Annotated in this window: 47 protein-coding genes and 1 pseudogene (1 of these 48 running past the window's edge); 18 read left to right on the top strand and 30 right to left on the bottom strand. The window is 65.6% G+C overall.

Going from position 1 to position 57,671, the window contains the following annotated elements:
* From B0E47_RS05135 to B0E47_RS05130, 3 genes are all read left to right on the top strand, one after another.
* On the top strand, nt 1–818 hold the 3' portion of the coding sequence (locus B0E47_RS05135; protein ID WP_139351349.1) for an HNH endonuclease. It extends 1 nt beyond the left edge of the window; only the last 818 of its 819 coding nucleotides appear in the window; only part of the start codon is in view: it crosses the left edge, with 2 bases visible at nt 1–2; the stop codon is at nt 816–818.
* Nucleotides 819–1,198: 380 nt separating this feature from the next.
* Nucleotides 1,199–2,023, top strand: a complete 825-nt coding sequence (locus tag B0E47_RS16730) for a hypothetical protein (protein WP_139351348.1) — start codon at nt 1,199–1,201, stop codon at nt 2,021–2,023.
* A gap of 183 nt (nt 2,024–2,206) precedes the next feature.
* Nucleotides 2,207–2,584: a hypothetical protein gene (locus B0E47_RS05130; protein WP_077512936.1), complete on the top strand. Its 378-nt coding sequence runs from the start codon at nt 2,207–2,209 to the stop codon at nt 2,582–2,584.
* Between the two features lie 130 nt (nt 2,585–2,714).
* Here B0E47_RS05130 and B0E47_RS05125 read toward each other — a convergent pair whose 3' ends face one another.
* The 8 genes from B0E47_RS05125 to B0E47_RS05090 form a co-directional block, all read right to left on the bottom strand.
* On the bottom strand, nt 2,715–3,566 hold the full coding sequence (locus tag B0E47_RS05125; RefSeq protein WP_077512935.1) for a ferritin-like domain-containing protein: 852 nt from the start codon (nt 3,564–3,566) through the stop codon (nt 2,715–2,717).
* 104 nt (nt 3,567–3,670) lie between these two features.
* The gene (gene purF, locus B0E47_RS05120) at nt 3,671–5,146 is read right to left on the bottom strand and encodes an amidophosphoribosyltransferase (protein ID WP_077512934.1); all 1,476 of its coding nucleotides are present in this window, start codon (nt 5,144–5,146) and stop codon (nt 3,671–3,673) included.
* A 29-nt stretch (nt 5,147–5,175) separates the two neighbouring features.
* On the bottom strand, nt 5,176–5,913 hold the full coding sequence (locus B0E47_RS05115) for a CvpA family protein (protein ID WP_077512933.1): 738 nt from the start codon (nt 5,911–5,913) through the stop codon (nt 5,176–5,178).
* Between the two features lie 121 nt (nt 5,914–6,034).
* Nucleotides 6,035–7,030, bottom strand: coding sequence for an SPOR domain-containing protein (locus B0E47_RS05110; RefSeq protein ID WP_077512932.1), 996 nt, complete (start codon nt 7,028–7,030; stop codon nt 6,035–6,037).
* Nucleotides 7,031–7,106: 76 nt separating this feature from the next.
* Nucleotides 7,107–8,396, bottom strand: coding sequence for a bifunctional tetrahydrofolate synthase/dihydrofolate synthase (gene folC, locus B0E47_RS05105; RefSeq protein WP_077512931.1), 1,290 nt, complete (start codon nt 8,394–8,396; stop codon nt 7,107–7,109).
* A 357-nt stretch (nt 8,397–8,753) separates the two neighbouring features.
* Nucleotides 8,754–11,315 (bottom strand): heavy metal translocating P-type ATPase, encoded by a 2,562-nt coding sequence (locus B0E47_RS05100; RefSeq protein WP_077512930.1) that lies wholly within the window; start codon nt 11,313–11,315, stop codon nt 8,754–8,756.
* Complete coding sequence (locus tag B0E47_RS05095; RefSeq protein WP_077512929.1) at nt 11,312–11,737, bottom strand: heavy metal-responsive transcriptional regulator; 426 nt, start codon at nt 11,735–11,737, stop codon at nt 11,312–11,314. Before B0E47_RS05095 ends, B0E47_RS05100 begins: the two co-directional genes overlap by 4 nt.
* Nucleotides 11,738–11,818: 81 nt before the next feature.
* Nucleotides 11,819–13,618, bottom strand: a complete 1,800-nt coding sequence (locus B0E47_RS05090; protein WP_077512928.1) for an FAD-dependent oxidoreductase — start codon at nt 13,616–13,618, stop codon at nt 11,819–11,821.
* 142 nt (nt 13,619–13,760) lie between these two features.
* Between B0E47_RS05090 and B0E47_RS05085 the strand changes: the two genes are divergently transcribed.
* The 4 genes from B0E47_RS05085 (at nt 13,761) to B0E47_RS05070 (ending at nt 20,240) form a co-directional block, all read left to right on the top strand.
* On the top strand, nt 13,761–14,612 hold the full coding sequence (locus B0E47_RS05085; RefSeq protein WP_077512927.1) for a LytTR family DNA-binding domain-containing protein: 852 nt from the start codon (nt 13,761–13,763) through the stop codon (nt 14,610–14,612).
* A gap of 163 nt (nt 14,613–14,775) precedes the next feature.
* Nucleotides 14,776–16,944 (top strand): penicillin acylase family protein, encoded by a 2,169-nt coding sequence (locus tag B0E47_RS05080; RefSeq protein ID WP_174566957.1) that lies wholly within the window; start codon nt 14,776–14,778, stop codon nt 16,942–16,944.
* A gap of 170 nt (nt 16,945–17,114) precedes the next feature.
* Nucleotides 17,115–19,253, top strand: coding sequence for an AsmA family protein (locus B0E47_RS05075; RefSeq protein ID WP_077512926.1), 2,139 nt, complete (start codon nt 17,115–17,117; stop codon nt 19,251–19,253).
* Between the two features lie 57 nt (nt 19,254–19,310).
* The gene (locus B0E47_RS05070) at nt 19,311–20,240 is read left to right on the top strand and encodes a DMT family transporter (protein ID WP_077512925.1); all 930 of its coding nucleotides are present in this window, start codon (nt 19,311–19,313) and stop codon (nt 20,238–20,240) included.
* A gap of 93 nt (nt 20,241–20,333) precedes the next feature.
* On the opposite strand, the gene B0E47_RS05065 is transcribed toward B0E47_RS05070, so the two are convergent.
* The 5 genes and pseudogenes from B0E47_RS05065 to B0E47_RS05045 all read right to left on the bottom strand — a co-directional run bounded on the left by B0E47_RS05065 (nt 20,334) and on the right by B0E47_RS05045 (nt 24,541).
* Complete coding sequence (locus B0E47_RS05065) at nt 20,334–20,549, bottom strand: GDCCVxC domain-containing (seleno)protein (protein WP_077512924.1); 216 nt, start codon at nt 20,547–20,549, stop codon at nt 20,334–20,336.
* Nucleotides 20,550–20,613: 64 nt separating this feature from the next.
* Nucleotides 20,614–21,207 (bottom strand): annotated as a pseudogene (locus B0E47_RS05060) (cytochrome c); the annotation flags it as partial.
* 11 nt (nt 21,208–21,218) lie between these two features.
* Nucleotides 21,219–22,298 carry a copper resistance protein B gene (locus B0E47_RS05055; RefSeq protein ID WP_174566955.1) on the bottom strand — a complete coding sequence of 360 codons (1,080 nt, stop codon included), beginning with the start codon at nt 22,296–22,298 and terminating at the stop codon, nt 21,219–21,221.
* Entirely contained in the window at nt 22,295–24,049 is a 1,755-nt protein-coding gene (locus tag B0E47_RS05050) for a copper resistance system multicopper oxidase (protein ID WP_077512923.1), read from the bottom strand. The genes B0E47_RS05055 and B0E47_RS05050 overlap by 4 nt, the downstream gene beginning before the upstream one ends.
* A gap of 96 nt (nt 24,050–24,145) precedes the next feature.
* The gene (locus tag B0E47_RS05045) at nt 24,146–24,541 is read right to left on the bottom strand and encodes a hypothetical protein (RefSeq protein WP_139351347.1); all 396 of its coding nucleotides are present in this window, start codon (nt 24,539–24,541) and stop codon (nt 24,146–24,148) included.
* A gap of 238 nt (nt 24,542–24,779) precedes the next feature.
* Between B0E47_RS05045 and rlmJ the strand changes: the two genes are divergently transcribed.
* The 3 genes from rlmJ to B0E47_RS05030 all read left to right on the top strand — a co-directional run bounded on the left by rlmJ (nt 24,780) and on the right by B0E47_RS05030 (nt 27,226).
* Complete coding sequence (rlmJ, locus tag B0E47_RS05040; RefSeq protein WP_077512921.1) at nt 24,780–25,694, top strand: 23S rRNA (adenine(2030)-N(6))-methyltransferase RlmJ; 915 nt, start codon at nt 24,780–24,782, stop codon at nt 25,692–25,694.
* A gap of 40 nt (nt 25,695–25,734) precedes the next feature.
* Nucleotides 25,735–26,250 (top strand): Slp family lipoprotein, encoded by a 516-nt coding sequence (locus B0E47_RS05035; RefSeq protein ID WP_077512920.1) that lies wholly within the window; start codon nt 25,735–25,737, stop codon nt 26,248–26,250.
* 64 nt (nt 26,251–26,314) lie between these two features.
* Complete coding sequence (locus B0E47_RS05030) at nt 26,315–27,226, top strand: cation diffusion facilitator family transporter (RefSeq protein WP_077512919.1); 912 nt, start codon at nt 26,315–26,317, stop codon at nt 27,224–27,226.
* Nucleotides 27,227–27,281: 55 nt separating this feature from the next.
* On the opposite strand, the gene B0E47_RS05025 is transcribed toward B0E47_RS05030, so the two are convergent.
* The 3 genes from B0E47_RS05025 to B0E47_RS05015 are packed head-to-tail and all read right to left on the bottom strand — an operon-like array spanning nt 27,282 to nt 28,686.
* Nucleotides 27,282–27,962 carry an aquaporin gene (locus B0E47_RS05025; RefSeq protein ID WP_077512918.1) on the bottom strand — a complete coding sequence of 227 codons (681 nt, stop codon included), beginning with the start codon at nt 27,960–27,962 and terminating at the stop codon, nt 27,282–27,284.
* Complete coding sequence (locus B0E47_RS05020) at nt 27,962–28,345, bottom strand: arsenate reductase ArsC (RefSeq protein WP_077512917.1); 384 nt, start codon at nt 28,343–28,345, stop codon at nt 27,962–27,964. Before B0E47_RS05020 ends, B0E47_RS05025 begins: the two co-directional genes overlap by 1 nt.
* A complete protein-coding gene (locus B0E47_RS05015; protein WP_077512916.1) occupies nt 28,342–28,686 on the bottom strand; it encodes a metalloregulator ArsR/SmtB family transcription factor in 345 nt (114 codons plus the stop codon). Before B0E47_RS05015 ends, B0E47_RS05020 begins: the two co-directional genes overlap by 4 nt.
* A gap of 214 nt (nt 28,687–28,900) precedes the next feature.
* Between B0E47_RS05015 and B0E47_RS05010 the strand changes: the two genes are divergently transcribed.
* Nucleotides 28,901–29,440, top strand: a complete 540-nt coding sequence (locus tag B0E47_RS05010) for a DUF2058 domain-containing protein (protein WP_077512915.1) — start codon at nt 28,901–28,903, stop codon at nt 29,438–29,440.
* A gap of 290 nt (nt 29,441–29,730) precedes the next feature.
* Here the strand turns inward: B0E47_RS05010 and B0E47_RS05005 are convergent, their stop codons facing one another.
* The 9 genes from B0E47_RS05005 to B0E47_RS04965 all read right to left on the bottom strand — a co-directional run bounded on the left by B0E47_RS05005 (nt 29,731) and on the right by B0E47_RS04965 (nt 41,202).
* Nucleotides 29,731–30,063: a hypothetical protein gene (locus tag B0E47_RS05005; protein WP_139351346.1), complete on the bottom strand. Its 333-nt coding sequence runs from the start codon at nt 30,061–30,063 to the stop codon at nt 29,731–29,733.
* A 192-nt stretch (nt 30,064–30,255) separates the two neighbouring features.
* Complete coding sequence (locus B0E47_RS05000) at nt 30,256–33,126, bottom strand: TonB-dependent receptor (RefSeq protein ID WP_077512913.1); 2,871 nt, start codon at nt 33,124–33,126, stop codon at nt 30,256–30,258.
* Nucleotides 33,123–37,604, bottom strand: a complete 4,482-nt coding sequence (locus B0E47_RS04995; protein WP_077512912.1) for a serine/threonine-protein kinase — start codon at nt 37,602–37,604, stop codon at nt 33,123–33,125. Before B0E47_RS04995 ends, B0E47_RS05000 begins: the two co-directional genes overlap by 4 nt.
* On the bottom strand, nt 37,601–38,329 hold the full coding sequence (locus B0E47_RS04990) for a hypothetical protein (RefSeq protein WP_077512911.1): 729 nt from the start codon (nt 38,327–38,329) through the stop codon (nt 37,601–37,603). Before B0E47_RS04990 ends, B0E47_RS04995 begins: the two co-directional genes overlap by 4 nt.
* Nucleotides 38,330–38,401: 72 nt before the next feature.
* Nucleotides 38,402–39,103, bottom strand: coding sequence for a sigma-70 family RNA polymerase sigma factor (locus B0E47_RS04985; protein ID WP_077512910.1), 702 nt, complete (start codon nt 39,101–39,103; stop codon nt 38,402–38,404).
* Between the two features lie 92 nt (nt 39,104–39,195).
* Nucleotides 39,196–39,846 carry a hypothetical protein gene (locus B0E47_RS04980; protein ID WP_139351345.1) on the bottom strand — a complete coding sequence of 217 codons (651 nt, stop codon included), beginning with the start codon at nt 39,844–39,846 and terminating at the stop codon, nt 39,196–39,198.
* A gap of 104 nt (nt 39,847–39,950) precedes the next feature.
* Nucleotides 39,951–40,091, bottom strand: a complete 141-nt coding sequence (locus B0E47_RS17000) for a hypothetical protein (protein WP_168171007.1) — start codon at nt 40,089–40,091, stop codon at nt 39,951–39,953.
* Nucleotides 40,092–40,411: 320 nt separating this feature from the next.
* Nucleotides 40,412–40,804 carry a VOC family protein gene (locus B0E47_RS04970; RefSeq protein ID WP_077512907.1) on the bottom strand — a complete coding sequence of 131 codons (393 nt, stop codon included), beginning with the start codon at nt 40,802–40,804 and terminating at the stop codon, nt 40,412–40,414.
* Nucleotides 40,801–41,202, bottom strand: a complete 402-nt coding sequence (locus B0E47_RS04965) for an MmcQ/YjbR family DNA-binding protein (RefSeq protein WP_077512906.1) — start codon at nt 41,200–41,202, stop codon at nt 40,801–40,803. Before B0E47_RS04965 ends, B0E47_RS04970 begins: the two co-directional genes overlap by 4 nt.
* Nucleotides 41,203–41,389: 187 nt before the next feature.
* Here B0E47_RS04965 and B0E47_RS04960 point away from each other — a divergent pair, with 187 nt between their 5' ends.
* The 3 genes from B0E47_RS04960 to B0E47_RS04950 all read left to right on the top strand — a co-directional run bounded on the left by B0E47_RS04960 (nt 41,390) and on the right by B0E47_RS04950 (nt 47,878).
* Complete coding sequence (locus B0E47_RS04960; RefSeq protein ID WP_077512905.1) at nt 41,390–41,995, top strand: GNAT family N-acetyltransferase; 606 nt, start codon at nt 41,390–41,392, stop codon at nt 41,993–41,995.
* 109 nt (nt 41,996–42,104) lie between these two features.
* Nucleotides 42,105–45,749 (top strand): transcription-repair coupling factor, encoded by a 3,645-nt coding sequence (gene mfd / locus B0E47_RS04955; protein ID WP_077512904.1) that lies wholly within the window; start codon nt 42,105–42,107, stop codon nt 45,747–45,749.
* Nucleotides 45,750–46,117: 368 nt separating this feature from the next.
* Nucleotides 46,118–47,878 (top strand): diguanylate cyclase, encoded by a 1,761-nt coding sequence (locus tag B0E47_RS04950; protein ID WP_077512903.1) that lies wholly within the window; start codon nt 46,118–46,120, stop codon nt 47,876–47,878.
* Nucleotides 47,879–47,915: 37 nt separating this feature from the next.
* Here B0E47_RS04950 and B0E47_RS04945 read toward each other — a convergent pair whose 3' ends face one another.
* From B0E47_RS04945 to B0E47_RS04930, 4 genes are all read right to left on the bottom strand, one after another.
* Nucleotides 47,916–50,189 (bottom strand): thiamine pyrophosphate-dependent enzyme, encoded by a 2,274-nt coding sequence (locus B0E47_RS04945; RefSeq protein WP_077512902.1) that lies wholly within the window; start codon nt 50,187–50,189, stop codon nt 47,916–47,918.
* 42 nt (nt 50,190–50,231) lie between these two features.
* The gene (locus tag B0E47_RS04940) at nt 50,232–50,738 is read right to left on the bottom strand and encodes a hypothetical protein (RefSeq protein WP_077512901.1); all 507 of its coding nucleotides are present in this window, start codon (nt 50,736–50,738) and stop codon (nt 50,232–50,234) included.
* On the bottom strand, nt 50,735–51,277 hold the full coding sequence (locus tag B0E47_RS04935) for a GNAT family N-acetyltransferase (RefSeq protein WP_077512900.1): 543 nt from the start codon (nt 51,275–51,277) through the stop codon (nt 50,735–50,737). The genes B0E47_RS04940 and B0E47_RS04935 overlap by 4 nt, the downstream gene beginning before the upstream one ends.
* A 184-nt stretch (nt 51,278–51,461) precedes the next feature.
* Nucleotides 51,462–52,631 (bottom strand): acyl-CoA dehydrogenase family protein, encoded by a 1,170-nt coding sequence (locus tag B0E47_RS04930; RefSeq protein WP_077512996.1) that lies wholly within the window; start codon nt 52,629–52,631, stop codon nt 51,462–51,464.
* Between the two features lie 117 nt (nt 52,632–52,748).
* Here B0E47_RS04930 and B0E47_RS04925 point away from each other — a divergent pair, with 117 nt between their 5' ends.
* On the top strand, nt 52,749–53,624 hold the full coding sequence (locus B0E47_RS04925; RefSeq protein WP_077512899.1) for a DMT family transporter: 876 nt from the start codon (nt 52,749–52,751) through the stop codon (nt 53,622–53,624).
* 2 nt (nt 53,625–53,626) lie between these two features.
* On the opposite strand, the gene B0E47_RS04920 is transcribed toward B0E47_RS04925, so the two are convergent.
* Nucleotides 53,627–54,577: a YafY family protein gene (locus tag B0E47_RS04920; protein ID WP_077512898.1), complete on the bottom strand. Its 951-nt coding sequence runs from the start codon at nt 54,575–54,577 to the stop codon at nt 53,627–53,629.
* Nucleotides 54,578–54,670: 93 nt separating this feature from the next.
* Here B0E47_RS04920 and B0E47_RS04915 point away from each other — a divergent pair, with 93 nt between their 5' ends.
* From B0E47_RS04915 to B0E47_RS04905, 3 genes are all read left to right on the top strand, one after another.
* Entirely contained in the window at nt 54,671–55,516 is an 846-nt protein-coding gene (locus tag B0E47_RS04915; RefSeq protein WP_077512897.1) for an NIPSNAP family protein, read from the top strand.
* Entirely contained in the window at nt 55,513–56,148 is a 636-nt protein-coding gene (locus B0E47_RS04910; protein WP_077512896.1) for a LysE family translocator, read from the top strand. The genes B0E47_RS04915 and B0E47_RS04910 overlap by 4 nt, the downstream gene beginning before the upstream one ends.
* Nucleotides 56,149–56,348: 200 nt before the next feature.
* Entirely contained in the window at nt 56,349–57,230 is an 882-nt protein-coding gene (locus B0E47_RS04905; protein ID WP_254422818.1) for a transporter, read from the top strand.
* Nucleotides 57,231–57,671 lie beyond the last annotated feature (441 nt).

The following is a 57,671-nucleotide window of genomic DNA, read 5'->3' as shown; positions in this document are numbered from 1 at the left end:
TGGCCATCGAGGCCGTAAGGGAGGAAGTCTCTTTTTTACTCGGTCAAGGCGGACGGCTTCGCCGCCGCTTAACTCCAGCGTTAGACCCCACAACACGTAATGTCCGCATGCCATTTCCGACGAATATCCGCCAAGAAGCGATCGTCCGCTCGCACCGACGCTGTTGCGTCTGCCATGAGTTCGGTGGTCGCAGTGTGAGTGTCCATCACATCGTTCAAGAGGCTGATGGCGGCCCCAACACTCTGGAAAACGCGATTTGCCTATGCCTTCGGTGTCACGCGGAAGCCGGCCACTTCAATCCGCGTCATCCGCTTGGTACCAAGTACTCACCTGCTGAGTTGGCAGCTCACCGCGATCAATGGTGGGCGCACTGTGCATCCCACCCTCACGAGCCGATTGGCCTGGCCTTAGACATCTCCTACAAGTCGGTCCTGCGCAATTCGGATGTTCACCGCTATCGGCTCCTTGTCAGTTACACGAATAGCACGTCAACTGCGCAAGATGGATGGAAAGTTCAGATCTACATTCCGTCTTTCGTCCCGTACGTCCAATGCGAGTTTGATGCTTATGAAGACGAGGCACTGGAGGGAGATCGGTACACCGAGTTCGAAACTCAGTCGCACGAGCGGGTATTCCCCGGCGAGACAGTCAAGATCGCCGGCAGCGATCCTTTTCCATATCCATCCATCGAGTACGAAATCACCAGTCTGGTTTACCACTCCGCGCTCCGGTCCGGAGATGTCCGTTGGAGGTTCTACACCGCAAATGCGCCTGTCATCGAAGGCAGCCGCAGGCTGTCCGAACTCCACGAGTTCTAGCGCGGTGGGGTCTACAAGCGAAGCGCCAACAGCCTAGCTCGAACATTAGGCGGTAGCTCGTGGTGGTTCTTCGTGTGGTGCACTTCGCTCAGCTTCGCGCTGGCTTGTCGTCCGTCGCCGCCGCAACTTTTCGCGCGGCATCGTCGCAAGCCTGGGCATTCAAAACTGGTGTTGTTGGGGTAATCGGTTGCTCAAGCTGTGCGCCCGTCGTGGCAGTGGTTGTCGCCCGAGCATGCTGCGTCGCAACCGTCTAACATCTCGTCCAAGTGGACGCGCGAAAAAGCCGCGCGCCGCTTAACTCCAGCGTCAGGCCCCACGGGAGGTACAGAATGCCTTGGGATGGTGTCCGAAGGATCATTTGGGCAAAGCATTTCGATGAGATGGAGATCATCGGAAATGATCATTTCAGCATCGGTGTCCCGATCAAGGCGGATCCGGAGTTCAAGGCCATGCTCTTTGCAGCAGCGATCACGCATATCGACGGAAACAAGTCCATAGACTACATCTACCGTAGATATGGCAAAGAATACTTGGAAGCATTTGATGATGATAAACGATGCCCCTCCGGCAGCTTGAAAGAACTTGTATTGCATGTGGGCAAAACAGCCGAGGGACTCGCCAAGCGTCTAAGCTCCGGGACTTTTACATCTCAACAACCAACCGGCTGCATCTATGCAGTAAATGTCCTGATCCGTATGCAATCTACCTTCCATGCCATCAGCCAACTAATTCTCGGGGGTCTTGCGCTCGAAGCGGAAGCCGTAATTCGCCAAGGCATCGAACAATGCGCGTGGTCTCTTGCCGTCAAGGGGCTTGATGATGTCCATGACGTAAACAAAACCTCTCCAACAAAATCAGTATCACGTCTCAAACAATCGTTTCCGGGCGCCGGACACATATACGGGCTGCTAAGCGATAGTGCCCATGCAAGCCCTTCGTCACAGAGTCGGTTTATAGAACGCGATGGTGATCAAGTAGCTATCGCTATCAGAAGCACCGACCACTGCCGTCAAGCACTACTTTACTTGGTGATGCTATTGGACACATACGCAAACATAGCGGAATCTATAATTAATCATATGGGCGTCCCCACGCCCACCTTTGAACCACCAGTGCAGCCTCATGATTACAACACCATCAATCGTTACACGGCCCTGTTCAATGACGCAGATCTCGTTCGGTATTCTACGTGGAGAGGGGCCTAACAGTTCGCCCAAACGGACTGGCGGAAAAGCGCCGCTAGCCGCTTAACTCAAGCGTTCGGCCTAGGGGGCAGCGTCGTGAATGAGGCAAAGAAGGCGCGAGTCGCTCAGGCGACCTGGGAAGCTGCCGAACGGACTCAAAGACACATGCATTCTCTGCAGCACTGCCTCGTCCGAAGCGACGTAATGCGCTATCACCATGATGATCTGGTGCGAGAGGTGCTGGCCAATGACGGCCCTGACGCGTTCAATGACGTGAAGAAGGTTCGCTTCATGGCGTACATCGCATTCTGGTACACGGCCTTGGCCGGCGTTATCGAACGCTATGAGGAGCTTCGCGATAAAGGCGCCGTTCCCGCGGATCCAGCAGTAGATTCATTGCTAACCGAAGAATTCAAGAACATCACTAAACCCTTTCGTAACTCGGTGGCGCATTGCTCGGACTTCGACGATCGTCGAACTCTTGAACTCTTCAATCACGAGCCCACGATTCCTGACCAAGCCGCCGCAATCGCAGACGCGTTTCATACGTACTTCAGGGTACACAAACGGCCCAAGGCCTGACAATTCGTCCAAGCGGACGCGCGAAAAGCCGCGCGCCGCTTAACTCAAGCGTCAAGGCAGACGCCGTTGCATCGCACACCCAGCAATTGCTTTGACCCAGCGTGTGCACGACGCAAGTGCAATCGGCCTGTTACGTCGCGCTCGTTGTGGCTTTGCCCGGGTCGCGGTGCGTGCGGAGACCTTCCGCCATGTCAACAAGCACATCCAGTTCTAGCGGCGAAAACCCCGCCTCGCTGCGGGCCGGCCGATTGAACGGCCCGCGCAACTCGACACCCATGTAGTCGCGGATCAAGCCGAAGAAAGTCTCGACCGGCTCGATGCCGTCGCGCTCGCAGCAATGGTGGAACCAGCGGGTGCCGGCGGCGACGTGGGCGACTTCCTCGCGCAGGATGACTTCGAGGATGGCGACGGTGCGCTCGTCGCCCAGGTGGCGCAGGCGGTCGATCATGCCGGGGGTGACGTCGAGCCCGCGCGCTTCGAGCACGCGCGGCACCAGGGCCATGCGCGCGGTGTCGTTGTCGGCGGTTTTCTCGGCCATCTGCCACAGGCCGTCGTGGGCGTCGAAATCGCCGTACGCATGGCCGAGTTCGGCCAGGCGCTCGGACAGCATGGCGAAGTGGCGCGCCTCGTCGTGGGCGCAACTGACCCAGTCGCGATAGTAGTCGCCGGGTTTGCCGCGAAAGCGGTACACCGCATCCCACGCCAGGTTGATCGCGTTGAACTCGATGTGCGCCACCGCGTGCACCAGGGCGGCGCGCCCTTCGGCGCTGCCGAGTCCGCGTTGCGGCAGGTTGCGTGCATTGACTAGCACGGGTTTCGCTGGGCGACCGGGTGGCCCGATCGGTTCGGGCGGCGGCGAGGCGGGATCGACGCGCAGCTCGCCGGCCTCGAAGGCCTGCCAGGTCTCGTGGGTCAGGCGCAGCTTGTCGACGGGGTCGGTGGCGTCGAGGCAGCGTTTGGCGGCGGCGTGAAGGTCGGTCATGGGGTTCTGCAGGAGCCCACTTGTGGGCGATGCTGTTGCCCTGGTCTTCGTTCGTGCATCCGAGCAAAGGCATCGCCCGCGAGCGGGCTCCTACGGAGAGCGGTTCAGACTACGCGGCGCGCGGCCTTGGCATCGTCCGAGCGCAGCATCTGGACCTGCTCCAGGTACTCGTCTTCCAGCCCGGTGACGTATTCGCCGGAGAAGCACGAGGTGTCGAAGTGGGTGAGCTTCTCGTTGCCGTCCTGCACCGCCCATTCGAGATCCTTGAGATCCTGGTAGATCAGCCAGTCGGCGCCGAGCAGCTTTTCCACCTCCTTCTCGGTGTGGCCGGCGGCGACCAGTTCGCTGGTCGATGGCATGTCGATGCCGTAGACGTTCGGATAGCGCACGGGTGGCGCGGCGGAGGCGAAGTAGACGTTCTTCGCACCGGCCTCGCGGGCCATCTGGATGATCTGCTTCGAGGTGGTGCCGCGCACGATGGAGTCGTCCACCAGCAGCACGTTCTTCTTGTTGAACTCCAGGTCGATCGCGTTGAGCTTGCGGCGTACCGATTTCACCCGCTCGCCCTGCCCCGGCATGATGAAGGTGCGGCCGATGTAGCGGTTCTTGACGAAGCCTTCGCGAAACGGCACGCCGAGCGCACCGGCCAGCGCGCTGGCGGCGGTGCGCGCGGTGTCGGGAATCGGGATCACCGCGTCGATGCCGTGGTCGGGGCGCTCGCGCAGGATCTTCTCGGCCAGCTTCTCGCCCATGCGCAGGCGTGCCTTGTACACCGAGACGTCCTCGATCATCGAGTCCGGCCGCGCCAGGTAGACGTATTCGAAGATGCACGGCGTGTGCAGCGCGCCCTCAGCGCAGCGGCGGCTGTGCAGCTGGCCGTGGTCGGTGATGATCACCGCCTCGCCCGGCATGATGTCGCGCAACAGCTTGAAGCCGAGCACGTCCAGTGCCACCGATTCCGACGCCACGGCATATTCGTGGCCTTCGGCGGTGACGCGCTCGCCCAGCACCAGCGGCCGGATGCCGTGCGGATCGCGGAACGCGACCAGGCCGTAGCCGAGCAGCAGCGCGATGCATGCATAACCGCCGCGCGCACGCGCATGCACGCCGGCCACCGCCTTGAAGATGTGGTCAGGCGTCAGTTGCATGCGATCCTGGATCTGCAGCTCGTGCGCCAGCACGTTGAGCAGCACCTCGGAATCGGAATCGGTGTTGATGTGGCGGCGGTCGTCCTCGAACATCTCGCGGCGCAGCGCCTCGGTGTTGACCAGGTTGCCGTTGTGCGCGAACGCGATGCCGTAGGGGGAATTGACGTACAGCGGCTGCGCCTCGGCGGAACCTTCCGAGCCGGCCGTGGGGTAACGGCAGTGGCCGATGCCGATGCGCCCGCGCAGCTCGCTCATCGCGCGCTCGCCGAACACGTCGCGCACCAGCCCGTTGCCCTTGTGCAGGCGCAGCCGCGAGCCGTCCACCGTGGCGATGCCGGCCGCGTCCTGGCCGCGATGCTGCAGCACGGTCAAGCCGTCATAAAGCGCCGACGCCACTTCCGTGGTACCGACGATGCCGATGATTCCGCACATGATTCGTGGCCTGTTTCAGGGATGCTGGTTCAAGGATGCCGAGGATGCTCGGTAGCGCTTCCGGTCGCGGCTGGCACGCGCCCGGTGGATGTCGCCGGCGAGGGCGGACGCTGAGCGGATATGGGGTCGTGAATGCGGTCGGACAAGTTGTGCATCTGCTGGAGCAGTTCGGAAGGCGCCACCCGATCCAGCAGGTTCGGGGCCTGCCTGGAGCTGGAGGAACCGGCCGGCCCGTGCCGCTGCAGCAGCGGTTCGGACTTCAGCTTGTCCAGCACCGCCTCGGGGTGCAGGTGATCGGCCACGCCGGGCGGGATGTTCTGGCCCAGCCATGCCGCGGTGCCCTGGAATTGCGGCAGCAAGGTGGACTGCTGCCACCAGGGTTCGCGCGTCACGGCGGTAAGCCCGACCAGGAACACCAGGATGGTCACCACCAGCACGCCCCGCACGAAGCCGAACAGCACGCCGAGCAGGCGGTCGATGCCGGTCAGCCCCGTGCTCCAGATCAGCTTCCTCGCTGCGAACCGCACGATCGCGCCGAGCAGCAGCACGCCAAAGAAGCAGATCACGTAACCCAGGCAGATCCGCGCCACCGGCAGCGAGATCGCGTTTTCGAACAGCGCCGCCACGTCCGGACCGAACAGTGCCGCCACCCAGAACGCGGCAACCCAGATCACCAGCGACAGCAATTCGGCGACCAGGCCACGCATCAGGCCGATCAGTACCGACAGCCCCAGAATGACCAGGATGATTCCGTCGAGCCAGTTCATTCCTGCAGCCACTCCATGAGGTTGCTCCACATGTCCGCCATGGCGCCGTCATGGCCACGGGCTTTCGGGGTGGTTCGGGCTCCCCTGGAAGATGGCGTCACGGCATGGGACATGGATGGGCTCAGGGCACGGAGACGATGTTGCCGTCGATGCCAAGCCTGGCCTTGATCTGGTCGTGCACGCGCAGTGCGTCGGCGCGCTGGGTTTGCGGACCGGCGCGCACGCGCCACAAGGTTTTCCCGCCGGATTGCACGGAGTCGACAAAGCCGTCGAAGCCCGCTGTGCGCAGCTTGTCGCGCAAGGCGTTCGCATCGGCCTGGCTGCTCATCGCCGCCAGTTGCACGGCCCAGCCGCCGGGTTTGCCCGGGCTGGCGGCGGCCGCGGCCGGGGTGCTGTCGATACTGGCGTCCTGCTCCAGTCGCGCCGGCACACCGGGAATCGACTGGGTGATCTTCAGGCGCGCCGCTTCGGCCGCCGTACGCGTTTCGAACGGCCCGGCGATGACCAGGGTGCGCGAATTGCCGGCCTGGGTGATCGCATGGCCCGTCACCGGATAACCTAGCGCGCGCACCCGATGCTCCAGTTTCGCTGCGCCGGCCGCGCTGGCGTAGGCGCTGAGGTTGAGCGTGTAGCTGCCGCGTGCCACGGCAGCACCGGAGGAGGGTGCGGGTGCGGCCTCGGTCGACCTGGCCGGTGTGCTCTTTTCGGGCTTGCCGGGCACCTGCGTCGGCGTGGTTCCCTGCGGCGCAATCACCGGTTGCGCCGGCGAGGCCCCGCTGCCGATGGTCACCGTCGTCGGCGCCGGCTTCCGGCCCGCCTGCGGGTCGAGCTCCACGTCGCGCGGACGGTTCGAATCGATGGTAACGGTGGCGATGCGATCGCCCGATGCCGGTGCGGCGGCGGTCGTCGCCACGGCGGCGGCAGACGACGCACTCGCCGGGGATGCGGGATTCAGGCTCATCGTCCGGGTTTGCAGGTCGCGATCGGGAGCCGGCGGAATGGCCAGGCTGACCGACTGGTCGCTGCCCGGGGTCGGCGGGCTGCCGGAGAAGAACATCGGCACGAAGATGACCGCCAACGCTATCAGGACGGCAGCACCCAGCAGGCGTGTTTTCAAGTTTTCGCTCCCAGACGGCAAACGCAATGCGTAACGGCGGGATTATACCTGCCAGGGCCATTTGCCATGGCGCCGCTCAGCTTGCCTGTTCAGCGATCACCGCGCTGGCCACGAAAAACGAGCCAAAGGCCAGGATCCGCCCGCCGGGCGGCGCCGCCTGCCGCGCCGCCGCCAGCGCCGCCGGCACGTCGGCATGCACATCGAAGCGCGCCTGCGGCAGGGTTTCGCGCAAGGTCGCGGCAAGCGCGGTGACGGCGAGGCCGCGCGGGGTGGCCTGATCCAGCCCCGCCAGGTGCCAGTGCTCGATGCGTGTACCGAGCGCGGCGATCACCCCGGCCACGTCCTTGTCGGCCAGCGCGCCGTAGACCGCGTGCACACCGCCGGGCGGCTGCGTGTCCAGCCACTCGGCCAGTGCCCGCGCCGCCTGCGGGTTGTGCCCCACGTCCACGACCAGCGGCGGCTCGCCGCCGAGTGTCTGCAGGCGCGCCGCGATCCGCACCTCGTGCAAGCCGGCACTGGCCGCCGCAAACAGTGCGCTGGGTGCGAGCGCACCTCCACCGAGCACATGCAACGCGGCAATCGCCACCGCCGCGTTGGCGAATTGCACCGGCGCCGCCAGCGGCGGATCGGGCAACTCCATCGCGGTGCCATCCCGATGGCGCCAGCGCCAGCCGTCCTGATGGCGCTCCACGCTGAAGTCGCTGCCGGCCCGTTCGACCTGCGCGCCGCACTCGGCCAAGGCTGCAAGCAGGCCGGCCGGCGGATCCGGTTCGCCCAGGATCGCCGGCCGACCGCGCCGGGCGATGCCGGCTTTTTCGCGACCGATGCTGTCGCGGTCCGGACCCAGCCACTCCATGTGATCCAGGTCCACCGTGGTGATCACCGCCACGTCGGCGTCGATGATATTCACCGCATCGAGCCGCCCGCCCAGCCCCACTTCGAGCACGGCCACCTCGACGCCGGCGCGGGCGAACAGATCCAGCGCAGCCAGCGTGCCGAATTCGAAATAGGTCAGGGGAACGGCATCATCCAGAGCGGCGCCACGCGCCGCCTCGATCCGTTCGAACGCGGCGATCAGGGCGGCATCCGCGGCCAGCGTGCCGTCGATGCGAATGCGTTCGTTATAGGTGAGCAGATGCGGCGAGGTGAAGGCGCCCGTGCGCAACCCCGCCGCAGTGAACATGGCCTCGAGCAGGGCGACGGTGGAGCCCTTGCCGTTGGTGCCGGCCACGGTGACCACCCGCGGCGCCGGTCGCGGCGCGCCCATGCGTTGCCACACTTCGCGTACGCGATCGAGCCCCAGCTCGATGCTGTGCACGTTGACGCGTTCCTGGTAAGCCAGCCATTCGGCGAGATTGCGGGTCATGCCTGTCGACTTCGCTGATGATGGCCCGCCGTTCTGCGCAACCTCGCATCACGTGCCGACCGGATCGCGAAAGCTTAAAGCATCGCGATGCCCGATCGGCGATCGACCGGAACGCTCCGGCGGATTCAGAGCAGTGGCGTCGCGCCGGGCTGGAACAGCGCCAGTACCGTCGACGCGGTGGCAACCGTGGCGAACAGCAGCGCCAGGCAGGCAATGAAGGCGGAATCCTCGCGAAGCTTGTACATGTCGTTTCTCCTTGCACCTGGATGGTGTGGAGAGATGATCCCGTGCAGACCCGATCGGTTGCAGGGCCAGGCGTCAAGCATCGGCGATGACAGGCGTCACTCGCGCCAGGCGCTACAGCGCGACCTTGCGCAAGCGCAGTGCATTGCTCACCACCGACACCGAACTCAGGCTCATTGCCAGCGCGGCGATCATCGGCGACAGCACGATGCCGAACCACGGGTACAACACACCGGCCGCCAGCGGCACGCCGACCGCGTTGTAGACGAAGGCGAAGAACAGGTTCTGGTGGATGTTGCGCACGGTGGCCTGCGACAGCTTGCGCGCCCGCACGATCGCGCCCAGTTCTCCCTTGACCAGGGTCACCTGCGCGCTTTCCATCGCCACATCCGTGCCGCCCCCCATCGCGATACCGACATCGGACGCCGCCAGCGCGGGCGCGTCGTTGATGCCGTCGCCGGCCATTGCCACGCGGCGGCCCGCGGCGCGCAACGCATTCACCACCGCCGCCTTGTCGGCCGGCGACACGTCGGCGTGCACTTCGTCGATGCGCAGCGCACGCGCCACCGACTGCGCCGTGGTGATGTTGTCGCCGGTAAGCATCACGATGCGCAGGCCGGCGGCGTGCAGGTCGGCAATTGCCTGCGGGGTATCCGGCTTGATCCGGTCGGCCACCGCCAGCAAGGCAGCGAGTACGCCGTCGACGGCGAGGAACATCACCGTGGCGCCCTGCCCGCGCAGTTGCTCGGCGCGCGCGGCGGCGCTGTCCGCGATCGCGACCTGCACTTCGGACATCAGCTTCGCATTGCCGAACGCCACCTGGAGACCGTCCACTACCGCGCTGACGCCTCGCCCGGTCAGTGAGCGGAAATCCGTTGCTGCCAGCACGACCACGCCCTCCGCTTCCGCCGCGCTCACGATCGCCCGCGCCAGCGGATGTTCGCTGGGCCGTTCCAGTGCGGCGGCCAGCGCCAGCAGGGGCTCACGCGATTGGCCGTCCAGCGCGACCAGTTCCGTCAACGACGGCTTGCCGATGGTCAGGGTGCCGGTCTTGTCCACCACCAGGGTGTCGATATCGCGCAGGGACTCGATCGCGCCGGCGTTCTTGAACAGCACGCCATGCTGCGCACCGCGGCCGCTGGCGACCATGATCGAGATCGGCGTGGCCAGGCCCAGCGCGCACGGGCAGGCGATGATCAGCACCGCGACGGCAGCGATCAGTGCATGGGTCAGGCGCGGCTCCGGCCCGATCCAGGCCCATGCCGCGAACGCGAGCACCGCCACCGCCACCACCGTCGGCACGAACCACGCCGCCACCCGATCGGCCACCCGCTGCAGCGGCGCCTTGCTGCGCTGCGCCTGCGCCACCAGGGCCACGATCTGCGCCAGCATCGTCGCGCCGCCCACCTTCTGCGCACGCATGGTCAGCGCGCCATCCTGGTTCACCGTGCCGCCGGTGAGCGGATCGTCTTTCGCCTTGGCCACCGGCATCGGCTCGCCGGTGAGCATCGATTCGTCGACATGGCTGGCGCCTTCCAGCACCACGCCGTCGACCGGCACCTTCTCGCCGGGGCGCACGCGCAGCACGTCGCCGGCATGCACCTGATCGAGCGCCACGTCGCTTTCGCTGCCGTCGGCAGCGATGCGTCGCGCCGTCTTCGGTGCCAGTCCCAGCAACAACTTCAACGCCGCGCCGGTACGACGGCGCGCACGCAGCTCCAGGAAATCACCCAGCGTGACCAGGGTGACGATCACCGCCGCCGATTCGAAATACACCGCAACGCGACCGTGCATGTCGCGGAAACCGTCCGGGAAGATCCCCGGCAGCAGGAACGCCACCGCGCTGTACAGCCACGCTACGCCGGTGCCCAACGCGATCAGCGTATACATGTTCGGATGCCACGGTCGCAGCGAACGCCAGCCGCGCGCGAAGAACGGCGCGCCGCCCCACAGCACCACCACCGTTGCCAGCACCGCCTCGATCCAGCCAGCCACGCCGTCCCACGGCAGCGGCAGATGCCAGCCGAACAGGTGCGGCCCCATCGCCAGCACGAACACCGGCACGGTCAGCGCCATCAGCAGCCGGAAGCGCCGCGTCATCGACGCCAGCTCGCCGTCGTCCTCGTCCAGCGTCGGCATCATCGGCTCCAGTGCCATGCCGCACTTCGGGCAGGCGCCGGGGCCAACCTGGCGCACCTCCGGATGCATCGGGCAGGTGTAGATCGTGCCGGGCGGTGCCGCCTCCCGCTTTTCGAGATACGCCGACGGATCGGCCACGAACTTCTCCCGACAACGCGCGGAGCAGAAGTAATGCGTGTGGCCGGCGTGCCCGGCGCGATGCTTCGCGGCCTGCGCATCCACCGTCATGCCGCACACCGGATCCTTCATAGCGTGCACATGATCGTGATGGGCATGCGCATGATCGGACATCGCCATCGATGCAGTCTTCGCCGCGCAGCAGCTTGCCGATCCATCCCCGGTTTCGCCAGCAGCCAGATACGCCGCCGGCGCGGCGTCGAACTTTGCCTTGCAGCCGCCGCAGCAGAAATGGAATACCTGCCCGTCATACGTGGATTGATGCTTCGACGTGGCCGGATCCACCGCCATGCCACAGACGGGATCGGTCGCCGTGGCGGACGTGTCGTGGTCACCGCGAGAGCACGCCTGCGCGTTCATGCCGACACCTGCTCATCGCTGAGCGCGCGCAGGATCGGACATGCCTCCGGCTTGCCATGCCCCGGACACGAGGCAACCAGCTGCGCCAGCCCATCGCGCACCCGCTGCAACTCGGTGATGCGCTGCTCGATCGCCACCAGCCGCTGCTGCGCGCGCTGCTTCACGGCTTTCACCCCGCGCTGGCGATCGGCCGACAGGGCCAGCAGGTCGCGGATCTCTTCCAGGGTGAAGCCAAGGTGCTTGGCGCGGCGGATGAAGCGCAGCTGGGCAACCGCACCCTCGCTGTAACTTCGATAACCGGACGCACGCCGCTGCGGCTCGGGCAACAGGCCTTCGCGTTCGTAAAACCGGATCGTGTCGATCGCCACGCCGACGCGCTTGGCGACGGCACCGATGGTGAGTGAGCTGGTTTGCGTGTTCATGGAGCAAGTCTAGACCCTTGATCCATGTCCAGAGTCAAGTCCCGCCACCGCCGGCCACCCGCCATGCACGCTTTCGGCTACTCACTGGCGCGCAAAACCGTCCTCGCTCCAGTCTTCACTGCCCACGCCGTGGTGGACGAAGAACAGGCCGTCGGGATCGTACCTGCGCTTCACCGCCGCCAGTCGCGGATAGTTCGTGCCCCAGAAAGCGTCCTGCCAGTCGCGCTTGAAATAGTCGCTTTCCGATACATAGGAGCCGGCCTGCGGGGCGACCTTCAGCAGCGCGTCCATCGAACGACCGACACCGGCCGCATCGCGCCGTGCCGCGGCCAGATCCGGTCCGGGACCGGGCATGCCGGGGAACGCCGGCGCCCCTCCGCTGGCACAAATGGCCAGGGCAAATGCCTCGACCATGCCCGGATGGGTGGCGGTGTCGCGGGCAGCGGTGATCGCTTCGGGCGGCGCACCGGCCAGGCCCTTGTTGAAATGCAGGGCGAAGCCCCATGCGCGCGATGCCGCGAACATCGCATCGACCAGCCTGGCCTGCGCGCGCGGCTGCAGCAGCGAGGCCGGCAACCAGGCCGAACGATAGCCGTGCAGGAACCAGCCGACCTGACCCTGGTCGCCGGCCCAGAGCATGTGGTTGCGCGGCGCGCCCGGCCGGCCGTCCTCGGCAATCAGTTGCGGCGCATGCTGGCGGAAGAATTCCGCGTCCCAGAAATGCCGCGCCGGTAACGCGAAGACGCGCATCTCGCTGGTGACCGTGTACTCCTTGCGCGCACCCACCCACGCCAGGAACGGCGCCCAGATCTCTTGCGCCTGCACTTGCGTCAACCCGTGGAACACCATCGCGATGCGCATGGTGTTGTCGGACTGGAACACCAACTGCTCGCCCCAGTGCGGATTGAACAGGTCGCTGCGATAGAACTCGATGGCGCGGGCGATCAGCGCACGGTACGCCGCATCCGACGACGCCTTGATCGCGCCGAACGCGCCGCCGAAGGTTTCCGGCAGTTCACGCGTGCGCAGGGTCAGCCGCGTGACCACGCCGAGGCTGCCACCGCCGCCGCCCTTGAGACCCCAGAACAGCTCGGGGTGGCTGCACGCATTGGCGATGCATACCTTGCCATCGGCAGTGACCACTTCGGCCTCGATCAGCCCCGCTGCCGCCGTGCCGTAGTGCTTGGAGAAGCTGCCGAAGCCGCCGCTCTGCACCAGTCCGGCCACGCCGACGCTGGTGCAGCCACCGCCCTGCACGTAGCGGCCACCCTTCGTGGTCACTGCATCGTAGGCGTCGATCCACATCGCGCCGGCGCCGATGCTCACGGCAGGCTGCGGCGACACGTAGCAACCTTTCGGCACGAACGCGTCGTGCAACTGGATATGGTTCATCCGCCGCGTCCATATCAACAAGGAGTCAGGGGCGTCGGAGGTGCCTTGATAGCTGTGACCGCCGCCTTTCACGACCAGGCGCAGGCGATGATCGCGCGCAAAGTTCACGGCCACGGCGACATCGGCTGCGCTCTCGGCGGCCACCGCATAGGCGCTTGGCCGGGAGGTCCACGCGTCGGCCCAGCCGCTGGTCTGGGTCAAGGCCGGCTGGTCACCGAGATAGAACGGGTTCTTGAGCTGTTGCAGCGCCTCGGCCCTGGCGGCAGCGGGCGCGTCAGGTGCAAATGGCGACTGCAGCTTCAGCAGGCGACCGCCGACGCGCTGCTTCAGCGCCTCCCATGTCGCCGGGGCCGGCCATGCGCGATCACCCGGGCCCACCCTGCGCAACAGGCTGCTGCGCGTGCCGGCGAGCAGGCGCCCGACGGGTGACCATGCCAGCGGCAGGAATGATGCGGCGAAGGTGGCCTTGAGCAGATCGCGACGGTTCATGACGGGCCTCGGTGATTGAGTCGGCTCCATGTTGCAAGAAAGCCTGCCTGCGGTCGCTCGTCAGGTGACGGATCGATCCATCCCGGGGACGGATGGTGGGCTTGTGGGGACGGACCGCAAGCGCTTTGCGTAGAATCGGCGCATGAACGAACAGTCGGGCTTCGGCTTCCAGGACTTCCAGCGCTGGCGGCGCCCCATCGAAGTCGGCTTCTGGGTCATGCTGACCGCGCTCATTACCGTATTCAACGGGTTGGTCGCGCAGATCGACTACGCCCGCGTGGCCGCATGGGAGCCGTGGGTATGGGAGTGCAGCAGCTCGATCGTCATCCTGGCGCTGCTTCCGTTCGTGATTGCGCTGGAACGACGTTGGCCGTTCCGCTTTGACACCTGGCGACACAGCCTGCCGCGACACCTGCTGGCGACGATTCCCTTCAGCCTGGTGCATGTCGTGGGCATGGTCGCACTGCGCAAGCTGGTCTACGTGTCGGTCGGCTTGCACTACGAGTTCGGGGCGCGGTTCGGCTACGAATACCTGAAGGACTTTCGCTCCTATTTCCTGATCATCGTGCTGCTGTGCCTGGCGCAGCTGTTGCTCGTCCGCTGGCAGGGCGAGGCGCGCCTGCTGGCGGAGCCCGACGACGGGCATCCCACCGAGCCGGTCGAGCGACCCGAGCGCTTCCTGGTGCGCAAGCTGGGCCGGGAATTCCTGCTCAACGCGGGCGAGATCGAGTGGCTGCAGGCCTCGGGCAACTACGTGAACCTGCATGTGCGTGGTCGCGATTATCCGTTACGCACCACCATGGCGGCGATCGAAGGGCGGCTCAATCCCGCATGTTTCGTGCGCGTGCACCGCAGCTATTTCGTCAACCTTGATTACCTCGCCCAGATCGAACCGCTGGAAACCGGCGATGCCCGACTGACGTTACGTGATGGCGCGACGATCCCCTGCAGCCGGCGCCATCGCACCGCCTTGCGCGAGCGCTTTGGCAGCTGACTGCGCGGCCACGGACTTGGACTTCCGGGATCGATGGTGTTTTGCCGCATCGACAGGCTGGTCGTCGGCCGCACCACCAATGGGCTACGCTTGCGGAGCGTTTCCGGGCAGCAAGGGGCAGCAGATGAAAACTCAGATTCCAGGCAAGTTGTGCGGGCTGGCCATGGCTGGCCTGTTGGCGTTCTTCCTGACCAGCACGACACAGGCCAACCCTGCCGAGCAGGCCCGCTGGCAACGTGAGGCGCAGGCGGTAACGATCACCCGCGACGACTGGGGCATCGCCCACGTGCACGGCAAGACCGATGCCGACGCGGTGTTCGGCATGGCCTATGCGCAGGCCGAGGACGACTTCAACCGGGTCGAGACCAACTATCTCGTCTCGCTGGGCCGGCTCGCCGAGGCGAAGGACGCGGACGACTCCGCGCTGTGGCAGGACCTGCGCCAGCGCCTGTTCATCGATCCGGTCGAGTTGAAGAAGCTGTATGCACAAAGCCCGACGTGGTTGCGCGCACTGATGGACAGTTGGGCGGACGGCTTGAACTACTACCTGGCGACGCATCCGGACGTGCATCCGCGCGTGATCACCCACTTCGAGCCGTGGATGGCACTCTCGTTCACCGAAGGCAGCATCGGTGGCGATATCGAACGGGTGGAACTGGGGCCGCTGAAGGCGTTCTACGGTGCTTCGACCGATGCGCCGCTGGCCCAGGTGCAGACCCGCCCCAGCTGGATCGAGCCGACCGGCTCGAACGGCATCGCGATCGCACCGAAGCTCACCGTCGATGGTCACGCGCTGCTGCTGATCAATCCGCACACCTCGTTCTTCTTCCGCTCCGAACTGCAGATGTCCAGCGACGAGGGCCTCGATGCCTACGGCGCGGTGACCTGGGGCCAGTTCTTCATCTACCAGGGTTTCAATCCGCACGTGGGCTGGATGCACACCTCGACCGGCGTCGACGTGGTCGACGAATTCGCCGAGACCATCGTGCACCAGGACGGCAAGTTGTTCTATCGCTACGGCAAGGCGTTGCGGCCAGTCACTTCGCGTCAGATCACCCTGTCGTACCGCGCGAAGGACGGCGCGCTGGCCCAACGCAGCTTCACGGCATACTTCACCCACCACGGCCCGATCGTGCGCGAACTCGGCGACAAGTGGATCGCCGAGGCACTGATGAACAAGCCGATCCCCGCGCTGGAGCAAAGCTGGCTGCGCACCAGGACGCACGATCTCGCCAGCTACATGAAGGTCGCCGAGCTCAAGGCCAACTCGTCCAACAACACCTTGTTCGCCGACGACAAGGGCGAGATCGCCTTCCTGCTGCCGCAGTTCGTGCCCAAACGCGACAACCGCTTCGATTACACCAAGCCGGTCGACGGCAGCAATCCGGCCACCGACTGGCAGGGGCTGACCCCGTTGGACCAGCTGCCGCAGGTGGTGAACCCGCCGAACGGCTGGACTTTCAACACCAACGACTGGCCTTACTCCGCTGCCGGTCCGTACAGCCCGAAGAAGGCCGACTTTCCGCGCTATATGGATACCTTCGGCGAGAATCCGCGCGGACTGCATGCCCTGCGCCTCCTCACCGGAATCAAGAACGTCACCCTGCCCTCGCTGATCACCGCCGCGTTCGACTCCTACCTGCCGGCATTCGCCCGGCAACTGCCGATCCTGATCGCCGACTACGACGCGCTGCCCGCCAACGATCCGCTGCGCGCAAAGCTCGCCGGGCAAATCCAGTTGCTGCGCGACTGGGATTACCGCTGGGGCATCGCCTCGATGCCGACCTCGCTGGCGGTGTTCTGGGGCGACACGCTATGGGATGAAGTGAGCAAGGCCGATACCGCCGAAGGCCTGTCGATCTACGACAGGATGGCCGCGAAAGCCGGCGCGCAGGCACGCCTGCATGCGCTGGTCGAAGCCTCCGACCGCCTGCAGCAGGACTTCGGCAGCTGGGGCGTGGCATGGGGCGAGATCAACCGCTTCCAGCGCATCAACGGCGACATCGTGCAAAAATTCGACGACAGCAAGCCGAGCATTCCGGTGCCATTCGTATCGTCGCGCTGGGGCTCGCTGGCCTCGTTCGGCGCACACCGCTGGCCGGGCACCAAACGCTACTACGGCACCGGCGGCAACAGCTTCGTCGCGGCGGTCGAGTTCGGCCCGAAGGTGCATGCTCGCGCGATCACTGCCGGCGGCGAAAGCGGCCACCCCGACTCGCCGCACTTCAACGACGAGGCCGAGCGCTACACCACCGGCAACCTGCGCACGGTGTATTTCTGGCCAGAGCAGCTGAAGGGGCACACCGAACGCGAGTACCACCCCGGCCAATAGCGGCGCAGCGGGGCACGCCTGCGCACTCCACACGACCGCAAACTGAACGGCAACCTCGGGCGACTACATAACCTTGCCATCGCATTGGCTATGACTCCCCCTCAAGGCATGGAATGGCCCGACGCCTGCGCACGGATGCGCGCCACGGTCGAGGAACGCGGAGCGAGCCCATGAAGCGAGGCCCCAGGTTACTGGTCCTGATCGCCAGCGCCTTGCTGGCGCTGGTCGTGCTGTTGCTGGCGGTGATCGCCTCCTTCAGCTGGAATCGCGCGCGGCCGTTCATCGACAACAAGGTGAGCCAGGCCATCGGCCGGCCGTTCGCGATAGACGGCGACCTCACCCTGGACTGGCGGCGCGACCGCAACGGCAGCTGGCTCGGCTCGCTGCTGCCCTGGCCCGAGTTCACCGCGCGCGATGTCCGTATCGCCAATCCGGACTGGGCCGCACAACCGCAATTCGCCCAGCTGGACGCCCTGCACTTCCGCCTGTCTCCGCTTGCACTGCTGGCGCACCGCATCGAGGTGCCGTCGGTGCAACTGGTGCACCCCAAGGTCGACCTGGAGCGCGACAGGCAGGGGCGGGCCAGCTGGGATTTCACGTTGCCGCAGGATTCGACACCATCGACCTGGCATCTGGACATCGGCTCGGTCGGTTTCGATCGCGGTGTCATCAGCCTTGATGACGCCGCCACGCGCACGAAACTCAAGGTCAGCGTGACGCCGCTGCAAGTGGCCATTCCCTACGACCAGATCGTGGCGCAACAAACCAGCGCCGCGCGCGAACAGGCGGGCAAGACCGCCGGCGCTGTCGCCAGCAAGGTGTTGGCCGGTGCCGATGAAAAGCCGCAAAAGTCGAACACATCCATCAACTACCAGTTCGCCTGGAACGCCACCGGCAACTACCAGGGCAACGCCCTCACCGGCCAAGGCAAGCTCGGCGCCGTGCTTGCCCTGCAGGACACCAGCAAGCCATTTCCCCTGCAGGCCGACGTGCATATCGGCGACAGCCACATCGCCCTGGTCGGCACCTTGACCGACCCGCTGCATCTGGGCGCACTCGACGTGCGGCTATGGTTCTCCGGCTCCAGCATGGCCAGACTCTACCCGCTCATCGGCATCACCCTGCCAGACACGCCGCCCTATGCCACCGAAGGCCACCTGAAGGCCACGCTGGGCCGCAAGGGCAGCCGCTACAGCTATCAGGATTTCCGCGGCCGCGTCGGCGGCAGCGACCTGGCCGGCAACCTGTTGTTCGTCACTGGCGGTGCGCGGCCGAAATTGAGCGGCGATCTCCATTCGAAGTTGCTGCAGTTCGCCGACCTGGCACCACTGATCGGCGCCGATTCCAGCGCCGACAAAAAGCAGCGCGGCGACGGCACGCCCCAACCCGCGGACAAGCTGCTGCCGGTCGAGCCGTTCCGCACCGACCGCTGGCAGGCGATGGACGCGGATGTGACCTTCACCGGCGCGCGGATCGTGCGCGGCAAGGCGCTGCCGATCGAATCGCTGAGCGCCCACCTCGTCATGAACAACGGTGCGCTGTACCTGGACCCGCTGAGTTTCGGACTCGCCGGCGGCAAGGTGCGCAGCAACATCACCCTGGACGGCAGCCGGGCCCCGATGCGAGGCGTGCTGAAACTCGATGCGCGCCATCTCAAGCTCAAGCAGTTGTTCCCCACCTTCGAACCGATGCGCACCAGCTTCGGCGAGATCAACGGCGACGCCGACCTCACCGCCCAGGGCAACTCCGTCGCCGCCCTGCTCGGCAGCGCCAACGGCGAGCTGAAGCTGCTGATGAACGACGGTGCGATCAGCAAGACCCTGCTGGAAACCGCCGGCCTCAACGTGGGCAATATCGTCATCGGCAAACTGTTCGGCGACAAGACGGTGAAGATCAATTGCGCCGCGACCGACATGACGGCGACGAACGGCCTGTTCGACATGCGCCTGTTCGTATTCGATACCGACGACGCGGTGATCAACGTCACCGGCACGGTGAACATGTCGACCGAGCAGCTCGACCTCGACGTGCAGCCGCATACCAAGGGCGTGCGCATCTTCTCGCTGCGCTCGCCGCTGTACGTCAAGGGCACACTGAAGCAGCCCGATGCCGGTGTGCACAAAGGACCGCTGCTGCTGCGCGGTGCCGGTGCGGTCGCGCTGGGCGTGGTCGCCGCGCCGGCCGCCGCCCTGCTCGCCCTGGTTGCACCCAGCCACGACAACGACGGCGACAACACCTGCCGCGCCGTGCTGCAGCAGTTGCGCAGTTCCGGGCGGATGATGCCGTCGGCCAGACACAAATCCGGGTAACCCGCCGGAGCGCGGTGGCCGGCGCTAGAATGCGGCATCTCCCCGCGCGATGCCCCCATGCAACCTGCCAACCTGGCCCGCCTGCAGATTCATTTCTGCGTGTTGTTGTGGGGCTTCACCGCGATCCTCGGCAAGCTGATCACCTTGCCGGCATTGCCGCTGGTGTGGTGGCGCATGCTGCTGGTGGTCGCCGCGCTGCTGCTGATGCCGCGGGTCTGGCGCGGGCTGCGCGCGATGCCGGCGCGGCTGATCTGGGCGTATGCCGGCATCGGCGTGCTGGTGTCGCTGCACTGGCTGAGTTTCTACGCCGCGATCAAGCTGTCGAACGCTTCCGTCGGTGCCACCTGCATCGCGCTGGGGCCGGTGTTCCTGGCCTTCATCGAGCCGTGGATCGCCAAACGCAAGTTCGATCCGCGCGAGCTGATGATCGGCGTGGCGGTGGTGCCGGGCGTGATGATGGTGGTGGGCGGCGTGCCACACGACATGCGCCTGGGCATCGCGGTGGGCGTGCTGTCGGCGCTGTTCGTGGCGTTCTTCGGCTCGCTCAACAAGCGGCTGGTGGAACACGGCGACCCGCTGGTGGTGACCTTCATCGAGCTGGGTACCGGCACGCTCTTCCTCACCGCGCTGGCGCCGCTGCTGCCGCACACCGGGCCGGCCTTCGTGCTGCCCGATCTGCACGACGCACTGTTGCTGCTGGCGCTGTCGTTCGGCTGCACCTTGCTGCCGTTCTCGCTGGCGCTGGTGGCGCTGCGCCACATGAGCGCATTCGGCACCCAGATGGTGACCAACCTGGAGCCGGTCTACGCGATCGTGCTGGCGATCGTGCTCTTGGGTGAGCAGCACGAGCTGGACGGCTGGTTCTACGCCGGCGTGGTGGTGATTCTGGCCGCGGTGTTCATGCATCCGCTGCTGAATCGCAAGCAACGCGGCACGACGCAACCCGAACTGCTCGGCACCAGCGAAAGCCACAGCATGGTGGAATGAGCGCGCAGGCTGGCGGCCCGCGAGGAACCTGTTCGCGTGACGCACATGGCGATCACAGCCGTCCAGACGGCCGGGCGCAGACGTCGGAGGCTGCTATCCGCAGCAGCGCTTCTGTTGCTGCACCGGCGGGCACGGCACGCTGCCGTACGAGCAGAACACGCAGCAATCACCGGGTTTGGGCCGCAACAGTTCGCCACACCCGGCGCAGTCGTAAAAGAACTGGCAGGCGTTGGTCGGCATCGTCTCGGTGACCTGATGGCCGCAATGCGGGCAGGTCAAGGTACTCTGCAGGATCACTTCAGTGCTCATGCTGCGGGGGCCTGTTCTCGGTGGTGGCATCGCGAGTGGAATCCTTGATCGCCGGTTGGGCGGGCATCTGCATGCCCGGCATGTCCGCCGCGCCGTGCGCATCGGCACTGCCGTGGCTGTGGCCTCCGTCCATATCCTCGTCCGGCGGCGCCCGCGCCACGATGTCCTGGTATTGCGCCGGCGTGAGATCGGGCAGTTTCTGCAGGAACGCCACCATGCTCCAGATCGTGGCGTCGTCGTGGCTGCCACCCCACGCCGGCATCGCGCTCATCTTGATGCCGTGCTTGATCACCCAGAATGCATCCTTCGGATCGATTCGTACCTGCGACAGGTTCGGCGGCTGCGGGTACAGGCCGGGGCGAATTTCCGAATCCAGTCTGCCCGGAGCGAGATGGCATTCGGTGCACATCGCCGCGTACTGCCCGGCACCTTTCAGTATCAGTTGCGGGTCATCGAGGTCGGGCACGGTGAGGTCTTTCGAACGCGCATGGATGGAGTGTTCGCGCAGGGTTTGCATGATCGCGAAGACCGGCCTGGTGTGGTGGTCGTCGGCGCCGATGTTGTAGACGCCGGAGTACACGAACACGCCCGCGCCAGCGGCAAGGATGATCAGGACGGCGACGACGGCGATGCTGCAGTGCTTGATGTGCTGTTTCACGGTGTCTGCCCTCAAAACCAGATGCGAACGCCGACCGCGATCTGCCGGTCGAGCACGGGTTGATGATCCTGCCGCGCGTAGTCGGCCGTGGTGCCGATGCGACGCACCCAGTTCACCCCGATATACGGTGCGAACTGGCGCTGCACCTCATAGCGTAGCCGCAAGCCGAACTGGACGTCGGAGAGACCACGGCCGATGCGCCGCTGCGGATCGTCCTTGCCATAGAAGTTGGCCTCCAGTTCCGGCTGCAGGATCAGGCGCTGGGTGAACAGCAACTCGTAGTCGACCCGCAGGCGCCCCGCCGTCCGGCCGGAAGCCCCGGCATAGGCGGTCGCTTCCAGCTCGAACCGATACGGCGCCAGGCCTTGCACACCGAGCGCGGCCCAGCTGCGGCCGGGCCCTTCACCCAGATCCTGACGGGCACCCAGCTGGGTGCTCCAGTAGGCGGCGACGGCGTGGTTCCAGAACGCCTCCAGATCGCCGTCGTCGAGCTTGCCGCGGCTATGCTCGCCTTCGCTGCGCAGCCACAACTTGTTGCCGTCGTCGCCATACCAACCCTCGGCCTCCCAGCTCTGGCCATCGCCATCGCGGCCGTGGAACGCTTCCAGCCGGTCGATCAGCAGCATGCCGAGCGAGAGCTTGTCGGCCATCTCCATGCCTTGCATGGAACCGTAGTCGAGTCCATCGGAATAATCGGGACTGCGCGCATTCGGCGGCGGATTGCCGCCCTGCATCGGCCCCATCGGCGTGGCCGGCTTCGCGCCGTGATCCATGCCTGGCATGCTGCCGTGGTCCATGTCATCCATGTCGTGGGAGGCCTGTGTCGAAGGCACGGGAACAGGTTTCTTCCCGGCCTGCGTGGCGGGCACGGTCGTCGCCGGTTTCGCCGCCCTGCTTGCGGCAGCCGGCATCGCCATGCCGGGCATGTCGCCGTGATCCATCTGCGGCATCGCGCTCATGCCCATCGACGACGTGCTGCCGGACGCGGGCACGCTCTGCGCCGTGGCCAGCCATGGCAACGCCAGCAGCCACGCCGTCAGCAACACCGGGCGAGTCAGGGGAAGGCAAATGAATCGAAGGCGCGTCCTCATGACACCACCACCTCGCGCATCATGCCCACTTCCATGTGATACAGCATGTGGCAGTGGTACGCCCAGCGGCCGAGGTTGTCGGCGCTCACCGCATAGCTGATGCGCTGCGCGGGCTGCACGTTGATGGTGTGCTTGCGCACCTGGAACTGTCCGTCGGGATTCTCCAGTTCGCTCCACATGCCGTGCAGGTGGATCGGGTGGTTCATCATGGTGTCGTTGACCAGCACCATGCGCAGCCGCTCGCCGCTGTTGAAGTGGATCGGCCGGGCATCGGCGAACTTCACCCCGTCGAACGACCACATGTAGCGTTCCATGTTGCCGGTCAGGTGCAGCTCGATCTCGCGGCCGGGTTCGCGCGGGTCCAGCGAACCACCGATCGTGTGCAGGTCGGCATAGGTCAGCACGCGGCGACCGTTGTCACGCAGGCCGCTGCCCGGATCGTCGAGGTTGTTGCGTGGCATGTCGACGTGCATGTCGACGCCGGGGTTGTGGTATTCGGTGCGGGCATGGCGCACCAGCGGGGCGTCACCCATGGCCATGCCGTCGTGATTCGTGCCGTGAGTATCGCCATGCCCGGCATCGCCCATGGCCATCGTGCCCATCATGTCCTGCATGGTCAGCCAGTGGATGGGGTCGAGCCCGGGCACTTCCGCTTGCATGCCGGGGCGCGGCGCGAGCGTGCCGCGCGCATAGCCGCTGCGGTCGATCGACTGCGCGAACAGCGTGTAGGCGCGATCCTCCTGAGGCTCGACGATCACGTCACAGGTTTCGGCCACCGCGATGCGGAACTCGTCGACCGGCACCGGCTCGACGTCCTGGCCATCGGCGGAAATCACCGTCATCTTCAGGCCCGGAATACGCACGTCGAAGATGCTCATCGACGAACCGTTGATGAAGCGCAGGCGGATCTTCTCGCCGGGCTTGAACAGGCCGGTCCAGTTGCCGGCCGGCGCCGTGCCGTTCATCAGATAGGTATAGGTGTAGCCGGAGACGTCGCTGAAATCGGTCGGATTCATGCGCATCTCGTTCCACATCCTGCGCATGGCCAGGGCCTGGTGCAGACCCTGGTCGCGCACATCGCGGAAGAAGTCCGGCACCGTCGGCCGGGCACGGTTGTAGTAGTCGCCCTGCTTCTTCAGCCTGGCCAGGATCCGAGAGGGATTTTCGTCCGTCCAATCGCTGAGCATCACCACGTAGTCGCGGTCACTCGGGTAGCGCTCCGGCCCGGCCGGCTCGATCACGATCGGGCCATACAGCCCGACCTGCTCCTGGAAGCCGCTGTGCGAGTGGTACCAGTAGGTGCCGGACTGGCGCACCGGAAAGCGGTAGACAAAGGTCTCGCCCGGCGCGACGCCGTCGAAGCTGATCCCGGGTACGCCATCCATCCGGAACGGCAGGATGATGCCGTGCCAGTGGATCGAGGTCGGCACGCGCAGGCGATTGCTCACGCGCAAGGTGACCACGCTGCCTTCCTTCCAGCGCAGGATCGGGCCGGGAACGCTGCCGTTGACGGTCGTGGCGAGCCGGGCGGCGCCGGTGTAGTTGACCGGCGATTGCGCGATGTCCAGCGCGAATTCGGTGCCGCTGAGCACATGCGGATGGAACGAGCCCGCCACCGGCGCATCGCGGCCGACCGCCCAGGCCCGGGACGAACTCAACAGGCCCAGGCCGGCAACCGCGCCGCCCAGGGTCACGCCTTGCACGAAGCGTCGACGCGAGCGGTCGATCGCCGAAGGAGAAAGAGGTTTCATGATTCGATCCACGGAAACACGCATCGCAGCGATGCAGGTCGCGACGGGCTGTCGACGACGGGCCGGAAACAGGCTGTCCCGGAGCGGCGGAGAGAATCAGGCCAGGGGCGGCCGCAAGGGCGCCGCCGTGTTCGGCGAAGGCGCGCGGACCGTGGATGGCGATCCGTAAACGACGACAAAAAGCACCGGCGCCGGAACGACGACGGTCACCGAGTGCAGCACGCTGCCGCACACGGAATGACAGTGGCAGCCTTGCGCCATCCGATCGCCGCAGCAGGCGTGATCGGACATGCTTGCGGCAGGATGGTTCGAACGTGCCGAACCATGGTGAAGGATGACGCCGGTCGCCACCATCGCATGCGCGGCGCTTCCATGCATGCCCATCGCCATCGGCGCCGCGGCGAGGGAGCTGCTGACCAGCATCAGCCACGCCAGCACCGCCAGGGTCCGAAGACCCCGGGATCGGGCGAGCCTGCCCAGCGAGACAATCATGCCGGGAGGGTATCGCCGCATCCTTCGATCTTCAACTCTGGAGGCGGGTCCAGCGGGTTCCGACCTCGGGAGATCGGCCGGAACATCGACCCCGTCATTCCCGCGCAAGCCCAACCGCATCCCGCAACGCACGACGCCTGCGCCCACCGACGTGCAAAGTCGCATCGCGCTGTGATGCAGGCCCCAGAGCGTGGCGTCGACGCATCTATACTTGACCTCCCCGCCCATCGTGAACGCCATGAATTACCGCCATGCCTATCACGCCGGCAATTTCGCCGATGTGCTGAAACATACCGTGCTGCTGGCGTTGATCGAATCGCTGCAGGCCAAGCCGACGCCGTTCTGCTACATCGACACCCATGCCGGCAGCGGCAACTATCCGCTGGATGGCTTCGAGGCGGGCAAGACCGGCGAGCACAAGGACGGCATCGCGCGCCTGCACCCGGCCGAGAAGGTGCCGCCGCTGCTGCAGCGCTGGCGCGCCAGCATCCTGGACAGCAGCGACAATGCGCAAGGCCTGAAACGTTACCCCGGCTCGCCACTGCAGGTGGCTCGCCTGCTGCGTCCCGGCGACAGCGCACAGCTGTGCGAGCTGCACACGGAAGAGGCCTGCAAGCTGCGCGATCTGTTCCGCGGCAACCCGCTGGTGCACGTGCACCAGCGTGACGGTTACGAGGCGTTGAAGGCCTTGCTGCCGCCGAAGGAAAAACGCGGTCTGGTGCTGATCGACCCGCCGTATGAGGCACAGGATGCCGAATACAAGCTGATCGAGCAGGCGCTGAAACCGGCCCTTGAACGCTGGCCCACCGGCATCTACGCCGTGTGGTACCCGATCAAGCTGCGCAGCCAGGTGCAGCCGTTCCTGCGCCGCCTGCAGCACAGCGGCGTCAAGCGCATCCTGCGTGCCGAGCTGCTGGTGCATCCGGACGATACGCCGCTGCGCCTCAACGGTTCGGGCATGGTGATCCTCAATGCGCCGTGGAACCTCGACGACGCCTTGCGCGAACCGCTGCGTGCGCTGGCCAGTCTGCTCGCGCAGGATCGCCCGGCCGAGTGGAAGCTGGACTGGCTGCTGGACGAAGCCGGCAGCCAACTGAACACGCCCAGCCCGTTGCCCGCCTCGCGACTACCGCGGACGCCGAACCGCCGCTAAGCTGAACCCATCCGCCAGCGTCCGACCAGGAGCCAAGATCATGCGCACCCGCCTCGCCTCGACATTGATCCGGCTCGTCCTGCCCGTCGCCCTGTTCGCCCTGGCCGCGTGCGCTCCAGCACCGATCTACAAGACCAGCGGCGCGGCCGCGGTCGCCACGCCGGCGCAGGTGGCACAGACCCCCGAACATTTCAGCGGCAACGAAGTGGTCTGGGGCGGGCGCATCGTCCACGTGAGCAACTTCGCGGACCACAGCGAAATCGAGTTGCTGGGCTATCCGCTGGACTCGTCGCAGCGACCCCGTGCGAACGACAGCGGCGGCGGCCGTTTCATCGCGGTGCTGCACGGCTACATCGAACCACTTAACTATCCTTCCGGGGCACTGATGACGGTCGACGGCAAGCTCAACGGCACCCGCGCCGGCAAGGTGGGCGAGGCCGACTATATGTTTCCGCTGGTCGACGTGACGCAGTCGCACGTATGGACGCCGGAAGAAATGAGCAAAGGCCGCAGCAATTTCAGGTTCGGCGTCGGCGTGGGTGTCGGCATCCGTTGACGGCGTGCAAACCAGTCCGCGGGCTCGGTAGACTGCACAGCTGATTCCCGTGGATTGAAGCTGCATGTCATCTGGTCACGCCAACCCGATCAAGGCGATCCTGCTCGCGCTGGGTGCCAACTTCGCCATCTTCGTGGCCAAGCTGTTCGCCGCCGTCGTCACCGGCTCCGGCGCGATGATGGCCGAGGCCGTGCACTCGCTGGCCGACTGCGGCAACCAGGGCCTGCTGCTGCTCGGCATCCGCCAGGCCAGGCGCCCGCCGTCGGATGAATTCCCGCTCGGCTGGGGCCGCGCCCTGTACTTCTGGTCGTTCCTTGTCGCCATCCTGCTGTTCAGCGTCGGCGGCATGTTCTCGATCTATGAAGGCGTGCACAAGCTCACGAATCCCGAACCGCTGAAATGGCCGTGGCTGGCGCTCGGCGTGCTGGTATTCGGCATCGTCGCCGAAAGCTTCTCGATGCGCGGCTGCATGCAAGAGGTCAACAAGGCACGCGGCACGCAGAGCCTGTGGACGTGGTTCCGCGAAACCCGTTCCAGCGAACTGCTGGTGATCTTCGGCGAAGACCTCGCCGCGCTGATCGGCCTGTGCGTGGCCGCGCTGGCGATCGGCCTGACCATGCTCACGGGCAACCTGATGTTCGACGCCGCCGGCACCATCGCGATCGGTGTCCTGCTGATCGTGGTGGCCGTGCTGGTGGCGATCGAGGTCAAGGCGCTGCTGATCGGCCAGGGCATGGAACCGCGCCGTCGCGACGAATTGATGGCGTTTCTCAAAAGCCGCCCCGAAGTCGCCGAAGTGCTGAACCTGATCACCCTGCAGATGGGTCCCGACGTGATGGTGGCAGTGAAGGCGCGCATGCAGCCGGTCGCCAGCGACCGCGCCCTGATCGACGCGATCAATGCCGTTGAGGCAGCGATGAAAACCGAGTTCGACGACGTGCGCTGGAGTTTCTTCGAGCCGGATATCGCGGACTGATTGGCCAGTCCGCTTTCGGCCAAACCAAAGATCAGGTTGCGACAATCCTGGCGGCTCAGGTTGTCGCTGGGGACGGCTCTTGCGCAAATGCACGCAGTGCGACAGCCACTGCGTAACCCAGCACGGCACCAACAATCTGTGCGAGCACAAAGCCAGTGACATCTTGCGGCCGTATGCCTGCAAACGTCTGGGTCAACGCGCGTGCAAGTGTCACGGCCGGGTTCGCGAAGGATGTGCTCGCGGTGAACCAGTAGGCGGCGAAGATGTAGCTTGCCACCAGGGCCGGGACAGCCGCCGGCCGGTGACGGCGACCAAGCAGGATGGTCAGCATCAGCCCGAAGGTAGCCACAGCTTCGCTGATCCACTGCGGCAGCCCAGCGCGAACGTGTATGCCGAGCTGGATCAGCGGCAGGTTGAACATGAGGTGGGCAAGCATCACCCCCGCTACCGCAGCGACCAGTTGCACCACGACATAGGCCAGTGCATCGCGATTGCCGATCTCGCCATGCATGCGCATGACCAGCGTGACCACCGGGTTGAAATGCGCACCCGAGATCGGTGCAAACAGCTCGACAAGGACGTAAAGGACGCAGGCTGTCGCGGCGGCATTCGCCAGCAGAGCGATCGCGTTGTTCCCGTTCGCAAGGGCCACTCCCATGATGCCTGAGCCAACCACCGTGGCCAGCAGCAGCGAGGTGCCGATGAATTCCGCCAGCAATTTGCGCCAGAGGTTCATCAGAGCGTCGCCAGCAGGGTTCGGACGCGGGACGCAATGTCGTCGCGAACCGCGCGATAGGCGTCATCATCCATGTGCTTCGGATCAGGCAGGCCCCAGTCCTCCCGACGCATGGTCGGCACCCAGGGGCATTCGTCGCCACAGCCCATCGTGATCACGGCGTCGAACTCGCCCTCAACTTCGCCGAGCGACTTGGAGGCATGCTTCGTCAAGTCGTAGCCCAGTTCAGCCATGAACCGGACGGCCTTCGGATTGATCAGCCCGGAGGGGCGCGATCCTGCACTCAAGGCTTCCACCCGATCCCCGCCATGGATGTGCGCGAACGCTTCGGCCATCTGGCTGCGATTGGAATTTTCGATGCAGACGAACAGGATGCGTTTCATACCTTCCGCCGTGTGGGTTTGCATACAGCCACGGGCTCGCAACAACTGGGGTCCTCTGAACTCGCGCAGCAGTTCTCCGTGAGGAAGCCCAGCAGTGCATTCATCTGCTTGTAGTTCGCACGGCACAGGATCACGCGGCCTCGCCGCTCGTCACTGACCATTCCCGCACGACGCAGGATGTGCAGATGATTGGTCAGCGTGGCTCCCGCCAGGCCTGTCGCCCCGGCGAGCTCGCCCACGGCCATGCCCGCCTCGCCAGCCTGGACCAGCAGGCGAAAAACGTTCAAGCGATGCTCCTGGGCCAGAGCGTTGAGGCACGTGAGTGCGTTTTCGGATTTCATGTTTCCATAGTTATGGAAATATGAAATCAAATCAAGCCCGCGAAATCAGCGAGTAACTGGCCGATAGCAGACGTCGCACCGGCCTGGCTCGTACAAAAGTACTGGTCACGATGAGCAATGAATACGCGGATGCTGTTATTTGTCATCGGATGGCCGCAGGCACCCGCGCTACAATCACCGTCCGCAATCCCGCCAGCTCCTCCACCGCCCCTGCATGCGCAATCCCCTGCAAGAACAACTGCTCAAGGCCGGCCTGGTCAACAAAACCAGGGCGGCGCAGGTGGTGCGCGAGCAGGCGAAGAACCACAAGGGCAAGACGCCAGCGCCACCCAGTGCCGAGCAGGTCGAGGCGAAGCGGCTGCAGGCGGAGAAGACCGAGCGCGATCGCGCGCTGGCGGCGGAGCGCAATACGCAGGTGCGTGCCAATGAAGCGCACGCGCAGGTTCGGCAGATCGTCGAGGCGCACAAGGTGAAGCGCGAGGGCGAGATCGCCTATCGTTTCACCGATGGCGACGCGATCAGGGACGTGCTGGTGAACGCGGCGCTGCGTGCGCAACTGGCCGCCGGCACGCTGGTGATCGTGCGCCATGACCCTGGCTACGAGCTGCTGCCCCGCGTGGCTGCCGACAAGGTACGCGAACGCGACGCCACGGTGATCGTGCTCGACCACGGCCAGAGCGAAACCGGGAATGACGATGACCCGGACGATGAATACTACCGACGGTTCGAAGTGCCTGACGACCTGATCTGGTAATGGGAAGCTTCCGCCGGCACGAGTGCCGCAGCAATTGACCGGCTGACGTCGGTGCTCGCGACCCACTTGCCATCTATTGACCGGCTCGCGGCTGGGTCGGCGTGAGGCGTGAGGCGTGAGGGTTGTCCCCGCATTCACCCGGGAACGTACAGCAATCGCTGCCGCCATATCAGTGATCGGATACCCCCATGATGATCCTCATGATGCCATCCTGTGCCACGCGACATCATCGACGACATGCGACACGCCCCGCTTTGGCGGGGCGTATCGGTGCCGATTTGCAGTCAGGCTCACTTGGCGGCGAACTGCCCGCTCGCCGCGTTCACCTGTGCGACGTACTCCTGCGTCAATGCCTGATAGCGTTTCTGCAGGCGATCGATCCCGCCGGTCAGGTTTTCCGGATAGGACGTGCGTGTGCCGAAAAGCATGCCTATTTCGCGCTTCGAGAAGTGCGCGCGAATCCAGAGGTGAAAGTCCGCGCAGGCCGGTGCGTCGGCTGGCGGCGTACAGGACGCCACTTCGGCTGAAGAGACATGCACCGGCGGCAGGGTATGGACGCTGGCGGCCGCAGCGAACCCGGGCACGGCGAATGCGATGGCGATTGCGATGATGCGCAGTTTCATGATGGTCACCTCTGAAACCTTGCAGCAGGTCTTCCGTGACGGGCCTGCATGGAAATTTGGGTCGCGGCATCCTGCCGGCGGCGAGGGTGCGTCCCTCACCTTGATGTTCGGGATCCGCCGCCAGGGATTACATGGGCGGTGCTGCGCGATCGCCCGTGAGCGAATGGGTCGATCGGCAACCGGACAACGGCGTCAGTACCGCTGCCGGTAACTCGCCCACCAGAACCGGCCCGGTATGTCGTAATCGGGGAAGAACGAATTGGCGCCCGCCGCCGAGTACGCTACCGGCGGGTCGCGATCGAACGCGTTGCGTACGCCCAGCATGAAACGACCTTTCCATGGCGCAGCCCACCCCACCTCAAGATCCACGTAGGTGACCGCACCGACACGATTGCGTGGTGCGGGCATTCCGTCCAGCATTCGGTCCGGGTCGGAACACAGCGCATTGAGTGACGGGTCAGCAACTTCATCGGCGACAAACGTGACTTCGCTGCAATCCTCCTTGATCGGCGAGAAGTAGCGCCCGGAAATCGAGGCCTCCCAGTTGCCGCGTTTCCAGCCAAGCGTCGCCACCGAGCGCATGCGCCAGATCACACCGTATGTCTCGGTATTGCTTCCCGCAACGTTGCCCTGCGACAGCGAACCGTCCGGCAATGATGTGCCGTACGCGGGCCTGCCGATGGCGCCCCAGTAATCCACGTAGGCACTTTCCCAGCGCAAATTGAAATCGCCGTAACTCGTTGCGTGCCTCCAGTTCAGCGCGAAATCCCAGCCTTCGGTTTCGATTCCGCCGGGCAGGTTTTCATCGATGGCAATCACGTGAGCAAGCTGACCATCCGGAAATCGCGTGAGATGCGAGCACGCCACGGGATCGTTCTGCCCGTAGCAGGCGTCAACGAAGAATTGCGCGCCCGGGTTGCCGATCGCATTGCGGATTTCGATGCGATACCAGTCGGCGCTGACGTCCAGCCCGGGAATCCATCGCGGGCTGTAGACAACGCCCGCCGTCAGCGAACGCGAGGTTTCCGGCTGCAGTGCGGAATTGCCGCCGGTGGCGGTCTCGACGCCGTCATTGGCAATCACGCCCGCAGGCACACCATGAGCGAGACAGTTGGCGGCAACAGAGGGCGGCGGCACGTAACCGGCTTGCGTCGCGCAGATGTCGTTGACTGCCTCCCCGGTGCCCTCGATCGTGCCGCCGAAGGCTTCAAAGATGCTCGGGGCGCGAAATCCCTGCGACCAGGTCGAACGAACCAGCAGGTCGTCCACCGGTTTCCAGCGCAATCCCGCACGCGAGTTGTCCGTCCCCCCGAACAAGGAATAGTCCGAATAACGCGAGGCGAGGTTGACACCGAGCTGGCGCGCCAGCGGCGCGTCCTTCAGTAGCGGGATGTCCAATTCGAGGTAAGCCTCATTCACGGCATAAGCGCCTTGCGTTGGCCCGTAACTCACGCCGGTGCCATTGGCGAGGCCGGCGACGACCAGCGGATCCGGCTCGTCGCTACCGCGCTCCAACCGCCGTTGCACTCCGGCTGCAAAACCCAACGGCCCCGCAGTCAGGTCCGCCAGTGTCGTGGATGCAGACAGATCGAGCGAATCCGAGCGCGCGGATTTGTGGTTGCTGACGTCCACGTCGAGATAATCGAGCATCGTCTGGGTGAAACGCCCGGGCCCGGTGAACAAGTCCACGGGAACGCAGCCGGCAATCACATCTCCCGGGGTACCGCAACGCGCGATACCCTGGGTATCGTAAAAAGAAGGCCCCACCGCCAGTGCCAGCTTGGCATTGTCCACGTACGGGCCTGCAAACTCGCTCTGCAACACGCGAGTCCGGGTGGCGTCGGCGTTCCAGCTCCAGTCGCGTCCGAACAGCGTGACCAGCCCGTCCAACCCAAGATGGAGGCGTGTCGTATCGACGCTTTGTTCGAAACGGCGCGGCGCCGAATCCGCCCATCGCGTGAATACATCCGCCACCGGCTCACCGAACGGGTTGTAGATGTTTTGCGCGGAAACGACGAACGACTGTGGATCGGGGGCGAGGAAAGCATCCTCGCCGAAGAACACCACGGGTGGCGCGAGCTGTTGCGAAGAACGGCGCCGGTTGAACAAAGCGTCGGCGCTGAAGGCGAGCGCGGGCGAGAACTCCCAACGGAATTGACCGAATGCCGCGCGCCGCTTTTGAGGCGTTTGCAGATAGTTGTAGGGTACGTAATCGTAATTGGAATCGACCGCATTGTTTACCGGACGAAAATCGTCCAGGGACGTGCCGGGACGACCGTGGATCAGTGTGACCGGCCCCAAACTCGGCACGATGAACACCCCATATTGGGTCGCCGCCGAGCCGGTCGCGCCCAGCGGCAAGCCCACGATGGGAACCGATGAGATCCTGCGCGCGTCCGCCATGACCGGATCGTCGTCACCGAACTCCAGCCCGAACGATGCATTCCATTTTTCGCCGCTGCGGCCGAAGCTGAAGTCTGCTTCCCTGCGGGCGCCATCGCCGTGATCGGTCTGGCCAGAATAAACGCCAAGTTCCGCGCCCTGATAGTTGCGCCGGGTGATGATGTTGATCACGCCGCCGATCGCATCGGACCCGTAAATGGCCGAAGCGCCGTCTTTCAGTACTTCGATGCGTTCGACCAGGGCAACCGGAATCGCCGAAAGGTCCACCGCGCCATCCACGTCCGAGGCCCAGCGGTGGCCGTTGAGCAGCACCAGCGTGCGATTGGAGCCAAGGCTGCGCAGGTTGACGGTCAGTTCACCGTTGCCACCGTTGTTGATGTTGCGGTTCAACGTCTGTCCGTCCGCGACGATCAGCGATTGCACGATGTCGGCGACGCTGGTGAGGCCGGTGCGCTGGATGTCTTTCTTCGTGATTACCTGCAGCGGATGTTCGGTTTCCAAGTCCACGCCGCGGATATGCGTGCCGGTTACCACGACGGTTGCCAGGGTTTTCGGTGGTGGCGTCGGCGTGGCGCTATCCGGTGGCTCATCGTTTTGCGCGGCCCATGACGCACACGGCACGCACAGCAGGAGCGCAAGCATCAGCCTTTTGTCGTTCATTGCGACGCGCTCACGACGGCTCGATCGGGTCGGAAAGGCTCCAGGGTCAGCGCAAGAAACAGCAGGCCGGGACTGGCCGCTGGCGGGGCTTCGAGCGAAATGGCCGCTACCGGGCGATCTGGCTCGGGGTTTTCCAATCGCACCACGTAGCTCGCCACCGCCGCCGTCTCGCCGCTGTCGCCGAAGCCCCAGGCGCGCAGGCCCATGGCAAATTCGCCGAGCCAGCCGACGCGGCGCCCGCTGCTGCCGGTTGGCCGGATGTCGAGCAACGAGCGCGTGTCGCGGTTATCGAGGATCGCGAGCACCCGTTCGCCGCCATCGACATAACGCAGTCGCACTGCGCTGGTTTCCGCCGCAACGGATTGGAACTGGAAAACCAGTGCGTCGATCGCGACGATGCGTTGCGGCGCAATCCGCAGCGACGGCGACTGCGCGGGAAACTCGGTATTGAGCAGATTCAGCGGGGTGCCGGAAAGCTGCACGGCGCGGCCCAGCAGGAAATCGACGCCGTCGTAGCGTTGCAGGCCGCGCGGCAGGGTCGGCAGACTCTGCGGGCGCGGCGGCACGCGCGCGGCCCGATTCATCGGCGTGCGCGGTTCGACGTTGGCGATCGCATCGAGATTCAGCGGTTGGTAGCGCGAATCCGCCACCGGCGCGGCGACGGCACTGTCCACGGCAGCCGCAGCCGCTTCGGGCGGCTCCGGCGCAGGCCCTGGATCGGCGGCGCGCAGCTTCCGGCGTTGTTCGGCCGACAACGCCGATGGCGACCTGCCCTGATCGGTGTCACCCCGGTCCGTGAAATCCCGCAGGTGCAGGTCTTGTTCGATCTGCGCCACGGGCCGCGTGTCGGCGACGATGCGCCACTGGAACCAGCGCCCACCGATGGTGCGGCCGATCAAACGGGAGCCATCCGGCGCGAACGCAAGCTGCTGCACTGCGTCGTGACTGGGCAGCGGCAGCTTGAGGTCCGGCGTGAGTCGTTCGTTGCGGTCAATGTCGAACAAGCCCACGCCATCGAGCAAGCCCAGGGCGAGCAGATGGCCGTCCGGACTGATCGCGCCGACGTTGACGCGGTTGTGGGCGTCCGGCACCACGGACAGCGTTTTTTTCACGGCGCCGGCGAACAGACTTGGTCCAGCGGTCTCGATCAGGCCGCGCTCGTGCGGCAATGCCAGCCGCCAAATCTCAACCACAGGCTGGCCTGTCTCGATCAGGCCGCGCCCGTGCGGCAATGCCAGCAGGCCAAATTCCTCATCGACCTCATCAGGCTTGCCGATGGGTTGCCCGCTGGCGTCCCAGTGCCAGAGCTTCGAGTCCGGGCCATCGCCCCAGCCGGTCGCGCCGGACAGGCTCCAGATGCTTCCATCGCCGGCGAAGCGTGCATCCACGATGTGCGCGTGCGTCTTGTCCTTGTGCAGCAGGTTCTGCACGATCTTCGCTCGGTCGGTATCGATTACCCGCACCAGGTTGGAATCCGCCGCGAAGGTATTGCGGTATTCAAAGACCAGCAGGCGGCGGCCATCGTCGGACAGGCGCAGCGCGCCGAGCGGACCGCGCAGGCGAACCGGCGCGCCACGTGGTCGCCCGGTGGCAAGATCGAACAGGCGCACATCCTCGAAGAACTCGCCCTTGTCGTTGCTGCCGGTGGCAACGGCGAGCACCGGCGCGGCGGCAGCCACGCCCAGGCGCAGCGGCGAATCCGGCAGTGCGACCACCGGCCAGCAGCGCGTCCCGTCACGCCAGTTCCAGCAGGACATTTCACGCCCGGCGATGGCGATCAGGCGCGTGCCGCTGCCGTCCAGCCCGGCATAGGTCGGTGCTTCGGGCAACGCGATGGTCTTGCCCGCGGTGCGGCCGCTCGCGAGCTCGAATACGCCGACCCGCTTGCCGTCGGCGAAGACGAGATGTCGGCCGTCGAAGCGCAACGTGTCCGACACCAGCGGCGCGGCAGTACGTCCGTCGAACGGCGTCCAGCGCATGCGCCACAGCTTGAGCACGCCGTTGTCGCCGCTCGCCATCAGGTGCGATCGCGCATCGCTTGCCAGCGCGAAGCGCGCGCCGTAGGCAACCATCGGCGGCGCGGAAGCGACCGGCGCCGACAGCGGAAAGCCCGGTTCCGGCAGGTGCCACACGATCGCGCTGGTCGCCCAATGGCGGGTCAGTATGGTGGACGCGTCCGGCCCGAAATCGACATCGGTCAGGGCGCTGGGGTCGAGATCGTTGCCGAGGGCGACCGGCACGGCGACCGGTGCGAGCGTGCGTGCGTCGAACACGCCCATTTCGCTGGGCTCGTTGGAAGCTGCGAGCAGGCGGCTGCCATCGGCGCTGAAGCGCAGCCGCGCGATCCATCCGTTGAATCGGGTTTGCAGCCACGTGGTCTTGCCGGTGTCGAGATCCCATACCGCGATCTGCCCGGAGGTGGTGCCGATGGCAAGCTGCCTGCCATCGTGACGCACCGCCCAGGCGGTCGCGCGATCCTGCTCCATGGTCAGATTCAACGTATGCTGCGGGCGCATGTGTCCGGCATCGAAACTGCGGAAGCCCAGCTTCGCGCCGTCGGCCTGTACCATCGTTGCGCCATCGTCGGTGAGCAGCGCCTCGCCCTGCAACTGGATGCCGTCCGATGTCGCCACGACGTTGCCATCGAGATGGGCCAGGTCGCCGTCTGCAGCCCACGGCAGTGTGCGCCAGCGCTGCACGTTGCCGTGCCTGTCGAACAGCAGCGCGTGGCGGCCATCCGCGGTGTAGTCGACGGCGAGGAAGTCGACGAATTGCTTCGGCGGCGTGACCAGCGTGCCCGCGGCGACGTCAATCAGCGCACTGTCGATGTCGTGCGGAAAGAGTGCGGAGTTCATGCCACTATCCGGACCACCCGATTCGGGGTGGCAGATCAGGCGCCGCCCGTCGTCCGAAAAATGCACTCCCATCGGCGCCTGGTTGAAATCCATCGCCGTCATTCCGAACGAATTCGGCGTGGCCTCCACGCGCCAGCGTTGCGTACCGCTGGCGACATCGATCAGGTGAACCGTGCGGCCGCCGGTGACGACGGCAACGGATTTTCCATCGGGAGAAATCGCCAGTGAGGTGATCTGCGCGCCATCGCCGAGGGGAATCGCATCGATGAGTCGCGGCGCGTTCGCAAGTACGGTACCAATGCGCAGGCGCGCGAGCGCGGCGCCGTCGCGGTCGCCGTGGGCCTCCATCTCGCGCAGGTTCGCCACCACGTTGGCGAGCGCCGGATAGGCATCGCCTCGTTCCATCTGGTGCTGCGAGACGTCGGTGCGCGCGTTCCACAGCGTGCGCTGGGCGACATCGGCATTGTTCTGCGCCAGCACCGCGTTTTGCCCGGCGTGCCGCCACTGCACGCTGGTGGCGACCAGGCCGATGACCAGTGCCGCGATCGCGCAGGCAATGCTGGCGGCGAGCTTGGGTTCGCGGCGCGACCAACGTGCCAGACGCTGTACGGCGTTCAGCGGCCGCGCCCGCACCGGACGTCCTTCCGCGTAACGCACCAGGTCATCGGCGAGTGCGCGCGCGGACGGATATCGTTCGGCGGTATCGCGGGCCAGACAACGCAGCGCGATCGCCTGCAGATCCGGCGACACCGACGGTTGCAAGCGGCGCGGCGCGCGCACGGTGCCTTCCAGCACCAGCTTCAGTGTCGCCTGCGCGCTGTCGGCACGGAACGGCGGCTGGCCGGTCAGGAGTTCATACAGGATCGCGCCCAGACCCCACACGTCGGTCGCCGTGGTGAGCCGGCTGCTGCGCACCTGCGCCTGCTCCGGCGCCATGTAGGAAGGTGTGCCCGAGACTTCATCGTTGTCGAGCGCCAGCGTGCTGCCGTCCAGCCTTCGGGCCAGGCCGAAGTCGGCGACATGGGCCACGCCATTCCCGTCGATCAGCACATTGCCGGGCTTGAGATCGAGATGCAACACGCCGACGCTGTGTGCATAGGCAACCGCCTCGGCCACCGTGCGCAGCAGCAGCGCCGCCTGCCTCGGTGCCAGACGTTCACCACTCTTGAGCAGCGCCGACAGACTGCGTCCCTCGATCAGCCGCATGCTCATGAAGTGCAGGCCCTCGAAGCTGCCAGCTTCGAACACCGTGACAATGTGCGGGTGCTGCATTCGCGCGGCGTTCTGCGCTTCACGCTCGAAACGCGCAATGAAATCCTTCGATGCCCACGGCCCTGCCGACAACAGCTTCAACGCGACCTCACGATCCAGCGAGCGCTGGTACGCACGGTACACGACGCCCATGCCGCCCTCGCCGATCTGCTCCAGCAGTTCGTAGTCGCCGAACTGGCGCTGCGCCGGATCGGTGAGGTCGAGCTCCAGGCTCTCCGCGTGCAGCAGCGCCAGGTGCCGGGCCTGGGTGGAATCGTCAAAGCGGCTCAGGCTTCCGAAGGCCAGCTCGGCCAATCCTTGCAGGTCGGGCCGCGCAGCACCCGGCAGCGATTCGGACGGCGCGGCGGTCATGCCTGGGTTCCCCCGCCCAACACCGCGAACAGCGCCCGTTGTTCGCCATCCAGTGCTTCGGGCGACGCCACGGTGCCAATCAACTCCTGTTGCACCAGCTCGCGAAAACGCTGGCGCAGACGCTTCAGGGCCAGCACCAGCGCCAGCGGCCGAATGCCCAGGCGCTGGCCGATCTCCTCGTACTGTCCCGGCAGCGGATCGTGCGCGAGATACGGCTCCAGCGCCTCGTACATGTCCAGATGTCCGGTCTGGCCTGCTTCGGACTGCAGCCGCTTGAACCCGCGTGCCAGCACCTCCAGCGCGAAGCCGCGCTGGAAGGCCTGCTCCGGCGAGCCAGCCGCCACACGGTCATCGCGGTTGCGCCGCTCCAGGTCCTCCAGCGCGGGCGCGATCACGATCGCGTCGTTCCCGGTCAACTCCTGCCAGTCGCCCGCGAGAAACGTATTGAGCCGCCACAGCAACCAGTCGCGAAAGCGCCCCTGCGGCAGTGCGCCGTCGCCGGGCTCGGCGGCGAGGTGCTGGAAGAATGCCCGCGTGATGTCCTGTGCGATCTCCGACGCGTGCCCGCAGCGGCGCACGTAGGCATACACCGGATACCAGTAGCGCACCGCGAGCTCCAGCAACGCCTCGCGCGCCTCGCCGGGGCGTGGCGCGCGCAGTTGTTGCACCAGCGACCAGCGCGTGCGGGTGAAGTCATCAGTTCGAAGATGATTGGCAGGCTCCACGAGACATTCCTTCTGACCTCGCTGATGTTTCCGCAAACCGGGCCGGTGATTACAAACGACGGGGTACCTAGTTCATCGCATCACCGCGCCCAGCGCCTCGCGCAGCGCGCGCAACTCCGCCTCCAGATCGCCATGGTTGGCGGTGGTTTCGGTCAGTTCCTCTCGCACCAGTTCGCGCAGACGATGGCGCAGCCGGTGCACCGCGACTGCCAGGGTGTTCTGGCGCAAGTGCAGTTCCGCCGCCACTCGCGCGTAGTCAGCCTGTTCCGGCGGCTCAGCCAGGAACTCGCTCAAACGTTCGAACAGGGTCAGCTTGTCCGCACGCTCGGCTTCGACACGCAGGCGTGCAAAAGCGGCGGACAGCACGGTCCTCGCCCACTCGCGCTGGAATACGTGTTCCGGCGTTTCGCCCGTGCTGACCGCGGCGACCTCGGCGCCATCCATGCTCTCGAGCCGGCAGCCGCCGCCACGCTTGAGTGCACGGGACTCGGCATTGGCATCGATCAGGAAACGCTTGAGTGCGGTAAGCAGGAAAGACCGGAAACGGCCCCGTTCGGGATCGGCATGTGCGTGCCAGGCGTGCTCAAGGAACCCTGCAAAAAAAGCCTGGGTGAGGTCCTCGGCGTTGTCGCGCGCAAACACATGACTGCGCACGTAGGCAAGCACCGGCGGCCGGTAGGTGCGGCACAGCGTTTCCAGGGCCGCGTGCGCGTCGGCGGGTTCGCCACGCGCGCGAAGCACCACGCTCCATCGGGTCGTATCAAATCGGCCCATGCACCGCGCCCTCAAGCGGCAACGGGCAGGCGCGCGCCGCGCCGGCGTCCATCGCGATTATGCGCCGTTCCACACCACCGGCAAGCGTTGCCTCAGCCGACCTGAAAGCGCGCCGCGCCAACATCCCCGGCATATGCCGTGCCGCGCGCACGCCGCAACACGCGTTCCAGCCGCAGTTCCTCGGCGCGCTGCTCGCTCCAGCAGGCACGATCCATCGTCACGGCAGCTGGCGTGGCGCCAAGTCGCGCCGCCTCGCCCATCCGATAGCGGCAGAAATCGGCGTACTCGTCGAGTTCACCGCGCAGCCCCTCCATCGCGAGATCCACCAGCAGCGCATCGTCGAGGCCGCCGATCACGGGAACGTCGTCCGGGATCAACCCGCCTTCGTTATCGATGTAGTCGACCAGTTGAAGCATGCGCTCGCACAACTTGTCCTCCACCGTCCATCCGCCGTCGTCGAGCAGCACACGGATCTCACCCGCGCGGCGCATGCGGGCCTGGATGAAACGCGACTCCCGCCCCGTGCCGATGGCGCGTGACAACCGCCGCGTCGCGGCAGCGATCTGGCGCGCATCGAGCGGCGGTGTCCCGGGCGCGACCCTGGCCGCGCATTCGTTGAAGCGCCGCAGGGAGGCATCGGTGAAGCTCACCCGGGCGACGCCTGGAGTGAAGACGCCTGAACGCTCAGGATCCAGATCGAGACGAGCGCAGGTACGATTGAAGTCCGTGTTGACGGCAGGCATGACAAGGCTCCTCGGTGTTGTCGCGACCATCCGGCGTGCATGCCGGGTTTGCCTTGCCTATTCGGCATCGGACGATCCGGATTACACAGCCCGAGCCAATCAGGTCACGACCGCACCAGCGCTACCCGAACAACCGCGACCACCATCGCGACTTGGCCGGCCACGTCACGTTCCCGCGCGAAACGTTGCAGCTCGGCGTTGACTTCGGCAAGGGTATCCTCGATGGATTCGATGAAATCAAACACGCCGCCACTCGCGGCAATGCTGCCAGCGTTTGACGATCAGCCTGCTGGCATAGTCGCCGGCTGCATGACCGCCGAGCCCATCGGCGACCACCCACAAACCGGCATTCGGGCGGTCCAGGATGGCGTCCTCGTTGCACGTGCGGACCTTTCCCGCGTTGGTGCGCCCGGCTGACGTAATTTCATCGGCATATCGCTGTCTCGACAATCGCCAACCTGATGGACCCCGTGCATCAGTTCGCAGCTGCATGGTCTGCAAGGCGCGAGGTGCACGATGGTCGCCCGTTTGCAGCGAACGTGATCAAGGTATCGCTGGCGAAAGATCACTGGACCGGCTGCAGCAGATCCCAAGCGTTGCCGTACAAGTCCTCGAACACCGCCACCGTGCCGTAAGCCTCATGGCGCGGTTCTTCGCGGAAATGCACGCCTTCGGCACACATGCGCTGCCAGTCGCGCTGGAAATCGTCGGTGTTGAGCAGCAGGAATACACGGCCGCCGGTCTGGTTGCCGATGCGCGAAACCTGTTCGTCGCCCTTCGCCTTGGCCAGCAGCAGGCGGGTTTCGCAGGAGCCGGGTGGCGCCAGCAGCACCCAGCGCTTGCCGTCGCCCATGTCGGTGTCCTCGATCAACTCGAAGCCGAGTGCATGGGTGTACCAGGCAATCGCCTCGTCGTAGTCAGCGACGAGCAGCGCCAGCGCGCCGAGATGCTGTTTCATTTTTTATCTGCCTTGAGTGTTGGCAGTGGGCCGAGCTCTGCCTGCAATTTCCTGGTCAATTTCGCGCGTACCAAGGTGTATGCGTCGAAGATGAAAGCCTGCAGTTCAGTAGTAGCGAAGCGCTGCGGTTCGGTGATCGAGATCCAGTGCGCCCGTGCCAGATACGGCGCCGGGATGATGCCGGGCTGGTCGGTGAGTTCGAGGAAGCGCTCGTCCGCCACCTTGAACGAAAGTCGGCCGCCTTCGCTACCGTCCGACGGCATTACCGCGAACATCTTGCCGCCGACGCTGAGCACCATGTCGACGCCCCACTTGGTATCGCGCGTGACGCCGGGCCAATGGCGGCACAGTGCTTCCAGCTGGGCAGCAGTGAGGCCGTTGGCCTGTTTGCGGATCATTCCGTACTCCATGGAAAGCCAGCGCGCATTGTGCGGTGTACCACCGCAAGCTGTCTGCCGACCTGGCGGTATCCCGTGCTGCAACACGATTCACACCGATACGATCCCCTTACTACAGCCGGCCAGCAGTATCGTCATTGCAAATTCATGTTGCGTTGCACACAATACGCAAAAGTATGGAAATCCCATGATCCCGGCCGTCGACTTCTCCGCCCCGTCCCGCTTCGCTCCACTGCCGCCGCGCAGCAGCGAACGTTTCGCCCGTCCGCGCGTGGCGCCGTCGACCGCTGGCGAACAGGTGCGCACGCAGGACGGTCGCGAACTGGTACTGCGCGCGATCGAGCCTGGTGACGTGGCCGCGATGCAGCGTTGCTTCACCCGCCTTTCGCCGGAGGACATCCGCCGCCGCTTCCTGCACGCGATGTCCGAACTGCCGGCGCCGATGGCGCAGCGGCTGTGCCGGATCGATCCGGCATTCGAAACCGCCTATGTGCTGATGGACGAGTCGGTGCAGCCTGCCGAGATGCGCGGCGTGGGCCGGATCTATGTCGACGAGACCACCGACACGGCCGAGTTCTCGGTGCTGGTCGAGCAGGACTGGAGCCGTCTCGGCCTCGGCGCGCTGCTGATGCAGCGGCTGGTCGACGACAGCCGTCGGCGCAAGCTCGCCGAGCTGTGGGGTTACGTGCTGCAGGAGAACCGGCCGATGCTGCAGCTGTGCCGTGAGCTGGGCTTCACCCAGCGAATGATCCCGGACGAACCGGGCACCGCGCTGATCGCGCTTAAGCTCTGATCGCCATCACTCATGCACGAACAGCCCCGGCCTGCCGGGGCTGTCGCGTTACACTTGCCCGCTTTCCCCGGCGCAGCTCGATGGCGGCGCCCTGAACACGCGCTCCCTCATGCCCAGCCTGATCAAGCACCCGCCCCTGCCGACCACCCCGAAGCAACGCCGCTACTGGACGCCGCCCCACGGCTCCGCACGGGCGCTGCTGATTGCCGAGGCGGCACGCACGCACGACGGCCTGCTGGTGGCGGTGACCCGCGACACCCAGCGCGCGCAGGCGCTGGAAGCAGAGCTGAAGATCTTTGCCGGTGGCCTGCCGGTGCTGCATTTCCCGGACTGGGAGACGCTGCCCTACGACGTGTTCAGCCCGCATCCGGAGATCGTCTCGCAGCGCATAGCCACGCTGTACCAATTGCCGAACATGAAACGCGGTGTACTGGTGGTGCCGGTGGCGACGCTGATGCAGCGCATCGCACCGCGTACGCATATCACCGGCTCCGGGCTGGTGCTGGCCAAACGCCAGAAGCTCGACCTGGTCAGCGAGCAACGTCGACTCGAAGCCTCCGGTTATCGCAACGTGCCGCAGGTGGCCGAGCCAGGTGACTTCGCGGTGCGTGGCGCCCTGCTCGACATCTTCCCGATGGGCACGGCCGAACCGTACCGCATCGAGCTGTTCGATGACGAAGTGGAATCGATCCGCAGTTTCGATCCGGAAACCCAGCGCTCGCAGCAGCAGGTGGAGAAGATCGAGCTGTTGCCTGCGCGCGAATTCCCGCTTACCGAGGAAGCGGCAAAGGAGTTCCGTGGCAACCTGCGCGAGCGCTTCCCGATCGACGTGCGCCGCTGTCCGCTGTACCAGGACATGAAGGAAGGCGTGACGCCCGGTGGCATCGAGTACTACCTGCCATTGTTTTTCCCTGTGAAGAGTCCGCACATGGATGTGCGGGGTGTTGCGGAGGATCCGCATGAAGGTAATGGCACCGCCACGCTGTTCGACTACCTCGCCGACGACGCACTGTTCGTGCTCGGCGAAGGCGCGGGTGAAGCCGCCGACCAGTTCTGGACGCAGACCAGCGAGCGCTACGACCAGCGCGCGCACGACATCGAACGCCCGGTATTGCCGCCGGCCGAGTTGTACTTGCCACCGGAGCAATTGCGCGAACGGCTCAACAAGCGGCTGCGCGTGGAAGTGGTCGACAGCGGTCACGAGCACGCCGTCACCAGTGGCACCCAGCCTGCGCCGGAGCTGCCGCTCAACCGCAAGGGTGAGGAACCGGGCACGTCGCTGCGGCATTTCCTCGCCAGCTATCCGGGCCGCGTGCTGATTGCCGCGGATTCGGCGGGACGGCGCGAAGCGCTGATCGAGACGCTTGCGGCGGCGGGACTGAGGCCACAGAACGTGGAGAGCTGGCAGACATTCATCAGCGACGCAGCTTTCACTCCCTCTCCTCCGATGCAGTCGGGGGAGAGGGTTGGGGCGAGGGCTTTTGACGTTGCTCCAGAGCAAGAGCCCCCCCTCACCCCAGCCCTCTCCCCCGGCAAAGCCGGGGGAGAGGGTGTTAATACGCGCTTCGCCATCAGCATCGCCAGTCTGGAACAGGGCTTCGCACTGACCAAGCCCGCGATCACCGTGCTCACCGAGCGCGAGCTGTACGGCGAGCGTGTGCGCAGCGAGCGCGACCGCAAGCGCCGCCGCGGCACCGCGCGCGATCCGGAAGCGATCATCCGCGACCTCACCGAGCTCACCCTCGGTGCGCCGATCGTCCATGTCGATCACGGCGTGGGCCGCTACCAGGGCCTGCTCTCGATGGACGTGGGCGGCATGGACGGTGAGTTCCTCACCATCGAATACGCCAAGGGCGACAAGCTGTACGTGCCGGTGGCGCAGCTCGGCCTGGTCAGCCGCTACTCCGGCACCGCGCCCGAGCTGGCGCCGCTGCATTCGCTCGGCGGCGACGCGTGGGAGCGCGCTCGCAGGAAGGCCGCCGAGAAGGTGCGCGACGTCGCCGCCGAACTGCTGGCGATCTACGCGCAACGCGAAGCACGCGGCGGCGAGTCGATGTCGATCGATCGCCAATTGGTGGAGGAATTCGGCAGCACCTTTCCGTTCGAGGAAACCCCCGACCAGGAAACCGCGATCGAAGCGGTGCTCAATGACCTGGCCGCACCGCGCGCGATGGACCGGGTGATCTGCGGCGACGTCGGCTTCGGCAAGACCGAGGTCGCGCTGCGCGCAGCATTCGCCACCGCCACCGCCGGCAAGCAGGTCGCCGTGCTGGTGCCGACCACCCTGCTCGCCCAGCAGCATTACCGCAACTTCGCCGACCGCTTCGCCGACTGGCCGGTGCGCGTGGACGTGCTGTCGCGCTTCAAGTCGACCAAGGAAGTGAACGAGGCATTGAAGCGCCTCGCCGACGGCCAGATCGACGTGATCGTGGGCACGCACAAGCTGCTGCAGCCGGACATCAAGTTCAAGAACCTCGGCCTGGTCATCGTCGACGAGGAGCAGCGCTTCGGTGTGCGCCAGAAGGAACAGCTGAAGAAGCTGCGCGCCGAAGTCGACCTGCTGACCATGACCGCCACGCCGATCCCACGCACCTTGAACATGGCGATGGCCGGCCTGCGCGATCTCTCGCTGATCGCCACGCCGCCGGCCCATCGCTCGGCCGTGCGCACCTTCATCTCGGCGTGGGACCCGGCCACGATCCGCGAAGCATTGCAGCGCGAGCTGTCACGCGGTGGCCAAGTATATTTTCTGCACAACGAGGTGCAGAGCATCGAGCGCACCGTGCGCGAACTCGAGGAACTGGTGCCCGAGGCGCGCATCCGCATCGCCCACGGCCAGATGCCGGAACGCGAGCTGGAAGGCGTGATGGCGGACTTCCACCGCCAGCGCTTCAACGTGCTGGTGTGCACCACGATCATCGAAACCGGCATCGACATCCCCACCGCCAACACCATCATCATCGACCGCGCCGACCGTTTCGGCCTGGCGCAATTGCACCAGCTGCGCGGCCGCGTCGGCCGCTCGCATCACCGCGCGTATGCCTATCTCGTCGTGCCCGACCGCCGCTCGATCACCGCCGACGCGCAGAAGCGGCTGGAAGCGCTCGCCTCGCTGGAAGAACTCGGCGCCGGTTTCACCCTGGCCACGCACGACCTGGAAATCCGCGGTGCCGGCGAACTGCTTGGCGACGAACAGTCCGGCCAGATCCAGGAGATCGGCTTCGGCCTGTACACCGAACTGCTGGACCGCGCCGTGCGCGCACTGAAGTCCGGCAAGATCCCCGACTTCGACCTCAGCAGCGAACACGAAACCGAAGTCGAACTGCACCTGCCCGCACTGATCCCCGACGACTACCTCGGCGACGTGCATGCACGCCTCACCTTGTACAAACGCATCGCCAGCGCGCGCAGCGAGGACGACCTGCGCGATCTGCAAGTGGAGATGATTGATCGATTTGGTCTGCTGCCGGACAGCACCAAGCAACTGTTCGCCGTCGCCAGCCTGAAACTGATGGCTACCCCGCTCGGCATCCGCAAGCTGGATTTCGGCGCCAACGGCGGGCGGATCACCTTTCGCGAAAAGCCCGAAGTCGACCCGCTGGCCATCATCAAGCTGATCCAGAGCCTGCCTCGCGTATACAAGCTCGATGGCCAGGACAAACTGAAGGTGATCCTCGACCTGCCCGGCGCCAGCGAACGGGTACGCAGCGCGCAGGAAGTGCTGCTGTTGCTGGGTGCACGCCGCCCGCAATGAGGCGCCAACCCGACGTCCTGACCGGCGCGGACAGGCCCTGATGACCGACACCTGACCCCGGGCGTCCAGTTCGTGCCGTTCCGGGCGTCTCGCTGCCACGGCGGTCGGCTTCACCCCGGGCAGACACCGGGTTTCCGACCCTTGGCGCAGCTGGTCTACTCTCGCGAGTAGCGCTGGCACGACCCGTGCTTGACTGATACCAGCCAAATCAGGCAGCGTTGTCGGTTGGGATGCCATGCCGCCCGCCGGCGGCGCCTCCTGACTGCGCCGTACGCCTCATCAGAAGTGCTCGGGACAAGTCGTGCGGCGCCATGAGCGCAATTTCGCCATGTATACCCGGGCGAGTTTGGCACCACAGGGAAAGCCAAATGGAGAAGCAGATCACATTGCCACCCCGAGACCGCTTCTGGCGGCGTGCGGGCGGCTTTGTGTTCGCTCTGCTGTTCTGCTGGCTTGGCGTAACGCACGCCGCCGGCATGCCCCTGAACGGCGCCTGGGGTCAAGTCGGCCCGAACGACACGCCGCAAAGCGTGCTGGAGGCCTATCGTGCCGGCCACCTCAACAGTTTCGATCCCTCGATGCTGCAGCAGTTTCCGCGCAGCAAACGCGGCAGCTGGGTGGTGATCGCGGCGCAGCCGCCGTGGGACAACGAGGAGCGGGTACTCACCGTCTACCCTCCTCCGATGGGCGCGATCAGCGTGATCTACGCTGGCCAGGAGCACCCGCTGGCGATCGACGATTTCAGCGCGCCGCCGCATGGACACGGGCGCCTGGCCTGGCGCATACCGGGCACCCTGCCGGCCTCGGCGCCGATCCTGCTGCGGCTGGAACCGAGTGAAACGCTGAGTGCGCCGATACGTTTCCGGATTCTTCCCTGGGGCGATTACCTGCAGCGGGACGCGCAATGGCTGGTATTCGCCAGCGCCTGCTTTGCCGTGATGCTGGCCATGGTGCTGATGGCGCTGTTCTTTTCGCTGGTGCTGCGCGACATCACCTACGCCTGGTATGCCGGCTATATCGTTTGCTATGCGCTGATCCAGGGCATCCAGACCGGCTTCGTATTCCATCCGCTGGAGTGGCAATGGCTGGCCGCTCGAACCTGGCTGGTCGGTGCGGCCGCGGTGGCCCTGTCGGTGGCATTCGCCTCGTTGTTCATGATGCGCTTCTGCGATCTGCAGAAACACGCGCGGCTGCTGCGGGTGCCGATCATGGCGCTGGCCGTGGGCATGATCCAGTTGGTGCTGATGCGTTGCAGCGGCATCCCGCTGCTGATTGAGGTGGCCCAGGCCTTGCTCAACCCGTTGTTGATGATCGGCGCCATGCTGTTGCTGGTGGCCGCCATCGTCGCTGCCGTTCGCGGCTCGCGCCAGGCCTGGTTCTTCCTGGCCGGATGGACGCCGCTGTTGCTGCTCACGGCAGCGACCAGCGCCCAGGTCAACGGTGCGCTGCCCCAACTCGACTGGCTCAACGATGCCAGCCTCGCAGGCGGCGCGTTTGAGGCGCTGGTGCTGTCGCTGGGCCTGGCCGATCGGGCGCTCAGCTTGCGCCAGGATCGCGACGTGGTGCAGGTGCTGGCCGATCACGATCCGCTCACCCACGCACTCAATCGCCGCGCCTGGAACGAGCGTGCCAGTGCCTTGCTGGAGGCCACCCCGACCCGGCCGATCGCCTTGCTGTTCCTCGACCTGGATCACTTCAAGCTGCTCAACGACCGCCATGGCCACAACACCGGCGACCGCGCGCTGGTCGCCGTGGCCACCACGCTCGGCGCCGAATTGCGCCCGGCCGACCTGTTCGGGCGCTACGGCGGCGAGGAGTTTGTCGCCCTGCTCGATGGCATCGGCGCCGAGGAAGCCATGCAAGTGGCTACCCGTCTGTGCCGGCGCGTACACCGGCTGGAAATTCCGGTACGCGACGAAGAACAGCTCCTCAGCGTCAGCATCGGCGTGGCCATGCGCCAGCGCGGCGACCATCTGGAAGCGTTGGTGGAACGCGCGGATCAGGCGATGTATCGCGCCAAGCTGCACGGTCGCAACCGCGTCTGTCTCGACGAAATCACCGCCCGGCCGGCGCGTATCACGGCGGCCAAACACTTGCACGTCGTGGAAAAGCGGCGGGACGACCCGTAGCGGTCATTCAGCGGTCATCGCGCCGGCAAGCGGACGATTACCTCGCCGCCAGGATCCGCGCCGCCTGGACAACATCGGCCTCGCCCGGCAATACCAGCAGCGCCGCACCGGCCAGCGGGGTGAAGGTATCGGCACCCACCACGCGATGCAGCGGCGTGGCACCGCAGCCGCCCTCGACGATCGCGGTGATCACCCCCTCGCCCACGCCGGCGCTCTTGCGCCCCTCGTCCAGCACCAGGATACGTTTGGCGCTCGAGGCCTGTGCCGCGATGAACGCGTCGTTGAGCGGCGCCAGCCAGCGCAGGTCGACCACGCGCACCTGCCAGTTCAATTCCTTCTCGATTGCGCGGGCGGCGCGCAATGCCATCGGCACGCCGTTGCCGAAGGTGAACACCACCAGATCGTTCGCGGCTTCGTTGTAGATGCGGCCCTCGCCCAGCGTCATCGCCCGGTCCGGTGCCGGATAGTCGAACTGCCACTGGCCGTCGCCGGCTTCGTACAAATCCTTGGTCATGTACAAAGCGATCGGTTCGAGGAACGCGCACACGCGGCCGTCCACCTTCGCCAGCGCCATCATCGTGCGCAACATCATTGCCGCATCGTCGCCGCGACTGGCGCAGCCAACCACCAGGCCCGGAATGTCGCGCAGCGCGGTGATCGAGTTGTCGTTGTGGAAGTGCCCGCCGAAACCTTTCTGGTAGCCCAGCGAGGCGACGCGCATCACCATCGGGTTGCGGTACTGGTCGTTGGAGAAGAACTGCAGCGACGATGCCTCGCCGCGGATCTGGTCGCAGGCATTGTGGAAATACGCCAGATACTGGATTTCCGGGATCGGCAGCATGCCCATGTTGGCGTAGCCCTGGGCCAGGCCCAGGATCATCGTCTCGTCGAGCAGCGTGTTGAACACGCGGCTGCCCTTGAAGGTCTTGTTCAGCCCCTTGGTAACGGTGTACACGCCGCCTTTCTGCGCCACGTCCTCGCCGAACAGCAGCGCCTGCGGGTACTTTGCCAGCAGGTCGTGCAGGGCCTGGCCGATCTGGATGGCCAAGTGTCGCGGCGGCAGTTTTTCCGGCAGCTTCGCTTCGCCGCCGAATACGGCCACGCGCTTCTCCGCGTAGTCGGCGCGCGTGGCCTCGACCTTCACCGCGGCGGGCGTATACGGCGCCAGCGGCTTCATCACGTCTTCCAGGGAAGTCAGCCGATGGCGTGAATCCGCATCCTCGGCCGCGGCGAAGCAGCGCTTGCGGGTGACCTCGTACAGGTTAAGCAGTTCATCCTTCGAATACAGGCCCGACTCCAGCGCGATGCCGGCCGAGCGCAACAGCGGATCGGAGCATTCGACCGCGAACAGCTCCTCGATGCTGCGCCACTCGATCTCGAAATCGGTGCCGGCATGGCCCATCACGCGGGTGGTTTTCAGATGCAGGAAGGTCGGTCGGCGCGTGGTGCGGCAATGCTCCACGGCGCGCCACACCTGGGCGTAGCCCTCGGCCAGATCGAGGCCGTCGGCGTAGAAATAATCGAGGTTGGAACGGTGCTGGAAATTGCTGGCGACCCAGCCGCTCGGCGTTTTCACCGAGATGCCGATGCCGTTGTCCTCGCACACGAACAGCACTGGCGCCGGCAGTTTCTGGTACGCCGTCCATGCGGCGGTGTTGAAGGCCGTCTGCGCGGTGGCGTGGTTGCTGGAGGCGTCACCGAACGAACAGATCGAGATGCTGTCGTCGGGAATCGGCAACTGATGGCCGATGCGCCGCGCCTGCTCGATCGCCACCGCAGTGCCCAGCGCCTTGGGCAGGTGCGAGGCGATCGTCGAGGTCTGCGGCAGAACCCACAACGGCTTGCTGCCCCATACCTTGTGACGGCCACCGGAAGCCGGATCGTCCTTGCTGGCGGCGAACGACAGCGCAGAATCCATCACCGGGTCCATCCCCGGAATCTTGCGGAAGCGCTCGGCCATGAAGCCGCCCGAACGGTAATGCAGGAACGCCGGATCGGTATGCCGCGTGAGTCGCGCCACCATCGCGTTGCCTTCGTGGCCGGACGAACCGATCGTGTAGAACACCTTGTTCTGCACGCGCAGCACGCGCGCCATCAGGTCGAGGTGGCGCGAGATCAGCTGCGATTCAAGCAGCTCGCGGAAGCCGCGCGCATCCAGCGCGCTGCCTGGCAGCACCGCCTCGCCGTCGCGTGGTGCTGCATGCACGTCGCCCTGCCACAACCGCACGAACTCGATGAAGTTCTGGTCGACGATCTCGGCACGGTTGAAGCCCTTGTGGCGGGCGCTGATGGCGAACGGAATGGCAGTCATGGCGTGGTCGTTTCGTGTAGGGAGGCGGCTGCAATGCAGCGTTCAATGGGATGAAAAAACGGGCAGCGCGAACGTCGACGCATTCAGCGCGCGCAACGCGGCGGCACGGCGCATGTCCTTCTCGCGCCCGAAGCTTTCGAACAGACGAATCTGGTCTTCGACGCACGGCACCGGTACGGCCATGCCATTCAGGCCAGCCAGTTGCAGCCGCCCCGGCTGCACGGCCTGCCAGCCGTCATCGGCATTCAGTTCCAGTGCGCCCATGACCTCGACCGGCGCCCCCGGGAAACGGAACCGCGCGAAATGCGAGCGGAAAAGCCGGTCGTCGGTGCGGGCGGACACGGACTCGCGTCGCTCCACCCACAACGTCATCAAGGCATCGGCATCGGCGCGCGAGGTGAGCACATCGACGTCGGCTGCGCTGACCTCCGCCCCCAGCAACAGAGCGGCGGCGCTGCCGATCAGACACCACGGTGCGGTGCAGTGGACATGCAGTTCCGGCACGATTTCGGCCAGGGTGGCATATAGCGCGGGCGGCACGTGGCTCATGCGCGGCGCTGTTTCCACGCATCGCGATCCTGGCCCCAGATCTCCACCGGCAGATCCTGGAAAGGCTCGGGCAAACGTCCGGGGCCGATCAGGCTTGAACCGAGCCGGCGCGCGACGCCCTGCGAAGCGGTGTTGTCCGGCGCGATGGTGTGGATCACCTCGGTCCAGCCCAGATGATCGAAGGCCCAGTCGATCGCCGCGACCGACCCTTCGATGGCGTAGCCGTTGCCCCAGGCGTCGCGCAGCAGGCCCCAGCCCACCTCGGTACCGGGCCAGCCCTCCGGGCACCACGGACCGAGCCGGCCGATCCAGCGTCCGCTGCTTTTCTCGATCACCGAAAACATGCCGAAGCCCTGGATGGCCCACGCGCCGGCCATGCTGAGGAAACCTCGCCACGCCGTCGCGCGCGCCTGGAGGCCGCCGATATGGCGCGAGTTGTCCTCGTCGCCCATGAGCGCGGCCCAACCTTCGAAATCCTCTGCCCGGGTCGGACGCAGGATCAAGCGATCAGTTTCAATGCGGATGTCTGGTACCTGCAAGAGGTTGGCTCCTGAGAGCCCCTCTCCCATCGGGAGAGGGGTTGGGGAGAGGGTGCGGCCAGCGCGAGGAAATTCGCTCCGCCCGAACCCTCATCCGCCCTTCGGGCACCTTCTCCCGGAGGGAGAAGGAGTAGAGCTCATCCGCCCTTCGGGCACCTTGCCCTGGAGGGAGAAGGGAAAATCGTCAGAACGCGTTGATGCCGGTCAGCTCGCGACCGACCACCAGTTCGTGCACGGTCTCGGTGCCTTCATAGGTGATCACCGATTCCAGGTTCAGCGCGTGGCGGATCGCGCCGTGCTCGGTGGTGATGCCGGCACCGCCGAGAATGTCGCGGCACTGGCGCGCGATGTCGATCGCCATGCGGCAGTTGTTCCACTTGGCCAGCGAGACCTGGGTCGGCTGCATCTTGCCGGCATCCTTCAGGCGGCCGAGCTGCAGCGACAGCAGTTGCGCGGTGGTGATGCGGCGGGCCATGTCGGCCATCTTCAATTGCACCGCCTGGTTGGACGCGAGCGGCTTGCCGAACAGAATGCGCTCGGCCGTGTAGTCGAGTACTTCCTTGAGGCAGGCCTGCGCCGCGCCGATCGGGCCCCAGGTGATGCCGTAGCGCGCCTGCGTGAGGCACCCCAGCGGCCCCTTCAGACCCTTCACGTTGGGCAGTCGCGCGCTGTCCGGCACACGCACGTTGTCGAAGAACAGTGCGCTGGTGACCGAGGCGCGCAGGCTCATCTTCTTGTGGATTTCCTGCGCCTTGAAGCCGGCCGTGTCGGTCGGCACCACGAAGCCCTGGATGCCGTCCTCGGTCTGCGCCCACACGATCGCGATGTGCGCCAGGTTGCCGTTGGTGATCCACATCTTGGCGCCATTGATGACCCAGTCGCTGCCGTCCTTCTTCGCATGCGTCTTCATGTTGGCCGGATCGGAGCCACCGTGCGGCTCGGTCAGGCCGAAGCAGCCGATCACCTCGCCAGCCGACATCCGCGGCAGGTAGTGTTTTTTCTGCTCCTCGCTGCCGTAGGCGAAGATCGGGTACATGCACAGCGAGCTTTGCACCGAGGCGAAGCTGCGCAGGCCGGAATCGCCGCGCTCCAGTTCCTGGCAGATCAGGCCATAACTCACGCCATTCATGCCGGCACCGCCGTATTCCTCCGGGATGGTCGCGCCGAGCAGGCCGAGCGCGGCGATTTCCGGGATCAGCTCCTGCGGGAAACGTGCCTGGTCGAAACAGTCGCCGATGATCGGCAGCACGCGTTCGTCGACGAAGCGGCCGACGCTGTCCTGCACCATGCGCTCCTCGTCGGTGAGCAGCGAGCGGACATCGTACAGATCGAGCGGATTCAGACTGACTGCCATGGAAGCTCCGGAAAGCGACGCGATAAAACGGGTATTGTAGCGCGGGAACAGGCTGCGGGCCGAGGCCAGGGCCGCCCCCCGATCCGAATTCACCACCCCGATCCCTCCCGGAATCCCATGTTCAAAGGCGTACTGCTCGGCTTCATGGCGTTTGCCGCCTATGCGTTCAGCGATGCCTTCGTGAAATCACTGCGCGGTTCCCTGCCGGCCTATGAGGCGGTGTTCTTTGGCGCCGCGCTTGGCCTGACCGCGCTTCCGTTCATCAAGGGTCGCGGCGATCGCTGGCGCGACGCCGCGCTGGCCCAGCGCCAGGGCCTGTACCTGGTGCGCGCGGGGGCCAGTGCGGTCGGCAGCATCGCTGCGGTGGTCGCCTTCACCGCGCTGCCGATGGCCGAGGCGTTCGCATTGATCTTCCTGCTGCCGATCTTCGTCACCATCCTTTCCGTACTGGTGTTGCACGAACACGTCGGCTGGCGCCGCTGGTCGGCGGTGATGGCCGGTTTCGTCGGCGTGCTGGTGGTGCTGCGACCGGGCTTCCGCGCGCTCGGCATCGGCCACCTGGCCGCCATCATCTGCGGCCTTGCCGGAGCGGTGTCGATGATCGCGCTGCGCCTGGCCGGCCCGCACGAGAAGCGCGTCAGTCTGTTCGGTGCCGGCATCATCGGCTCGATGCTGGTATCCGGCATGTTGATGCTGGCCGACTTCCGCTGGCCGCAACCGGGCCAGTGGGCGCTGCTGCTTGGCTACGGCCTGCTCTCGGCGCTGGGCTCGGTGCTGCTGATGCTGGCCACCCGGCTGGCACCGGCCAACCACGTGGCACCGACCCAGTACAGCCAGATGCTGTGGGCCGTGCTGCTGGGCTACCTGGTTTTCCATGACCAGCTGGACTGGCCGATGGCGGTCGGCATCGCGATCATCCTCGGCGCGGGCCTGTTCACCTTCGTGCGCGAGGACAAGGTCACCCGCTGGTGGAAGCGCATCCGGATGATCTGACGTCAGCCGGCCAGGGCCCGCAGACGCGTGGCGCAGCGTGCCAGCTCGGTACGCAACTCCACCGGCGTTCGTATCTCGAAGTCGAACGGCACCCCGGCAAGCTGGCGGGCGAACCAGGCGAGGTCGTCGGCGCTGCTGCGCAACAACACGCCGGCATCCACCGGCTCCAGCAGACCGAAATCGAGTGAGAAGGCACGGCGTGCCGCCGGCAGGTCGGTGTGCAGCAGCACCTCGATGCTGCGGCCTCGCGGCATGCCGGCAATGCCTTGCACCAGTTGCTCCAGCGCGTCGAAATTCGCGGGTCGTTCGAAGTGCTGCTCCCGCAAGGTCACTTCGCCCATGCGGTCCAACCGGAACGAGCGCAGGCCGTGGCGCAGATGGCACATGCCCAGCGCGTACCAGGCACCGGCGCGCCAGGCCAGGCCGTACGGATCGAACTCCCGTTCGGTATGACTGCCCTGCGCCGAGTCGTAGCTCATGCTCACCCGCTGCTGTGCCTGCGCTGCCGTGGTCAGCGCGATCAGCGCGGCATTGCTGGCCGGCGTGTGGGTGGAAGGCAGCAGATCGACCTTGACCGTATCGGCGATCGCGCGCACGTGGCGCTTCAGGCCATCCGGCATCACTCGGGCCAGCTTGGCCTGCGCGCTTTCCACCGCGGGCTGGGCCGCGGCCAGGCCCAGCCCACGCGCCGCCACCATGCCCACCGACAGCGCCACCGCCTCATCGTTGGTGAACATCATCGGCGGCAGCCTGAAGCCGGCGACCAGCATGTAGGCACCGTGGCGGCCACGCTCGGTGGTCAGCGGAATGCCGAGGTCTTCCAGCATCACGATGTAGCGCCGCAGCGTGCGCACGTCGACGCCGACCCGCCGCGCCAGTTCCGGGCCGCTCATGCGGCCGTGGCTTTGCAGCAGATCGAGCACCGCCAGCACGCGGGTGGTGGGCTTGGCCATGGGTGGCGATGGTAGCAATCAATCAGGGCGAATTTTGCCCTGTATGAGCTTTAACGTGGCCTGCGCCAATCACTGACCCGGGCGGGGATCCCCATGTCGTACTTCAAAACATTGCTTTCCGGACTCGCTGCGTGGCTTGCGTTCGGCGCGGCAGTTCCCGCCCACGGCAACCCCGTCAACGAGGCTTCCGCCATGCAAAGCGTGCAACACCTGAAGGATTACCAGGTCGTCGAATTCCGCCGCTACGTCACCAGCGACGGCGAACTGGCGCACTTCGTCAAATACTTCGACGCGTACTTTCCGGAAGCCTTCGAGCAGCTCGGCGCGATGGTGTTCGGCCAGTTCACCGAGCGCGGCCATCCGAACCATTTCACCTGGCTGCGCGGCTTCCACGACATCAACGCGCGGCCGATCGTCAACGCGGCGTTCTACTACGGCCCGCTGTGGCGGGAACACCGGGTCAAGATCAACGCGATCCTGCCGGACAGCGACAACGTGATGCTGCTGCGCCCGCTGCATGCGGATCAGGGCATCACCGTGCTGCCGGCGGTCGACCCGGTGACCGAAGACCATGGTGCGCAGGGCATCGTGGTCGCACAGATCTTCGCGGTGAAGAAAGGCAGCGAGGAAGCGTTTGCAAAGCAGGCCGAGGCCGCCTTCGAGGCCTATCGCATCGATGGCGTGCATCCGGCCGGCGTGCTGGTGTCGCTGGATGTGCCGAACAACTTTCCGCAGTTGCCGATCCGCACGGACGGCCCGTTCCTGGTGTGGCTTGGCGTGGTCCGTGACAACTCGACGCTGGACAAGGGCCTTGCGCCGCGCCTCGCATCCGCCGAACAGTCGCTGCTTGCGGGCGGCCTGCTGCGCAGCACCCCGGAACGCGTGGTGATGGATCCGACCCCGCGCTCGCGCCTGCGCTGGTTGCCCACGTCGCCATGATCCACTACGAGCAGTTGTGGCTGTTCTTCGCGCTGGTCTTCGGCATCGTCGTGCTGCCGGGACTGGACATGGCCTTCGTCATGGGCAGCGCTCTGGCCGGCGGGCGCAGTCGTGGTTTCGCCGCGGTCGCCGGCGTCATCGCCGGCGGCGTCTGCCATGTGCTGATGACGGCGCTGGGCATCAGCGTGCTGATCAAGCTGATCCCCGGCATGTTCAATGCCCTGCTGCTGGCCGGCGCGCTGTACATCGCCTGGATCGGCATCTCGCTGCTGCGCAGCGAATCCTCGTTCGGCCTGCGCCCCAATACCCGCTTGCGCTCGCGCGCAGCGACCTTTCGCCAGGGCATGCTGACCTGCCTGCTCAATCCCAAGGCCTACCTGTTCATGCTGGCGATCTTCCCGCAGTTCCTGCGCCCGCAGTACGGCCTGATCTGGCTGCAGGCGCTGGTCATGTGGCTGATTATCGCGATCAACCAGCTATGCGTTTACGGCAGCGTGGCCCTGATGGCCGATCGCGCGCGGCAATGGCTGCAGGGCAAACCGGAGGCTGGGATGATGGCGACGCGCTGCGTGGGCGGCCTGCTGATCGCCGCTGCGATGCTCACCGGATTTGAAGGCTGGCAGCGGATCTGAGCAAGAAACGGCTGGTCATGGCGATGCGAAGAACGGATCGTATGGCGGAACCGAGGGACGAGGTAATCAAGATACCATTGGCAAAAATCATGTCGCCACGACGACGATGCTTCGCCTTTTGCTGCGCGCTGGCTGGCAGCTTGCTGTCACCGGCTGCATGGGCTCAGACCGCAGGTGATCCGACAGCACTCGCTGAAACCGTGCCGCCCTCGCCGCCACCGCGTCAGTCGCTGGACGACGCCTGGTGGACCGGCCCGATGCTGGCGAACTCGGCCGCGACCCTGCCCCGCGGTCATTTCCTGATTGAGCCCTATCTCTACGATGCATCCTCGCCGCATGCGGACGGTTTCGGCTCGCTGACCTACATGCTCTACGGGCTCACCGACCGGCTGACGGTCGGCCTGGTTCCCGTGCTGGGTTACAACCGGGTGGATGGCGCGGGAGACAGTTCCGGCATCGGGCTGGGCGACATCAGCGTGCAGGCGCAATACCGGCTCACCGAATTCCACGAGGGCAGTTCGCTGCCGACGATCTCGCTGCAATTGCAGCAAACGCTGCCGAGCGGAGAATACGACCAGTTGGGCAACCGGCCCGGCGACGGGCTCGGCAGCGGTGCCACCGCTACGACGTTGCAGCTCAACACGCAGACGTACTTCTGGCTCGCAAATGGCCGCATCCTGCGCATGCGCCTGAACGTGGCGCAATCCGTTTCCGGCAAGGCGCACGTCGAGGACGTCAGCGTCTACAGCACCGCGAACGGCTTTCGCGGCCACGCCAGACCCGGCAACTCGTTCCTCGTCAACGCGGCCTGGGAATACAGCCTGAGCCGGCGCTGGGTGCTGGCGTTCGACCTCACCTGGCGGCGCAATCACGGCACCCGCGTGGACGGCGTGATGCTGCCCGGCTACGGCGATGCATACATTCGTCGAAGCTCGGGTTCCAGCGAGGCGTTCGGCTTCGCGCCGGCGATCGAATACAGCTGGAGCGCCAACCTTGGCGTGTTGTTCGGCACCCGCGTGATCACCGGCCACCACACGCCGACCACGATCACTCCGGCGATCGCGATCAACTACGTGCACTGAGAGGTTGTGACTATTCAACCTCTCAGGCCGGCCATGGCGAGGGCATGGCGAAGGCATGGATGCCTGAGTTGAGGCAATGCAGGAGCAATTGCCCGATGCCCGAGTTGAGGCAACGCAGGAGCAGTTGCCCGATGGCCGGTCGCGGATCGGGCACGCAAGTGCCTGATTCGCGTGAGCGAGTCCGGACAAATCCGCTGGGAGCGGATTTGAACAGCCGCAGGCTGGCCCGCAGGGTGCATGCCAAGGATGGCATGCATACATGCGCCGGGCTCGCGATAGAAGAAAACCACAGGAAGTGGTTTTCTTCACAGACCTGTTTAGACCGGAGACATAGGTAACAAGTGTGCCAGGACATGGGTTACACCTCGACGCTGGTTCATAGCCTGCTCGAGGTGCCATTTCATGCCGTGGAAGGAAACCACATCCATGTCCCTGCGTAAT

The sequence above is a fragment of the Rhodanobacter sp. B05 genome, assembly GCF_002001085.1.
In the GTDB taxonomy this organism is placed as follows: Bacteria; Pseudomonadota; Gammaproteobacteria; order Xanthomonadales; family Rhodanobacteraceae; genus Rhodanobacter.
This window is presented reverse-complemented; position numbering and strand designations above follow the sequence as displayed.

Coding starts and splice junctions, on each gene's coding strand:
- B0E47_RS16730 (WP_139351348.1), top strand. CDS start 1,199: ATGGAGATCATCGGAAATGATCATTTCAGCATCGGTGTCCCGATCAAG.
- B0E47_RS05130 (WP_077512936.1), top strand. CDS start 2,207: ATGCGCTATCACCATGATGATCTGGTGCGAGAGGTGCTGGCCAATGAC.
- B0E47_RS05125 (WP_077512935.1), bottom strand. CDS start 3,566: ATGACCGACCTTCACGCCGCCGCCAAACGCTGCCTCGACGCCACCGAC.
- purF (WP_077512934.1), bottom strand. CDS start 5,146: ATGTGCGGAATCATCGGCATCGTCGGTACCACGGAAGTGGCGTCGGCG.
- B0E47_RS05115 (WP_077512933.1), bottom strand. CDS start 5,913: ATGAACTGGCTCGACGGAATCATCCTGGTCATTCTGGGGCTGTCGGTA.
- folC (WP_077512931.1), bottom strand. CDS start 8,396: ATGACCCGCAATCTCGCCGAATGGCTGGCTTACCAGGAACGCGTCAAC.
- B0E47_RS05100 (WP_077512930.1), bottom strand. CDS start 11,315: ATGAACGCGCAGGCGTGCTCTCGCGGTGACCACGACACGTCCGCCACG.
- B0E47_RS05095 (WP_077512929.1), bottom strand. CDS start 11,737: ATGAACACGCAAACCAGCTCACTCACCATCGGTGCCGTCGCCAAGCGC.
- B0E47_RS05090 (WP_077512928.1), bottom strand. CDS start 13,618: ATGAACCGTCGCGATCTGCTCAAGGCCACCTTCGCCGCATCATTCCTG.
- B0E47_RS05085 (WP_077512927.1), top strand. CDS start 13,761: ATGAACGAACAGTCGGGCTTCGGCTTCCAGGACTTCCAGCGCTGGCGG.
- B0E47_RS05080 (WP_174566957.1), top strand. CDS start 14,776: ATGGCTGGCCTGTTGGCGTTCTTCCTGACCAGCACGACACAGGCCAAC.
- B0E47_RS05075 (WP_077512926.1), top strand. CDS start 17,115: ATGAAGCGAGGCCCCAGGTTACTGGTCCTGATCGCCAGCGCCTTGCTG.
- B0E47_RS05070 (WP_077512925.1), top strand. CDS start 19,311: ATGCAACCTGCCAACCTGGCCCGCCTGCAGATTCATTTCTGCGTGTTG.
- B0E47_RS05065 (WP_077512924.1), bottom strand. CDS start 20,549: ATGAGCACTGAAGTGATCCTGCAGAGTACCTTGACCTGCCCGCATTGC.
- B0E47_RS05055 (WP_174566955.1), bottom strand. CDS start 22,298: ATGAGGACGCGCCTTCGATTCATTTGCCTTCCCCTGACTCGCCCGGTG.
- B0E47_RS05050 (WP_077512923.1), bottom strand. CDS start 24,049: ATGAAACCTCTTTCTCCTTCGGCGATCGACCGCTCGCGTCGACGCTTC.
- B0E47_RS05045 (WP_139351347.1), bottom strand. CDS start 24,541: ATGATTGTCTCGCTGGGCAGGCTCGCCCGATCCCGGGGTCTTCGGACC.
- rlmJ (WP_077512921.1), top strand. CDS start 24,780: ATGAATTACCGCCATGCCTATCACGCCGGCAATTTCGCCGATGTGCTG.
- B0E47_RS05035 (WP_077512920.1), top strand. CDS start 25,735: ATGCGCACCCGCCTCGCCTCGACATTGATCCGGCTCGTCCTGCCCGTC.
- B0E47_RS05030 (WP_077512919.1), top strand. CDS start 26,315: ATGTCATCTGGTCACGCCAACCCGATCAAGGCGATCCTGCTCGCGCTG.
- B0E47_RS05025 (WP_077512918.1), bottom strand. CDS start 27,962: ATGAACCTCTGGCGCAAATTGCTGGCGGAATTCATCGGCACCTCGCTG.
- B0E47_RS05020 (WP_077512917.1), bottom strand. CDS start 28,345: ATGAAACGCATCCTGTTCGTCTGCATCGAAAATTCCAATCGCAGCCAG.
- B0E47_RS05015 (WP_077512916.1), bottom strand. CDS start 28,686: ATGAAATCCGAAAACGCACTCACGTGCCTCAACGCTCTGGCCCAGGAG.
- B0E47_RS05010 (WP_077512915.1), top strand. CDS start 28,901: ATGCGCAATCCCCTGCAAGAACAACTGCTCAAGGCCGGCCTGGTCAAC.
- B0E47_RS05005 (WP_139351346.1), bottom strand. CDS start 30,063: ATGAAACTGCGCATCATCGCAATCGCCATCGCATTCGCCGTGCCCGGG.
- B0E47_RS05000 (WP_077512913.1), bottom strand. CDS start 33,126: ATGAACGACAAAAGGCTGATGCTTGCGCTCCTGCTGTGCGTGCCGTGT.
- B0E47_RS04995 (WP_077512912.1), bottom strand. CDS start 37,604: ATGACCGCCGCGCCGTCCGAATCGCTGCCGGGTGCTGCGCGGCCCGAC.
- B0E47_RS04985 (WP_077512910.1), bottom strand. CDS start 39,103: ATGGGCCGATTTGATACGACCCGATGGAGCGTGGTGCTTCGCGCGCGT.
- B0E47_RS04980 (WP_139351345.1), bottom strand. CDS start 39,846: ATGCCTGCCGTCAACACGGACTTCAATCGTACCTGCGCTCGTCTCGAT.
- B0E47_RS04970 (WP_077512907.1), bottom strand. CDS start 40,804: ATGAAACAGCATCTCGGCGCGCTGGCGCTGCTCGTCGCTGACTACGAC.
- B0E47_RS04965 (WP_077512906.1), bottom strand. CDS start 41,202: ATGATCCGCAAACAGGCCAACGGCCTCACTGCTGCCCAGCTGGAAGCA.
- B0E47_RS04960 (WP_077512905.1), top strand. CDS start 41,390: ATGATCCCGGCCGTCGACTTCTCCGCCCCGTCCCGCTTCGCTCCACTG.
- mfd (WP_077512904.1), top strand. CDS start 42,105: ATGCCCAGCCTGATCAAGCACCCGCCCCTGCCGACCACCCCGAAGCAA.
- B0E47_RS04950 (WP_077512903.1), top strand. CDS start 46,118: ATGGAGAAGCAGATCACATTGCCACCCCGAGACCGCTTCTGGCGGCGT.
- B0E47_RS04945 (WP_077512902.1), bottom strand. CDS start 50,189: ATGACTGCCATTCCGTTCGCCATCAGCGCCCGCCACAAGGGCTTCAAC.
- B0E47_RS04940 (WP_077512901.1), bottom strand. CDS start 50,738: ATGAGCCACGTGCCGCCCGCGCTATATGCCACCCTGGCCGAAATCGTG.
- B0E47_RS04930 (WP_077512996.1), bottom strand. CDS start 52,631: ATGGCAGTCAGTCTGAATCCGCTCGATCTGTACGATGTCCGCTCGCTG.
- B0E47_RS04925 (WP_077512899.1), top strand. CDS start 52,749: ATGTTCAAAGGCGTACTGCTCGGCTTCATGGCGTTTGCCGCCTATGCG.
- B0E47_RS04920 (WP_077512898.1), bottom strand. CDS start 54,577: ATGGCCAAGCCCACCACCCGCGTGCTGGCGGTGCTCGATCTGCTGCAA.
- B0E47_RS04915 (WP_077512897.1), top strand. CDS start 54,671: ATGTCGTACTTCAAAACATTGCTTTCCGGACTCGCTGCGTGGCTTGCG.
- B0E47_RS04910 (WP_077512896.1), top strand. CDS start 55,513: ATGATCCACTACGAGCAGTTGTGGCTGTTCTTCGCGCTGGTCTTCGGC.